At 66.6% G+C, this 57671-nt stretch carries 52 protein-coding genes and 2 pseudogenes (1 of these 54 running past the window's edge); 25 read left to right on the forward strand and 29 right to left on the reverse strand.

Annotated features, from left to right (window positions below):
* From ACLBYA_RS01605 to ACLBYA_RS01655, 11 genes are all read right to left on the reverse strand, one after another.
* A protein-coding gene (locus tag ACLBYA_RS01605; protein ID WP_447707596.1) for a hypothetical protein crosses the window boundary here: on the reverse strand, positions 1–554 show its 5' portion. The gene continues 67 nt to the left of window position 1, outside the view; 554 of the gene's 621 nt are visible here — the first part of the coding sequence; the start codon lies at positions 552–554; its stop codon lies beyond the left edge, outside the window.
* Positions 551–1204 (reverse strand): Mce protein, encoded by a 654-nt coding sequence (locus ACLBYA_RS01610; protein WP_447707597.1) that lies wholly within the window; start codon positions 1202–1204, stop codon positions 551–553. The genes ACLBYA_RS01605 and ACLBYA_RS01610 overlap by 4 nt, the downstream gene beginning before the upstream one ends.
* The gene (locus tag ACLBYA_RS01615; RefSeq protein WP_447707598.1) at positions 1168–2634 is read right to left on the reverse strand and encodes an MCE family protein; all 1467 of its coding nucleotides are present in this window, start codon (positions 2632–2634) and stop codon (positions 1168–1170) included. The genes ACLBYA_RS01610 and ACLBYA_RS01615 overlap by 37 nt, the downstream gene beginning before the upstream one ends.
* 1 nt (position 2635) lies before the next feature.
* Complete coding sequence (locus ACLBYA_RS01620) at positions 2636–3751, reverse strand: MCE family protein (protein ID WP_447707776.1); 1116 nt, start codon at positions 3749–3751, stop codon at positions 2636–2638.
* Complete coding sequence (locus tag ACLBYA_RS01625; RefSeq protein ID WP_447707599.1) at positions 3751–5079, reverse strand: MCE family protein; 1329 nt, start codon at positions 5077–5079, stop codon at positions 3751–3753. Before ACLBYA_RS01625 ends, ACLBYA_RS01620 begins: the two co-directional genes overlap by 1 nt.
* Entirely contained in the window at positions 5076–6440 is a 1365-nt protein-coding gene (locus ACLBYA_RS01630) for an MCE family protein (RefSeq protein ID WP_447707600.1), read from the reverse strand. The genes ACLBYA_RS01625 and ACLBYA_RS01630 overlap by 4 nt, the downstream gene beginning before the upstream one ends.
* Positions 6437–7468, reverse strand: a complete 1032-nt coding sequence (locus tag ACLBYA_RS01635) for a virulence factor Mce family protein (protein ID WP_447707601.1) — start codon at positions 7466–7468, stop codon at positions 6437–6439. The genes ACLBYA_RS01630 and ACLBYA_RS01635 overlap by 4 nt, the downstream gene beginning before the upstream one ends.
* Positions 7469–7490: 22 nt before the next feature.
* Positions 7491–8966, reverse strand: a complete 1476-nt coding sequence (locus ACLBYA_RS01640) for an MCE family protein (protein ID WP_447707602.1) — start codon at positions 8964–8966, stop codon at positions 7491–7493.
* A gap of 1 nt (position 8967) precedes the next feature.
* Positions 8968–9798 (reverse strand): MlaE family ABC transporter permease, encoded by an 831-nt coding sequence (locus ACLBYA_RS01645; protein WP_447707777.1) that lies wholly within the window; start codon positions 9796–9798, stop codon positions 8968–8970.
* Between the two features lie 8 nt (positions 9799–9806).
* On the reverse strand, positions 9807–10586 hold the full coding sequence (locus tag ACLBYA_RS01650; protein WP_447707603.1) for an MlaE family ABC transporter permease: 780 nt from the start codon (positions 10584–10586) through the stop codon (positions 9807–9809).
* 220 nt (positions 10587–10806) lie between these two features.
* Entirely contained in the window at positions 10807–11430 is a 624-nt protein-coding gene (locus tag ACLBYA_RS01655; RefSeq protein ID WP_447707604.1) for a TetR/AcrR family transcriptional regulator, read from the reverse strand.
* 90 nt (positions 11431–11520) lie between these two features.
* Between ACLBYA_RS01655 and ACLBYA_RS01660 the strand changes: the two genes are divergently transcribed.
* Both ACLBYA_RS01660 and ACLBYA_RS01665 read left to right on the forward strand, forming a co-directional pair.
* Positions 11521–12390 carry an alpha/beta fold hydrolase gene (locus ACLBYA_RS01660; protein WP_447707605.1) on the forward strand — a complete coding sequence of 290 codons (870 nt, stop codon included), beginning with the start codon at positions 11521–11523 and terminating at the stop codon, positions 12388–12390.
* Positions 12387–15257 (forward strand): aminotransferase, encoded by a 2871-nt coding sequence (locus ACLBYA_RS01665; protein WP_447707606.1) that lies wholly within the window; start codon positions 12387–12389, stop codon positions 15255–15257. The genes ACLBYA_RS01660 and ACLBYA_RS01665 overlap by 4 nt, the downstream gene beginning before the upstream one ends.
* 71 nt (positions 15258–15328) lie before the next feature.
* Here the strand turns inward: ACLBYA_RS01665 and ACLBYA_RS01670 are convergent, their stop codons facing one another.
* On the reverse strand, positions 15329–15487 hold the full coding sequence (locus ACLBYA_RS01670; RefSeq protein WP_447707607.1) for a hypothetical protein: 159 nt from the start codon (positions 15485–15487) through the stop codon (positions 15329–15331).
* Between the two features lie 26 nt (positions 15488–15513).
* Between ACLBYA_RS01670 and ACLBYA_RS01675 the strand changes: the two genes are divergently transcribed.
* Both ACLBYA_RS01675 and ACLBYA_RS01680 read left to right on the forward strand, forming a co-directional pair.
* Positions 15514–16209, forward strand: a complete 696-nt coding sequence (locus tag ACLBYA_RS01675; RefSeq protein ID WP_447707608.1) for a guanylate cyclase — start codon at positions 15514–15516, stop codon at positions 16207–16209.
* A gap of 45 nt (positions 16210–16254) precedes the next feature.
* Positions 16255–16926 carry a GOLPH3/VPS74 family protein gene (locus ACLBYA_RS01680; protein WP_447707609.1) on the forward strand — a complete coding sequence of 224 codons (672 nt, stop codon included), beginning with the start codon at positions 16255–16257 and terminating at the stop codon, positions 16924–16926.
* A 4-nt stretch (positions 16927–16930) separates the two neighbouring features.
* On the opposite strand, the pseudogene ACLBYA_RS01685 reads toward ACLBYA_RS01680, so the two are convergent.
* Positions 16931–17101, reverse strand: a pseudogene (locus tag ACLBYA_RS01685) (carboxylesterase); the annotation flags it as partial.
* Here ACLBYA_RS01685 and ACLBYA_RS01690 point away from each other — a divergent pair.
* Positions 17071–17564, forward strand: a pseudogene (locus ACLBYA_RS01690) (nitroreductase/quinone reductase family protein). The pseudogenes ACLBYA_RS01685 and ACLBYA_RS01690 sit on opposite strands and share 31 nt — an antisense overlap.
* A gap of 127 nt (positions 17565–17691) precedes the next feature.
* On the opposite strand, the gene ACLBYA_RS01695 reads toward ACLBYA_RS01690, so the two are convergent.
* Positions 17692–18105: a nuclear transport factor 2 family protein gene (locus ACLBYA_RS01695; RefSeq protein ID WP_447707610.1), complete on the reverse strand. Its 414-nt coding sequence runs from the start codon at positions 18103–18105 to the stop codon at positions 17692–17694.
* A 239-nt stretch (positions 18106–18344) separates the two neighbouring features.
* Positions 18345–19418 (reverse strand): redox-regulated ATPase YchF, encoded by a 1074-nt coding sequence (gene ychF / locus ACLBYA_RS01700; protein ID WP_447707611.1) that lies wholly within the window; start codon positions 19416–19418, stop codon positions 18345–18347.
* Positions 19419–19501: 83 nt separating this feature from the next.
* On the opposite strand from ychF, the gene ACLBYA_RS01705 reads away from it, so the two are divergent.
* Positions 19502–20539: a DUF6542 domain-containing protein gene (locus tag ACLBYA_RS01705; RefSeq protein WP_447707612.1), complete on the forward strand. Its 1038-nt coding sequence runs from the start codon at positions 19502–19504 to the stop codon at positions 20537–20539.
* A gap of 4 nt (positions 20540–20543) precedes the next feature.
* Here ACLBYA_RS01705 and ACLBYA_RS01710 read toward each other — a convergent pair whose 3' ends face one another.
* Both ACLBYA_RS01710 and ACLBYA_RS01715 read right to left on the reverse strand, forming a co-directional pair.
* Complete coding sequence (locus ACLBYA_RS01710; protein WP_447707613.1) at positions 20544–22310, reverse strand: penicillin-binding transpeptidase domain-containing protein; 1767 nt, start codon at positions 22308–22310, stop codon at positions 20544–20546.
* 19 nt (positions 22311–22329) lie between these two features.
* Positions 22330–23331: a 4-hydroxy-3-methylbut-2-enyl diphosphate reductase gene (locus ACLBYA_RS01715; RefSeq protein WP_447707614.1), complete on the reverse strand. Its 1002-nt coding sequence runs from the start codon at positions 23329–23331 to the stop codon at positions 22330–22332.
* A 53-nt stretch (positions 23332–23384) separates the two neighbouring features.
* Here ACLBYA_RS01715 and ACLBYA_RS01720 point away from each other — a divergent pair, with 53 nt between their 5' ends.
* The 11 genes from ACLBYA_RS01720 to ACLBYA_RS01770 all read left to right on the forward strand — a co-directional run bounded on the left by ACLBYA_RS01720 (position 23385) and on the right by ACLBYA_RS01770 (position 37410).
* Complete coding sequence (locus tag ACLBYA_RS01720) at positions 23385–23951, forward strand: lipid droplet-associated protein (RefSeq protein WP_447707615.1); 567 nt, start codon at positions 23385–23387, stop codon at positions 23949–23951.
* Complete coding sequence (gene xseA / locus ACLBYA_RS01725) at positions 23948–25177, forward strand: exodeoxyribonuclease VII large subunit (RefSeq protein WP_447707616.1); 1230 nt, start codon at positions 23948–23950, stop codon at positions 25175–25177. Before ACLBYA_RS01720 ends, xseA begins: the two co-directional genes overlap by 4 nt.
* Positions 25131–25376 (forward strand): exodeoxyribonuclease VII small subunit, encoded by a 246-nt coding sequence (locus ACLBYA_RS01730; protein ID WP_447707617.1) that lies wholly within the window; start codon positions 25131–25133, stop codon positions 25374–25376. Before xseA ends, ACLBYA_RS01730 begins: the two co-directional genes overlap by 47 nt.
* A 73-nt stretch (positions 25377–25449) precedes the next feature.
* The gene (locus ACLBYA_RS01735; RefSeq protein WP_447707618.1) at positions 25450–26562 is read left to right on the forward strand and encodes a 3-beta-hydroxysteroid dehydrogenase; all 1113 of its coding nucleotides are present in this window, start codon (positions 25450–25452) and stop codon (positions 26560–26562) included.
* A gap of 15 nt (positions 26563–26577) precedes the next feature.
* Entirely contained in the window at positions 26578–27294 is a 717-nt protein-coding gene (locus tag ACLBYA_RS01740) for an alpha/beta fold hydrolase (protein ID WP_447707619.1), read from the forward strand.
* A 443-nt stretch (positions 27295–27737) separates the two neighbouring features.
* Positions 27738–29279, forward strand: a complete 1542-nt coding sequence (locus tag ACLBYA_RS01745) for an arylsulfatase (protein ID WP_447707620.1) — start codon at positions 27738–27740, stop codon at positions 29277–29279.
* Positions 29280–29350: 71 nt separating this feature from the next.
* Positions 29351–30895, forward strand: coding sequence for an arylsulfatase (locus tag ACLBYA_RS01750; RefSeq protein WP_447707621.1), 1545 nt, complete (start codon positions 29351–29353; stop codon positions 30893–30895).
* Between the two features lie 2 nt (positions 30896–30897).
* Positions 30898–31800 carry an HAD family hydrolase gene (locus ACLBYA_RS01755; RefSeq protein WP_447707622.1) on the forward strand — a complete coding sequence of 301 codons (903 nt, stop codon included), beginning with the start codon at positions 30898–30900 and terminating at the stop codon, positions 31798–31800.
* Between the two features lie 79 nt (positions 31801–31879).
* The gene (locus tag ACLBYA_RS01760; protein WP_447707778.1) at positions 31880–32755 is read left to right on the forward strand and encodes a formylglycine-generating enzyme family protein; all 876 of its coding nucleotides are present in this window, start codon (positions 31880–31882) and stop codon (positions 32753–32755) included.
* Positions 32739–35057 (forward strand): arylsulfatase, encoded by a 2319-nt coding sequence (locus ACLBYA_RS01765; protein WP_447707623.1) that lies wholly within the window; start codon positions 32739–32741, stop codon positions 35055–35057. Before ACLBYA_RS01760 ends, ACLBYA_RS01765 begins: the two co-directional genes overlap by 17 nt.
* Positions 35058–35061: 4 nt before the next feature.
* The gene (locus ACLBYA_RS01770; protein WP_447707624.1) at positions 35062–37410 is read left to right on the forward strand and encodes an arylsulfatase; all 2349 of its coding nucleotides are present in this window, start codon (positions 35062–35064) and stop codon (positions 37408–37410) included.
* Positions 37411–37414: 4 nt separating this feature from the next.
* Here ACLBYA_RS01770 and ACLBYA_RS01775 read toward each other — a convergent pair whose 3' ends face one another.
* Positions 37415–37951, reverse strand: a complete 537-nt coding sequence (locus tag ACLBYA_RS01775) for a TetR/AcrR family transcriptional regulator (protein WP_447707625.1) — start codon at positions 37949–37951, stop codon at positions 37415–37417.
* A gap of 164 nt (positions 37952–38115) precedes the next feature.
* On the opposite strand from ACLBYA_RS01775, the gene ACLBYA_RS01780 reads away from it, so the two are divergent.
* The 4 genes from ACLBYA_RS01780 to ACLBYA_RS01795 are packed head-to-tail and all read left to right on the forward strand — an operon-like array spanning position 38116 to position 42422.
* The gene (locus ACLBYA_RS01780; RefSeq protein ID WP_447707626.1) at positions 38116–39288 is read left to right on the forward strand and encodes a cytochrome P450; all 1173 of its coding nucleotides are present in this window, start codon (positions 38116–38118) and stop codon (positions 39286–39288) included.
* A 60-nt stretch (positions 39289–39348) separates the two neighbouring features.
* Positions 39349–40413, forward strand: a complete 1065-nt coding sequence (locus tag ACLBYA_RS01785) for an NAD-dependent epimerase/dehydratase family protein (protein WP_447707627.1) — start codon at positions 39349–39351, stop codon at positions 40411–40413.
* Between the two features lie 2 nt (positions 40414–40415).
* Positions 40416–41195, forward strand: a complete 780-nt coding sequence (locus tag ACLBYA_RS01790; RefSeq protein ID WP_447707628.1) for an SDR family NAD(P)-dependent oxidoreductase — start codon at positions 40416–40418, stop codon at positions 41193–41195.
* 21 nt (positions 41196–41216) lie between these two features.
* Positions 41217–42422, forward strand: coding sequence for an AI-2E family transporter (locus ACLBYA_RS01795; protein WP_447707629.1), 1206 nt, complete (start codon positions 41217–41219; stop codon positions 42420–42422).
* A gap of 5 nt (positions 42423–42427) precedes the next feature.
* On the opposite strand, the gene ACLBYA_RS01800 is transcribed toward ACLBYA_RS01795, so the two are convergent.
* Positions 42428–43075 (reverse strand): DUF4245 domain-containing protein, encoded by a 648-nt coding sequence (locus ACLBYA_RS01800; RefSeq protein ID WP_447707630.1) that lies wholly within the window; start codon positions 43073–43075, stop codon positions 42428–42430.
* A gap of 55 nt (positions 43076–43130) precedes the next feature.
* On the opposite strand from ACLBYA_RS01800, the gene glpX reads away from it, so the two are divergent.
* The 3 genes from glpX to ACLBYA_RS01815 all read left to right on the forward strand — a co-directional run bounded on the left by glpX (position 43131) and on the right by ACLBYA_RS01815 (position 46123).
* On the forward strand, positions 43131–44159 hold the full coding sequence (gene glpX, locus ACLBYA_RS01805; RefSeq protein ID WP_447707631.1) for a class II fructose-bisphosphatase: 1029 nt from the start codon (positions 43131–43133) through the stop codon (positions 44157–44159).
* A 32-nt stretch (positions 44160–44191) separates the two neighbouring features.
* On the forward strand, positions 44192–45610 hold the full coding sequence (locus tag ACLBYA_RS01810) for a class II fumarate hydratase (protein ID WP_447707632.1): 1419 nt from the start codon (positions 44192–44194) through the stop codon (positions 45608–45610).
* Positions 45611–45697: 87 nt separating this feature from the next.
* Positions 45698–46123, forward strand: a complete 426-nt coding sequence (locus ACLBYA_RS01815; protein WP_447707633.1) for a nuclear transport factor 2 family protein — start codon at positions 45698–45700, stop codon at positions 46121–46123.
* Here the strand turns inward: ACLBYA_RS01815 and ACLBYA_RS01820 are convergent.
* The 6 genes from ACLBYA_RS01820 to ACLBYA_RS01845 form a co-directional block, all read right to left on the reverse strand.
* Positions 46083–46562 (reverse strand): hypothetical protein, encoded by a 480-nt coding sequence (locus ACLBYA_RS01820; RefSeq protein ID WP_447707634.1) that lies wholly within the window; start codon positions 46560–46562, stop codon positions 46083–46085. The genes ACLBYA_RS01815 and ACLBYA_RS01820 overlap by 41 nt on opposite strands.
* A gap of 35 nt (positions 46563–46597) precedes the next feature.
* The gene (locus ACLBYA_RS01825) at positions 46598–47302 is read right to left on the reverse strand and encodes a polysaccharide deacetylase family protein (RefSeq protein WP_447707779.1); all 705 of its coding nucleotides are present in this window, start codon (positions 47300–47302) and stop codon (positions 46598–46600) included.
* A gap of 2 nt (positions 47303–47304) precedes the next feature.
* Entirely contained in the window at positions 47305–48618 is a 1314-nt protein-coding gene (locus tag ACLBYA_RS01830) for a PhoH family protein (protein ID WP_447707635.1), read from the reverse strand.
* A gap of 200 nt (positions 48619–48818) precedes the next feature.
* The gene (locus ACLBYA_RS01835) at positions 48819–49646 is read right to left on the reverse strand and encodes an acyl-ACP desaturase (RefSeq protein WP_447707636.1); all 828 of its coding nucleotides are present in this window, start codon (positions 49644–49646) and stop codon (positions 48819–48821) included.
* A gap of 55 nt (positions 49647–49701) precedes the next feature.
* A complete protein-coding gene (locus ACLBYA_RS01840; RefSeq protein ID WP_447707637.1) occupies positions 49702–51150 on the reverse strand; it encodes a glycine hydroxymethyltransferase in 1449 nt (482 codons plus the stop codon).
* 42 nt (positions 51151–51192) lie between these two features.
* Positions 51193–52395: a DUF885 domain-containing protein gene (locus tag ACLBYA_RS01845; RefSeq protein WP_447707638.1), complete on the reverse strand. Its 1203-nt coding sequence runs from the start codon at positions 52393–52395 to the stop codon at positions 51193–51195.
* Between the two features lie 30 nt (positions 52396–52425).
* Here ACLBYA_RS01845 and coaA point away from each other — a divergent pair, with 30 nt between their 5' ends.
* A complete protein-coding gene (gene coaA / locus ACLBYA_RS01850) occupies positions 52426–53358 on the forward strand; it encodes a type I pantothenate kinase (RefSeq protein ID WP_447707639.1) in 933 nt (310 codons plus the stop codon).
* Here coaA and ACLBYA_RS01855 read toward each other — a convergent pair.
* From ACLBYA_RS01855 to ACLBYA_RS01870, 4 genes are all read right to left on the reverse strand, one after another.
* Positions 53330–54805, reverse strand: coding sequence for an FAD-dependent oxidoreductase (locus tag ACLBYA_RS01855; protein ID WP_447707640.1), 1476 nt, complete (start codon positions 54803–54805; stop codon positions 53330–53332). The two genes, coaA and ACLBYA_RS01855, sit on opposite strands and share 29 nt — an antisense overlap.
* Before the next feature lie 78 nt (positions 54806–54883).
* Entirely contained in the window at positions 54884–55312 is a 429-nt protein-coding gene (locus ACLBYA_RS01860; protein ID WP_447707641.1) for a hypothetical protein, read from the reverse strand.
* A gap of 153 nt (positions 55313–55465) precedes the next feature.
* On the reverse strand, positions 55466–56818 hold the full coding sequence (locus tag ACLBYA_RS01865) for a hypothetical protein (RefSeq protein ID WP_447707642.1): 1353 nt from the start codon (positions 56816–56818) through the stop codon (positions 55466–55468).
* 5 nt (positions 56819–56823) lie between these two features.
* On the reverse strand, positions 56824–57621 hold the full coding sequence (locus tag ACLBYA_RS01870) for a (2Z,6E)-farnesyl diphosphate synthase (RefSeq protein WP_447707643.1): 798 nt from the start codon (positions 57619–57621) through the stop codon (positions 56824–56826).
* Between the last annotated feature and the right edge of the window lie 50 nt (positions 57622–57671).

Here is a 57671-nt window from a genome sequence, read left to right on the forward strand (position 1 = left end):
GAGGCGGTGTCGGTCGGGGCGTCCGCGCCGACGACGACGGTCTGGTTGACGAACACCAGCACGACGGCGTTGGTCGGATCCGCCGATACCGACGCGGCGGCCGGAACGGTTGCCACCGCGGAGATCTGCTTCTCCTGGGCACCCGGGATGACGACGTTGGTGGTCAGGTCGGTGTAGGCCTCGGCGAACGAACCGGTCAGCAGGCCGCGCGCATCGGTGAGCTGTTGTTCGACGGTATCGGGCTTGTACGACAGCAGCGCTATGGTGCTGTCGCGGGCCACCTGCACGGTCTCGATGCGGGCGAGGTCCCCGTCACGCACCGAATTGTCCTCGTACTTCAGGTAACCGGCGACCAGGCCGAGAATGAGCGCCAGGCCCGGCAGGATGCCGTAGGCCAACACACGACCCCACTGGATGCCCTGCTTGACCGGGGCAGGATCCACCGTGGCCTCTTCCGGCGCTTCGGCCGGTTCGGTGCTCTCGACGGTGTCGTCGAGTGCGACCGCGGTCGATTCGACGTCGGTGGCTTCGGTTTCGGGCTTGTTCTCGGTCACGGCACGAACTCCACGTTGGCGACCTTCACCTGGTCGTCGCCGACATCCTGCACGGTGACACGCATGCGCCACAGTCGTGGTTGCTGTTCGGCGGCACCGGCATTGGAGGTCTGGACGGTCACCGCGACCAGCACCCTGGCCTCGGCATCGGTGTCGGATTCCAGGCCGGCCTCGGTGACCGAGCCGACCGATTTGGACTGGGCCTGCTTCACCACATCGATGAACGGTGCGGCGCGCTGCTGGAAATCGTCGTAGAACGTGCCGGTGGCCGAGTCCAGTATGCGTTGCACATCGGCCTCGGCATGCTCCCAGTCGATGGTGGTCAGGTTGATCGCCCCCTGGCGGCCGACCTGAAGGAACAACTCGCGTTTGGCGTCGAGCTGCTGGGACTCATAGGTCCGGAACCCCAGCCAGCCGACCAGACCCGCCAGCGCGACCACCACGACCAGCCCGAGAATGGTCGCCAACTGCAGGTGCGATCGCCCACCGTCGTCCGCGTCGGCCACACCGGTCGCCTCGTCAAAGTCCTCGACATCCTCGACTTCTTCGGCCGCGACATCAACCTCGGCGAGGGCGTCGTCGGTCGTCGGTGAGGTGTCTTCTGCGGACTCGCTTACCGCCCCGGTGGGGGTAGCAGCATCGTCTGCCATGTTTGCTCCTCGTTCGCGGTGCGGGCCAGATTCGACTGGGTGTATATCTGCCCGTCCGGTCCAACGTACGTGCCGCTTGCCGGGTCGTATTCAGCGGCCGCGAGCGGCGGCGGTTCCGCCGCCGGCGCGAGTGCTGTTTGCGCAGGCTGCTGGCCCGGGCGCAGCTGCGGGACGGCTTGGCCCGACAGTGTGGCGTTCGGGTCGCCCTTCCAGTTGGTGCCGTCGTTGAGCGGCACGTAGGTCTCATTGCTCTCGCACATCGCGGCGCTGGGGGCACGCTTGCCGGGCACCGTGACACACGGCAGGTTGCGGGCGCCGCGCACGTTGTTCGGCGAGTCCTGCGGGATACGGCAGTACAGGTCGCCGGCCGGGCGGTCCGGATAGTCCTCCAGTGCGGCGACCCGCTGCTGTTGCGCAGGGAGGAAGCCGGTGGTGCACGGTCCGGGCAGGTTCAGATTGAGGTTGAAGTTCAGGTAGGCGCCCTTGTAGTCCTGCTTGGTGTGCCGGTTCGCGGTACCGGTGGCCTGTGTGGTGGCGGTGCCCTGCGGCAGCAGCACCAGCAGCTGTTCGATTGCCGGCTGGTAAGCGATGGCCACCTCGTTCACGTTGACCAGATTGGCCAACACGATGGGCAGTGTGGGCTGCAGCCGGTCCAGCAGGGCCCGGACCTCATCGGCGGCGCCGGGGCCGCGCTCAAGGATTCCGCGTACTCCGCTGTCGTGCTCACGCAGTTCGGCCGTCACGGTCGCCAGGTTGGAGGCCCACGCCTGGATGGAGCCGGCCGTGTCGGTCTGGCTGTCCAGCACCGGTTTCGACTGATCGATCAGCGCGGTCAACGGATCGAGGTTGGCCCGGGCGTCGATGGCCAACGCCGTCGAACCCTTCACCAGACGGTTCAGATCCGGGCCCAGCCCGCCGACGGCCAGGTAGGCCTCGTCGACCGCAGTGCGCAGGTTATCGCCCGGGATGGCCTGCAGCCCGCGGTTGGTGGCGTCGAGCAGGGTGTTGACGTCCATCGGCACCGACGTGCGATCCAGCGGGATGACATCCCCGTCGCGCAATTCCGGGCCGTCGGCGGTGCGCGGCAGCAGCTCGACGAACAGCTCACCGACCGCGGTCTGGCTGTGCACGGCCGCATCCAGATCGGCCGGAATCGGCACGCTGGAGGTCAGCGACAACGTCGCCTCGACGGTGCCCCGCTCGGTCAGTCCGACCTGCTCGACGCGGCCCACCTGAGATCCGCGGTAGGTGACATTGCTGCGCTCGTAGAGCCCACCGGTCTCGGGCAGCTCCAGGGTGACGCGGTAATGCCCGGCGCCGAACAACAGATTGGGCAGCCGCATGTAACTGAAGGCCATGATGCCGATGGCGATGATCGAGATGGCGATGAAAACGGCCATCTGCAGCAGGATTCTCTTGGTCAGTACCATGTCAGCGCCCCTGATCCCAGCGGTACGGCGCGACAAGCGGATTCACCGCGGTGTACGGACTGGGCAGCTGGCCTATGGTGCGGCCCCACTGCATCTCCAGCTCGGTGAGGTCGCCCTCCCACCGGGTACCGGTGAACAGCCCCTGATCCATTCGGCTGAGCGTCAGGTCGACGACCAGGGTGAGGTTGGCGTAGTCGCCACGCATCCAGTTGGTGATGGTTTCCTTCGGGAACGGGTAGGTGGTCAGGAAGCTCAGCCCGCGGGTGAGCGCCGGGCCCGCGTTGGCCAGCGATTCCAGGGTCGGTCCAAGGGCTTTCAGCTCGGCGACCAGAGCTTCGCGGGTCTGGTTGGTCGAGTCGGCGGCCAGCGCGCTGAACCGGCCCAGTTGCACCAGCGCCTCGGCCAGGGTGTCGCGCTGGTCCTTGAGCACCTCGAGGGCCTCCGGCAGCGTCTGCAATGCCTTGTCCACCACCGGCTTCTGCTCGGCGACCTGGCCGACCAGAGAGTTCAGACTCTCGGCCGCGGCGATGATGTCGTCCTTCTGGTCGTTGTTGTAGGCGATGAACTTGTCGAGCTGCTCGATCAAGCTGCGCAGATCGGCTTCCCGGCCGGTGAACGCCTGACTGAATGCCGCGGTGATGTCCTGGACGTTGCCCAGCCCGCCGCCGTTGAGCAGCAACGAGATCGCCGCCAACGTCTGCTCGGTGGTCGGGTAGGCACCACTGTTCTCCAGCGGGATCACCGATCCGGCCTGGAGCCGGCCCTGCGGCTCGGTCGGTGCCGCGAGCTCGATGTGCTGGGAACCCAGCAGGCTGGTCTGGCCCAGGGTCGCCGTCGCATTGGCCGGCAGCACCACATCCCCGTTGAGGCTCATGGTGACCAGTGCGTGCCAACCCTGCCGTTCGATGCCGGTGACATTGCCGACGGTCACATCGCCCACCCGCACCCGCGAGTTCGGGGACAGGTGGTCGATATCGGGCATCTGCGCCTGGACGGTGTACGCACCCGGACCACGGCCCTCCACGCCCGGCAGGGCAACGGAGTTCAGGCCCTTCCAAGAGCAGCCGGTGGCGGCGGCCGCGACGATCAGCACCGCGCCGACGATGCGTACGCGCATCATGATCCGGCTCCCGGCACCATCATTCCGGGCAACCCGGCGGCCGGGTTGGTGGGTGCGGCCATCTCCGCAGCCAGCGGCGGGCGGGGTAGCGGCGGGGCCGGGGTTGCCGGGGGTGCAGCGGGCGGCGGCGGACCGGCGGGCGGGATGTAGTCCGGACGCAGCCAATCCTCGCTCCAGGTCAGCTCATTCGGCCGGGCCGAGGCGGTGACGCCCAAGTTCTGCCCGATCGGCAGGAAGTTGTACTGCCGGTTCTTGACGATCGGTGCGAGGTACTGCACGCACAGCTTCGAGGACTGCTCGGCATTGAGGCGGGAGGCTGCCTGCACCGCACCGCACAGGAAGCTGATCGGGTTGGCGAAGTTGTTGATCACCGGGACGCTGGACACCGCGCCCTGGGCCGGTTGGTAGATGTTGATGTAGTTCTGGAAGCTGGTCGGCGCCACGTGCAGGAACTGCTTGACGTCGGCGAGGCTCTCGTTGAGCGCCGTGGTCACCCCGGCGAGCTTGTCCGATGTGGTGCCCAGGGTTTCGCGGTTGTCGGCCACGAAGTTCTGCACCAGGCCGACGGTGTCGGACAGATCCTGGATGGCCGTGCCGACCTCGTCGGGGTTGTCGGCCAATGTGCCGGTGACCGAGGCCAGGTTCTGGTTGAGCGCGCGCATCACATCGGTGCTGTCCTGCAGCGCCGACACCAGGATGGACAGATTCTTCACGGTGGCGAACACATCGGTGCTGTGATCACCCACCGCCGAGATCGCCTGGGACAGTTTGACCAAGGTGGCGCGGATATCCGCGCCCTGGCCGCGCAGGTTGTCCGCGGCGGTGTTGATGAACGCGCCGAGCTCGCTGACGCCGCCGGGCTCGGTGGGCTGCAGCGTCTCGGTGATGCGGTGCAACTGTTCGCGGATGTCGTCGTATTCGACCGGTACCACGGTGCGGTCCTGCGCGATGACGGCGTTGTCCTGCAGAACCGGCCCCTCCGAGTAGGTGGGGGTCAGCTGAATTGCCCGCGAGGTCACCAGCATCGGCGACAGGATCGCCGCGTTGACGTTCTCGGGCACCTTGTGGCTGCCGTCGTACCAGAACGAGATCTTGACCCGTTGGGGCTCGGGCTCGATCTTGTCGATCCGGCCCACCGGCACACCGAGGATGACGACATCGTCGCCGACGAAGATGCCGTTGCTGCTGTCGAAGTACGCGACGACATTGACCCGGTTCAGGGTGTCGGTGGTGCGTACCACCAGGTAGACACCGGTGGCCAAGATCGCCACGAGGACCAGGGCCAGCGTCGCGCGTCCGGCCGTGTACTTGGAAGGTGCGCTCACTGGCCCACTCCCGGTTGTGCGCCGCCGCCGTGCATCACGGGCTCACCCGGTGCGGGAACCAGCACCGGACCCGGCGGGGTCGGGGTCGAGGCGATGCCCGGCGGGGCGATCGCCGGCGGACCGGGCGGTGGTCCACCCGGGGGCGGCGCGGGCAGCGGCTCGCGGTACGGGTAGCAGCCCGTCGGTCCGGGCAACGGGATTCCCGGTGGGCCGCAACCCAGATCGCCTGGATTGCCGGTGATGGCGTCGGGCAGGTGCAGGCGCGGTTCGCCACCCTGACCGGTGCGCGGGTACGGGATCGGCATCGCCGGGGTGCCGGGCTGACCGACCTGCGGATCGGTGCGCTCCGAGGGCAGCAGGACATTCGGGTCCAGGCCCAGATCGGAGAATGCGGCGTCGATGAACGGCTGGACGAACTGGCCGGGCAGCAGGTTGGCCACATAGGACTTGAAGAACGGTCCGCCCGAGACGGATTCGCCGAGCGACATGGCGTAGTCACCGATCAGCTTCAGCGAGCGCTGCAGCCGTTCCTTGCGGTTGTCCAGGATGGTGAGCACCCCGTTGAGCTTCTCGATCGCCGGCTTCATGGTCTCGTCGTTCTCGGCGATGAAACCCTGCAGCTGCCGACTCAGGGCCGAGATGTTGCCCGAGATGGCGTCCAGCGCAGCGGTTTGTGTCTGCAGCTCGGCCAACAGCGCGTTGCTGCTGCGCACCAACGTGACGATCTGATCGCTGCGTTCGGCCAGCACGGTGGTGGCCTTGTTGGCATTGCCGAGCAGGCCGCGGAGTTCGGCGTCGCGTTCGTTGAGTGTCTCGGAGAACCGGGACACGCCCTCGATCGCGACCCGCAGTTCCGGCGGGGTGTCGGCGAACGTCTCGGAGAGCACCCGCAGCGAGTCGGAGAGCTGATCGGTGTTCAGCCCGCTGATGGTCGACGCCAGATCGCCGAGGGCATCGGGCAATTGGTACGCCGGGGTGGTGCGATCCATCGGGATGGTGACGTCCTGCCAGCCATCCCCACGCGGGGTGACCTCCAGATATTTGGTGCCGAGCAGGCTCTTGGTCTTGACGGCGGCCTCGCTGCGGTCGCCGATGCGCACGCCACCGTCGACCTGGAACTTCACCAGCACCTGCTGGCCCTGCAGCTCCACCCCCGAGACGTGTCCCACCCGCATACCGGAGACCTGCACCGCCGCGCCGTCGCGGATACCGCCGGCCTCGGCGAAGAAGGCGGAATACTCCTTGCCGCGGTTCAGGAACGGCAGCTTGTCGTAGTTCAGGGCACCCAGGATGATGGCGGCGACGATGGTCAGACCGACGGCGCCGATGACCAACTGATTGCGTTCAGCGAAGGACTTCATCGCGGGGTGCACCTCCCGCTGTTCTGCCCGGCCGCCTTCACATACACCGGCTGACCGCCCTTACCGTTGAGCTTCAGCACGATGTCGCACAGGTAGAAGCTGAAGAAGTCGCCGTAGATGCCCTGCCTGGCCAAGGCCTGATAGGCATCCGGCAACGTGTTGACCAGATTGTCGAAGTAGTCCGCATCGGCGACGACAATGCCTGCGGCACGGTCGGTTTCGGTGATGGTCTTGGCCAGCGGCGGCCGGGCCTCGGACAGCAGATCGGCGATACTGCCGGCCGCGGCGTTGACGTAGGCGACCCCGTCGGCGATATCGGTGCGGCGTTCGGCCAGCCCGTCGACCAGTTGGCTCAGCCCGTCGATGCCCTTGGCGAACTGCTCGTTCTGATCGCCGAGAGAACCCAGCACGGTGTTGAGGTTGACGATGACCTCTCCGATCAGCTGGTCGCGGTCGGCCAACGTGTTGGTCAGCGCAGCGGTCTGGTTGAGGAACGAGCCGATGGTGGCGCCCTGACCCTGCAGCGCACTGATCAGGGTGCCCGACAAACTGTTGATCTGGTCGGGCTCGAGGGCCTTGAACAGCGGCCGGAAGCCACCGATCAGCGCGTCCAGGTCGAGTGCGGGTGCGGTGCGGGCCAACGGGATCGTCGATCCCGGCTGCAGCCGGCCGGTGTCCCCGGCGCCCTCCTCCAGGCCCAGATACCGGCCGCCGATCAGGTCGTCGTAGCGGATGACCGCCCGGCTGCCCTGGGTCAGCACCACCGACGAGTCGGCGGTGAAGTTCACCAGCACGGTGCCGTCGTCGCGGATGTGCATTTCGCCGACCTTGCCGACCTCGACACCCGCGATCCGGACGAAGTCGCCGGGTTCCATACCGCTGGCATTGGTGAACTCGGCCTTGTAGGCCTGCTCGGTCTCACCGAACCGCAGCTGCGAGAAGATCGCGAACAGCCCGAAGACACCCAGCAGACACACTGCCAGGAAGATGGTGAGCCGCCAGATGGCGCCTCCCAAGTTGTCTTTCATGGCTTGCTTTCTCTCGTAGCGGTCAGGATGGCGGGCCGGGTGCCGCCGGCACCGGTAGCGGCCGCGGCGGCAGCGGGGTGGGCTGCACACCCGGGTTGGTCACGATGAACGGTTCCGACCCCGGGGGCGGCGGCCCCGGTTCGCGCGGGGCGCCCGGCGGCGGGGCCGGCGGTAGACCCGGCCACAGCGGGGTGCCGTCGGGTGCGTACAACTGCGCGCCGTAGGCCGGGGCTCCCGGGTACGGGATCGGTCCGATGGCCGGGCCGCCGAAGGTGTTCCGGATGCTCGGCGGTTCGGGCACCGCGCGGGTGACCGGCAGCCAGTTGCCGTAGATCGGGAAGGAGATGCCCGGGTTGGGCCGCCAGTCGATACCGCTGCCGAAGCCGGTGTTGGTGACCAGCTGGCGCACCGGCCAGTTCTCGTCGACGTTGGGCAGCGATCCGCAACCGGGCTTACCGCCCGGGCCGCCCTTGGCACCGACGATCGGCAGGTGCCGCGGGTAGGCGTACGGGTCGTCGCCGAGCATCAGCGCGGTATCCAGGATGAAGGACTTGCCGTTGCCACCGGTGGCGTCGTAACCGCCATGGTCGAGAAGGTATTTCGCGCCGGTCAACAGGCAGGTGTAGGACGGGCTGTACTTGAGCAGCAGATCGGTCGTCGGCTGCAGCGTGTTGACGGCCTTGATCAGGTTGGCCTGGTTGGGTGCGAGCAGTTCGATGCCGGTATTGGAAAGGCCGGTGGTGGCCAGCAGCAGCGCATCGAGCTGGCGGGCGTTGTCGCTGATGGTAACCGCGGTGGTGCTCGCCGCATCCAGGGTGGCCAGGATGTCTTGGGCGGCACCGCTGTACGCCTCGGTCGCGCCCCGCAGTGCCTGCCAGTCCTCGCGGATGGTGTCGGTGCGCGCGTTGAGGGCGAGCAGCACCTGGTTCGCGTCGGTGGTGGCGCGGCCGATGACCTCACCGCGACCGCGGACACCTTCGGCGAGTGCGGCCAGCGTGCTGTTCAACTTCGCGGTGTCCACCTGGTCGAGTACGCCGACCAGGTTCTCGAAGACGGTGTTGACCTCGACGGTGACGTTCTGGGACTCCAGCACCTGTCCGGAGCGCAGCCGTTCGGCGCTCGGGTTGTCCGGGTAGACCAGGTCGACGAACTTGGCGCCGAAGATCGTGGTGGACCGGATCCGGGCCTCGACATTGGCCGGGATGAACCGGATCTGGTCGGGGTCGATGTCCAGGCGCAGCTTCACCGGCGCGGCACTCTCGGTGTCCCCGCCGCTGATCGCCACGACCTTGCCCACCTGTACACCGCGCAGTTTCACCTTGGCGTTGGTCTCCATGACCAGACCGGACCGGTCCGAGGTCAGCGTGACCGGCACGTAGGTGCGCAGGCTGCCGGTGAACAGCGAGTAGGACAACCAGATCGAGCCGATGACGAACAGCACCAGCAGCAGTGTCCACCAGCCCGGTGCGATCCCTTTTTTGCGAGTCGTGGTTGCCATGTCACCCGGCCAGGTTGAAGTTGCCGGATTGTCCATACACCGCAAGCGAAATCAGCACGACGACAAACGCCGAGATCACCAGCGAGGTGCGCACCGCTCGACCGACCGCCTCACCCACGCCGGCCGGTCCCCCGCTGGCGGTGAACCCGTAATAGGTGTGCACCAGCATGATCACCACCGCCATGGCGATCGACTGGACGAACGACCAGATGAGATCGATCGGGTTGAGGAAGGTGTCGAAGTAGTGGTCGTAGACGCCACTGGATTGGCCGTAGATGACCGTCGTGCCGATCTTGGCCGCCCAGAACGACATCAGCACACCGACGCAGTACAGCGGGATCACCACGATGACGCCGGCGATCACCCGACTGGACGCCAGATAGGCGATGCTGCGGATACCGATGACCTCGAGCGCGTCGATCTCCTCGTTGATCCGCATCGCGCCGAGTTGGGCGGTGGCGCCGGCACCGATGGTCGCCGACAACGCGATCGCGGTGGTGGCGGGTGCGATGAGGCGGACGTTGAAGAAGGCCGAGGCGAAACCGGTCAGGGCCTCGACACCGATCTCGGAGAACTGGTTGTAGCCCTGTACCGCCACGAGTGCGCCGGTACTGACGGTCAGGAAGCCGACGATGGCGACGGTGCCGCCGATGATCGCCAAAGCGCCGGTGCCCAGGCCCATCTGCGCGATCAGCCGGATGAGCTCCTTGGGGTACCGGATGAATACATCGCCGATCGATACCAGGGTGCGGCCGAAGAACTGGGTCTGCTCACCGACCTGGTTCCAGCCGTCGACAACTCCGCCGACGCTGCGCCGGACCCGTCCACCCATCGTGCTCGTCACATCGTCGCCTTCACGCCCACGGCGGTGGCCACCACGTTGATGGCGAACAGCGCCATGAAGGTGAACACCACGGTCTCGTTCACGGCGTTGCCGACACCCGCCGGGCCGCCACCCACCGAAATGCCCTTGTAGCAGGCGATCAGGCCGGCCGTCAGACCGAACAGGGCGGCCTTGACCAGTGCGATCAGCACATCCGACGGGCCGGTGATCAAGGTCAGGCCCGCCACGAACGCACCCGGTGACACGTGCTGGACGTAGACGCAGAACAGGTAGGCGCCGGTGAGGCCGACCAGAACCACCGTCGCCGACAGCGCCAGCGACACCGTCGTCGCGGCCAGCACCCGTGGAATGACCAACGCCTGAATCGGATTCACTCCCATGACCCGCAGCGCGTCGAGCTCCTCACGGATGGTGCGCGCACCGAGGTCGGCGCACATCGCAGTGGCGCCGGCGCCGGCGATCACCAAAACCGTGACGATCGGCCCGATCTGAGTGACGGTGCCCAGCGCTGCGCCGGTACCGGAGAAGTCGGCCGCACCGAACTCGGTGAGCAGGATGTTGAAGGTGAAGGTCAGCAGGACGGTGTACGGGACGGTGAGCATCAGCGTCGGTAGCAACGAAACCCGTGCCACAAACCAGGACTGGAGGATGTACTCGCGCCACGCGAACGGCGGACGGAACATCAGGGTGAAGACGTCGAGCGTCATCGAGAAGAACCCACCGAAGGACCGCACGGGTTTGGCGACGATGTTCGGGATGGCGTCTTGCGCAGCCATCAGCGGGCCGATCCCGCGCTGCGCAATCTCCGCATTGCCATGCAATCCCTTCGACGTTGCCCGCTGCCGGCGGAGCCGGCATATCCCGCTCCGCCGGCGTAGCCGGCGTATCCCGCTGCGTGAGGACACGATATGGCCACAGGCCCCGCTTTGGATGCGGAAGAACGTACATAAGGAATTTCACAGCCACAACAGCTGTCACCCCTTGCCCGCAGCGCTGTCATGCGGTAACACCGCCGGAAGCTTTGCCGGTGACACCCAGCGCGCGCAGCGTGAAGCCCTCGACGCGGGCCCGTGACACCGGAATCTGTGCCGGATCGAAGATCCTGGCCGAGGTCAGCTCCCGGCTGACCAGCGCCGCAATTGCGATGGCGTCCGATTCCGGGTCGGCCAACGGAAACGAGCCGTCTGCTCGGCCGGCCACCAGGATGTCGACCAGCGACGATTCCCGCCGTGATCGAGATAGCTCGCGCGCCTCCCGGTAGCCCTTTGCCGAGCGCATCTCGTCACAATCGACCACTTCGAGGTAGCGGTGCAGGCTGGTATCGCTGGCCAGGGTGAACATCTGGTCCAGCCAGGCCCGCAGCCGCCCGGTCGGGTCGGGGGTGTGGGTGCCGGCGATATCGTCGAGCTTCGCTGCCAGCCGCTCGGTGACCTCGTGCAGCATCGCCAGGAACAGGTCGTCCTTGGACTGGTAGTGCCGGTAGAAGGCACGGCTGGAAACCCCGGCCCGGGTCAGGATCGCCGAGACCGGAACCGGCGCGTCATGCGGTTCGGCCAGGCACGCGAACGTTGCTTCGACAATACTGTCGCGCTCGGCGGCTCCAGGATCGTCGGTCGGCACGGTTCGCAGTCTAGAGACCGGGTTCGGCGCCCAACCGACCGGTCAGTAACGTGAGTCACAGGCCCCCGCCGGGAAGTCGAGAGGATGCCCGTGAGCACTGCAAACAGCACATCGCAGACCGTGACGTTCCGTGGTGTCGACGATCTGTCGCTGGTCGCCGACGAATGGAATGCCGACAACGTGACCGACGGATCGGGCCCCACGATCCTGCTGTTGCACGGCGGCGGCCAGAACCGGCACTCCTGGAAGAACACCGGGCAGATCCTGGCCGACCGCGGCAAGCACGTCATCGCCCTGGACAGCCGCGGGCACGGCGACAGTGATTACTCCCCCACCGCCAACTACTCCGTCGAGACGCTCAGCGCCGATACCCAGCAGGTACTCCTTCAGATCGGCAGGCCGGTGGTCCTCATCGGCGCCAGCATGGGCGGGCTGACCGGCATTCTTGCCGCGCATGAGGCCGGCGCCGAGGTGGTCACCAAGCTGGTACTCGTCGATGTCGTGCCGCGATTCGAGAAGGACGGCAGCGCGCGTATCCGCGATTTCATGTTCAATCACGTGCACGGCTTCGATTCTCTGGAGCAGGCCGCCGAGGCGGTCGCCGCGTATCTGCCGCATCGACCGAAACCACGTAGCGTCGACGGCCTGAAGAAGAACCTGCGACTGCGCGACGGTCGCTGGTACTGGCACTGGGATCCGGCGTTCCTGACCAAACCGGGTGATGATCCGTTCGCCCGGGTCGACATGTTGGAGTCGGCCGCCGAGAATCTGTCCGTGCCGATCCTGCTGATCCGCGGAAAGCTGTCCGATGTGGTGTCCGCCGAAGGGGTTCAGGATTTCCTGCAGAAGGTGCCCTCGGCCGAGTTCGTCGAGTTGACCGACGCCGGGCACACCGCCGCCGGTGACGACAACGACGCGTTCACCGAGGTCGTCGTGGCATTCGTCGACAAGGAAGAATGAGCACCATGGGCTGCTCGGGCTTCAATTTCCTGGAACAACCGGCACTGCCGGCTCCGCAGATGACCGAGGCGCAGGCCACCGAACTGCTGGCCACCCACTACGCGCTGCGCAAGGCAGTGAGATCGCTTGGCAGTCAGCAGGACTGCAACTTCACCGTCATCGAGGAAGGTGTGCCGGTGGCGGTGCTCAAGATCGCCAATCCGGCGTTCACCGAGCCCGAACTGACCGCCCAGGATGCGGCCGTCGAGCTGCTCGCCCGCGCCGAACCCGCACTGCGGGTGGCGGTCCCGCTGGACACCACCGACGGGCAGAAGTTCGCGGTCGCGGCGGTGGACTCGGGAGCCGGCCAGATCCGGCTGCTGCCTTTCCTGGCCGGCGGCACACTCAACGAGCGTGGACATCTGGCCCCGCCGGCGGTCGCCGCGCTGGGTGACATCGCGGGACGGGTGAGCCGGGCGCTCGCCGACTTCAGCCATCCCGGACTGGACCGGATCCTGCAGTGGGACCTGCGGTTCGGTGACCGTGTCGTCGACGAACTGATCGGCCACGCACCACGTCAGAACGACGAGATCCACGCGGCCGCCCGCGCCGCGTGGCAGCGCATCTCGGCAGTGGCCGACGAGTTGCCACAACAGGCGGTGCATCTGGACCTCACCGATGCCAACGTCATCGTGGGACCGTCGGGTCTACCGGACGGGGTCATCGATTTCGGCGATCTGTCGCGGACCTGGGCGGTATCCGAGATTGCGATCACGTTGTCCTCGGTGCTCGGCCACGCGGGCAATGACGCGACGTCGATCCTGCCGGGGGTCAAGGCTTTCCACGCGGTCCGGCCACTGCAGCCGGCCGAGGCGACGGCGCTGTGGCCGCTGCTGGTGCTGCGTACCGCGGTGTTGATCGTCAGCGGCGCCCAGCAGGGTGCCCTGGACCCGGACAACAGGTATGTCACCGAGCAGACCGAGGACGAGTGGCGGATGTTCGCCGCGGCAACGGCAGTCCCGATGGACGTGATGACCGCGTTGATCCTGGCCGAACTCGGCCTGACCGAGCCGTTACGCGAGCCCGAGGTCGACAACCGGCTGATCGCCGGGCTCGATCCGGACACCGTGCTGACGCTGGACCTGTCCGACACCCTCACCGATGCCGACGAGCTGGCTGCGGCAAGCGATGCCGCGCTGGTCATCACCAGGTACGGGAGGCCGCAGCTGGGCCGGGCCCCGCTGCTGTCGGCGGACAGTCCGCAGGTCGTGGCCACCGGTGTCGGGTTGTGGCCGGCGTCGACGACGCGGGTGCTCGCGCCGTGGGACGGTGAGGTCGTCGACCGCACCGACGACCGGATCACGCTGCGGGGGCTGGATTTCGAGCTGACATTGACCGGGGTCGAGTCGAGTACCGCACCGGGTCATGTGCACGCCGGTGAGCATCTCGGGGTGATCGGCGCGCGCCGGTGGACGCAGCTGGCGGTGCGTCCGGCGGGCGCACCGGTGGCTCCGCCGTTCACGACAGCCGAGCTGGCCCCGGGCTGGCTGGCGTTGTCCTGTGATCCGCGAACGGTGTTGGGGCTGGAGATCGAGGACGAGGCTCCGCAGCGGGATCTGCTGGCTCGGCGCGACGAGAGTTTCGCCTCGGTGCAGGAGCGTTACTACCGCAATCCGCCGCAGATCGAACGCGGCCACCGGCACTACCTGATGTCCACCGCGGGCCGGGTGTACCTGGACATGGTCAACAACGTCACGGTGCTGGGTCACGCCCATCCGCGGGTTGCCGACGCGGCGTCGCGGCAACTGCGCCGACTCAACACCAACTCGCGGTTCAACTATGCGGCGGTGGTGGAATTCAGCGAGCGGATCGCGGCCACCCTGCCCGAACCGTTGGACACCGTGTTCCTGGTGAATTCCGGTTCGGAGGCCAGCGATCTGGCGATCCGGTTGGCCACCGCGGTCACCGGCCGACGCGATGTGATCGCGGTGCGCGAGGCCTATCACGGCTGGACGTACGCCACCGACGCGGTGTCGACGTCGACCGCGGACAACCCGAATGCGTTGGCCACCCGGCCGGACTGGGTACACACCGTCGAGTCGCCGAACAGCTTCCGGGGCAAGTACCGGGCCGCCGAGGCCGGGCGGTATGCGACCGATGCCGTCGCGCAGATCGAGGCGATGACCGCGTCTGGCCGGCCGCCGGCCGCCTTCATCTGTGAACCGGTGTACGGCAATGCCGGCGGGATGGCGCTGCCCGACGGGTATCTGGACCAGGTGTACGGCGCCGTGCGCGCCGCCGGCGGGGTGGCCATCGCCGATGAGGTGCAGGTCGGTTACGGCCGTCTGGGCCACTGGTTCTGGGGTTTTCCGCAGCAGCAGGTGGTGCCCGATATCGTGTCGGTGGCCAAGGCCACCGGCAACGGGTATCCGCTGGGGGCGGTCATCACCACCCGCGCCATCGCCGAGGGTTTCCGTTCGCAGGGCTACTTCTTCTCGTCGACCGGCGGCAGTCCGCTGTCGTGTGCGATCGGGCTCACCGTGCTCGACGTGCTGCGAGACGAGGGTTTGCAGGACAACGCATTACACGTCGGCGGGCATCTCAAGTCACGGCTGGAGGCGTTATCCCAGAAGCATCCGATCATCGGGACCGTGCACGGGATGGGCCTGTATCTGGGGGTGGAGATGATCCGCGACCCGGACACGCTGGAACCGGCCACCGAGGAAACCATGGCGATCTGTGAGCGGATGCTGGAGTTGGGTGTGGTGATCCAGCCGACCGGAGATCACCAGAACATCCTGAAGACCAAGCCGCCGTTGTGCATCGACATCGACGGTGCGGACTTCTACGTCGACATGCTGGACCGGGTGCTGACCGAGGGGTTCTGACGCGCGAGCGACCGTGTCAGTACGTCGACACGCCGTATCCAGTGACGGTTTGCGGTCGCTCGCCACTCAGCTCAGCCCTTCTCGGCCTCTTCGAGCCGCTGGTGCAGCCGGGCCCGGATGTCCTCGGGTGTGTAGGACGTGCGGATGCGTTGATCACGCGCGACCAGCACACCGCCGGCCACCACCCCGGCGACACCGGCCAGCCCGACCCACTTCCAGATGCTTCGCATGCAGCGATTGTGCCTAAGCTGCCCGGGTGGACGCACACACGGTGGATCTGACCCGCGCGCTGGCCGAAACCCGTACCGGGGACATCTGGCTGTTCCGGGGCGGCTCCGGGCCGGACCGGGCGATCCAGACACTGACCAACGCGCCGGTCAACCATGTCGGGATGACGGTGGCGATCGACGATCTGCCGCCGCTGATCTGGCATGCCGAACTCGGCCAGAAACTGCTCGACCTGTGGACGGGGACCCATCACCGCGGTGTGCAGCTCAACGATGCCCGCGAAGTCGTCGAGCGGTGGGTGCACGAGTACGGGCAGCGCTGCTGGTTACGGCAACTGACCCCGCCGGCCGACCGTGCGCAGGAGGACAAGATGCTCAAAGTGGTGGCCCGGATGAACGGCACCGCCTTTCCGTCCACAGCGCGGCTGACCGGACGCTGGCTGCGCGGCCGGCTGCCGATCGTCAGCGATTTCACCCGCGGGCTGCCGATCGTTCACCGCAAGGTGCGCGAGTCCGCCGAACGGGACAAGGTGCGTCGCCGCTCGGCCGGGCTGGAGACGGCCTACTGCGCCGAGACGGTGGCCATCACCTACGAGGAGATGGGGCTCATGGCCACCGAGAAGCGCGAGAACTATTTCGACCCCGGCAAGTTCTGGAGCGGCGACACCCTGACGCTGGCGCCGGGGTATGCGCTGGGCGACGAGATCGCAGTCGCAGTCGAGTAGGGCGTTACTCACCCCAAATTACCGCGATGGGCGCATGCTGAAACAGTGCAGGTCCCCGCACTCCCCACGACGTTGCACGGTCAGCTCGCGCTGCTGACCTACGATCAGCGCCACCATCGCTTCGACGGGGAACGGCATTATCGCTACGGCTTGGCGCTGCGCGCGGCGATGCTGACCGACCTGTTCATCAGCGGGCATCTGCAGGACCGCGACGACCGGCCACACCCTGTTGAGGTGGGCCGTGTCGAGGATGCCGTGCTGCAGGCCGCCCTCGACGATGTCCGCCGGCACGGCTACGCCGACTGGCCCAGCGCCGTCGTGCACCATTCACACGAGTGGGCGCCGGAAATCGTGCACGACCAGTTGTCAGAGATTGGCTGGCTCCAGGTCGAACTGTATCGAAAACTTCGACTGCTCCCTGATTTTCGAGTGCGGCCTGCCGATCTGGAAGCTGTCGCCGCTCTGAGCGAACGCACCCGCGACGCGTTGCGGTGCGCGATCGACAATCGGGCCACCGACACCCGCCTGCTGGTAGTCGGGCTGCTCGGTACGCTCGGACAGCTGCCGACGGTGTTTCCGCATCGAGAGGCCAAACGCGGGCACACCGCGCTGTACGAATTGACCTACTTCGCCCCGCCGCCAATTGCTGCCCTGCTCACCATCATCGGGCGGGCACGCAGCGATCGAGATACCGCAGAGCACAACGGCGGCGGCTGACACATCAGGCAGGAGTCAATATCGGCGGCGTCCAGCTGCCGTCGAGGATCTCCGGACGCGGCCGGTACAGCCGGATCAGGTAGTTCCACCCCTCGGGGGTGACGATGGCATTCGGTGGGAGTTCGCCGTCGGTCGGAGCCACGAATCGCACCGTCACCGAACCGTCATCGTCGCGGTCCCAGTCCCAGGTACCACGCCAGTGTCCGGTTCGGGCGTTCGCGCATCGGACAGTTCGTCGCCCGGCACATCGCCCGCCGCACCGACCCGTATCTGTTCCGGCTTACCGGCGGCCGGATCAACATGGGCCCATCATCAATGCCCCGCTCGTCACCACCGGCGCGAAGTCAGGCAAGCGGCGCCAGGTGCAGTTGACGTACCTTCACGACGGTGCCGACATCATCCTGATGGCCTCGAACTATGGCGGTGCCAAGCACCCGCAGTGGTGTCACAACCTGAAGGCCAACCCGGACTGTGAGTTCGGCATGGAACCGTTCACCGCCGCCCAAGTCACCGATCCCGACGATTGCGAACGGCTGTTCAGCCTGGCTGAAAGGGTGTACGCCGGCTACGACGATTACCGGGACAAGACCGCCCCGGCCGGTCGGCAGAACCCGATCTTCCGGCTGACGCCGCGCTGAGAGTCGTTGCACCGCGCGCAATGTCAGGCTGACAGCCTCGACAGCCCTCATATATCGATGACGAGGCTGTCAGCAGTACATTGCGATCCGCCCGCCACAGATCCGTAGCCGCCCCGTCGCGTCCTGGTCAATCACCGTCGGATGCTTCTGCCTGTCGGAGCGCTTCGATTAGTGCCCGGGTGTCGGGGAGAATGATTTCTTCGACAACCTTTCCCCAAACGACCCGCCCGAAATAGACACCCCGGTACACCACGCGGCCATGTTGCTCGGTGTGGTACCGCGTTGCGACCCGCGTCGACCAGGGTCCGCCCTCGACGAGCGTTTCGTCCACAACGAAGCGAAGATTCGGTAGCTGTCGAAGCAATTGATCGCGTAGCCACTCGCGGACCGCACCAGCACCTCGAATGTCCGCCGCCAGCGGATGATCACCCAAAAAGACGAAATGGATGTCGTCAGCGAGCGGTGTCTCGTCGAACCGCTGCTCGGACAGCCGCTGCCACCCGGCGACAGCCTGCCTACGCACCAACCAGCGATAGATCACCACCGAAGAATAAGCGCGACGCCACTGGCCATCGAGGGAATGTAGGGCTGCGTCCTGTCGACTCGCGCTCACACGTTGAAGCGGAACTCCACCGGATTCCGAGGCCGATCATCTTCTGCCGCGGGCCGATCCAAGATGTCAGTCCGCAATGTTCCGCTGACAGCTCCACCATGGATATATATGCGTTGTGCCGCTGTCAGCGGAACATTGCGAATGGCAGATCGCTTCGCTGGCCGGGCTCACACATTGAATCTGAACTCCACCACATCTCCGTCGGCCATGACGTAGTCCTTGCCCTCCATCCGGACCTTGCCGGCGGCCTTGGCCGCGGCCATCGATCCGGCTTCGACGAGGTCCTCGAAGGACACGATCTCGGCCTTGATGAAGCCCTTCTCGAAGTCGGTGTGGATCACCCCGGCCGCCTTGGGTGCGGTATCGCCGCGGTGGATCGTCCACGCCCGCGCCTCCTTCGGCCCGGCGGTCAGGTAGGTCTGCAGCGCCAGGGTGTGGAAGCCGGCCCGGGCCAACGCGTCCAGGCCCCGCTCGGTCTGCCCGATCGACTCCAGCAGCTCGGCGGCCGACTCGTCGTCCAGCTCGATCAGCTCGGACTCGATCTTGGCGTCCAGGAACACCGCGTCGGCCGGGGCCACCAGCTCGCGCAGCTCGGCCTGCTTGGCGGCGTCGGTCAGCACCGACTCGTCGGCGTTGAACACGTACAGGAACGGTTTGGTGGTCATCAGGTTCAGCTCGCGCAGCGGCGCCACCTCCACACCCGCCGAGAACAGGGTCTTGCCCGAGTCCAAGACCGCAGAAGCGGCCACCGCAGCATCCAGGACCGGTTTGCGGTCCTTGTTGTTGCGGGCTTCCTTCTCCAGCCGCGGGATGGCCTTCTCCAGAGTCTGCATATCGGCCAGGATCAGCTCGGTCTCGATGACCTCGATATCCGAGCGCGGGTCGACGCGCCCGTCGACGTGCACCACATCGTCGTCGGCGAACGCACGCACCACCTGACAGATGGCGTCGCACTCGCGGATATTGGCCAGGAACTTGTTGCCCAGACCGGCACCCTCGGACGCGCCCTTGACGATGCCGGCGATGTCGACGAACGTCACCGGCGCCGGAACGATCTTTTCTGAGGAAAAGATCTCGGCCAGCTTGTCGAGGCGCGGATCGGGCAGCGCCACCACGCCCTCGTTGGGTTCGATGGTTGCGAACGGGTAGTTCGCGGCCAGCACGTCGTTCCGGGTCAGCGCGTTGAAAAGGGTCGACTTGCCGACATTGGGGAGTCCGACGATTCCGAGGTTCAAGCTCACGGACTCCAGAGTCTAGATGCTGTGACGATGTCCTCAGCGCGTGCTGGCAGCACACCACCAGTGACAGCCGGTACGGTCAACATGTGTCAGGTCAGTCCGAGCCGACGGAGTCGGTGTCCCACCGCACCGTCCTCCCCCGCATTCCGGGCTGGCCGTCGGGTTTGCTGCCGTGGTGGGGCGCCACCCTGGTCGCGGTCACCGCGACGCTGATCGGATTCGCCTATGACGCCGGCGCCGGCCATCAGGAGCTCGGCGCGGTGTTCGCGACGTTCTACGTGCTGGGTTGCCTCGCGGCGGTCCTGCTGGTGCGTCGCGGCGGAGTGTTCACCGCCATCATCCAGCCGCCGCTCATCCTGTTCGTGGCCGTCCCCACCTCGTATTTCCTGTTTCACGGCGGCCAACTCAGCGGCGTCAAGGACATCCTGATCAACTGCGGCTACCCGCTGATCGAGCGGTTCCCGCTGATGTTCTTCACCTCGGCGGCGGTGCTGCTGATCGGACTGGCCCGCTGGTACCTGGACAAGCAGAGCGCCGATTCGACCGGTGCCACCCCGCGCACCGCCGCCGGCCTCGCCGAAAAGTTGGGCCTCCTGTTCACCCGGCCTGCCACCGGTGACGCCGACGAACGCGAGGAACGTCCGCGTCCCGCCCGTCGTCCGCGCCGCGCGCCGACATCGTCTTCGCAGAGCCGTCGCACCCGCAGCGGCCAGCCGTCCCGCGCCCGGCACAACCGCCCGCCGGAATCCGATATCGCCGCCTCGGCCGCCGCGGCAGACCGCCGCGAACGTGCCGCCGCCCGCGAGCGCTACCGCCCCCGCCGCGAGGATGAGCCGCCGTATCCGGGCGAGCCCCGGCAACCCCGTCAGCAGCGCCGGGCCCGCGACCCCCGTGATCAGCGTGAGCCCCGGCGCCGCACCCCACCGCCAGCACGCCGGTACGACGAATACGAACGCCCGCGCCGGCGCCGCGAGAGCTACGACAGCAGCTATCCCGAGTACGAACCGCGCTACCGGGAGCGCCCCGACGAGCGGTACCCGGAACCGCCGCGCCGAGCCGCGGCACCCGACCCAGACGCCGGCCATCTGCCCTACAGCCGGGTGCGTTACCGCCGCGAGGACTGAGCGGTCACGGCACGGCGCGCAGGAACGTTCCCGCCGCATCCACCGCCGGTGCCGAACTGCCCGCATCGCTGACGAACACCGCCAGCGCCAGATCACCGCGGATCCCGACGAACCAGCCATGCGCCCGGCCGTCTTCGCCCGGGATGTTCATGTATTCGGCCGTCCCGGTCTTGCCGAGTAGATCCGGAATATCGGCCAGCTGGGTCGCGGTGCCGCCGGTGATGGTCTCGCGCATCATCGCCCGCACCTGAGCGTCGACCTCAGAGGGCAGCGGCTCCGGTGTACGGTCGGCCACCCCCGGCGAACCCTGCACGATCATCGGTGATGGCACCGAGCCCTGCGCCAGCGTCGCGGCCACCAACGCCATCCCGAACGGTGTCGCGGTGACCTTGCCCTGACCGATCCCCTCCTCCACCCGCAGCGCGGAGGTGTCCGCGACGGGCACCGACCCGGTGACGGTCGTCATCCCCGGCGCGACATAGTCGATGCCGAGGCCGAGCTGGGCCGCGGCCTTGGTCAGCCCGTCCGGCGGTAGGTTCACCGCGAGCCGGCCCATGGTGGTGTTGCAGGACTTGGCAAATGCGGTGTGCAGCGGGACGTCGCCGAGCTCGAAGTTGTCGTCGTTGGGGATCTGGCGGCCCTCGATGTTCTCGGTGCCCGGGCAGGCGACGATGCTGTCGGGTGTCACCTGACCGGCCTGCAGCGCCGCCGAGACGGTGACGGTCTTGAACGTCGACCCCGGCGGGTACAGCCCGGTCAGCGCGATCGGCCCCTGTGCGTCGGCGGGTGCGTTCTGCGCGACGGCCAGCAGGGCACCGGTCGACGGCTGGATCGTCGCGATCGCGGCTGGGGTGGTCAGCGGTGCAAGCGCCGCCTCGCCGGCGAGCTGCATGCCGATATCGATGGTGGCCGCGATATCGCCGACGGCCGCGGCGTCCCGCCCGCCGACCCGCTTCGGCCCGGTCGGGGTGTCGGCGGTGACGGCCCAGCCGGCGGCCTCGTCGGTGCGCTGCTGCCACAGCTCGCCCAAGCCGTTGAGTGTCGGCGAGGTCAGTGCGCGATCGGTGGCCAGCAGCCGGGTCTGCGGGCGCAGCGTCACCTCGGGCAGTGCGGTGAGTTGCTCGCGGATCGGGGCGAGGTCCTCTTCGCGCAGGGTGACGGCGGTGACGGTCTTACCGGTCGTCAACTCCCCGGCCAGCCATTCGGGAGTCACCGTCGGGGCGATCGGATTGACCAGCGCGGCAACAGTATTCACATCGGCCCCAGGCGCGACGTCGACCAGGGTGACGACATGCTGGGTCAGCAGGTCGGCACCGGTGCGGTCGAGCACACGGGCTGCCGGTTGCGGAGCCAGGGTGCTGAACGACAGCGGCCCGGCATCGAGGCCGGGCGCGACGGCGACCGGGTCCCATTGGATCTTCGGGTCCTCGCCGGTGGCGGTGCCCTGAGTGGTGTAGGTCCACTCGGTGGCCTTCTGCGGCCCGAACTTCCAGGTCGCCGCGAGATTGAAGCTCGCCGTGTCGTCCTCGACGCGGATATCGGAGGCGGTGAAGCTGACGTCGGCGCCCAGGCTGGCGTAGAGCTTGCCCAGGGTGTCGGTGGCGGCGGCCTGATCGCTGGTCAGCGCGGCCGCGGCCGCGGCGTCACCGCGACTGAGGGCCTCGGCGAAACCGTTGACGACGGAACCCAATCGGTCTTCGGTGTCACTGCAGCCGGCGAGCAGCACGGCGATGACAAGGAACGCGGGGATGATCCGTCGCAGAGAGCCCACAGGGCTCGAACGTACCGGCTCAGTGACGCGGCGGGCGGATCTCACGCGGCAGAGCGAACACCAGGGTCTCGTTCGCGGTGGTCACGGGCTGCACAGTCGCGTAACCGTATTCGGCGAGTCGGTCGAGCACCCCGCGCACCAGGATCTCGGGTACCGACGCTCCGGAGGTGACGCCGACCGTGGTGACACCGGAGAACCAGGCGGGGTCGACATCGTCGGCGTAGTCCACCAGATGTGAAGCCTTGGCGCCGGCCAGCAGCGCGACCTCGACGAGGCGCACCGAGTTCGACGAGTTCTTCGAGCCGACGACGATGACGAGCTCGCACTCCGGCGCCATCGCCTTGACGGCGACCTGACGATTCTGCGTGGCGTAGCAGATGTCATCACTCGGCGGGTCCTGCAGCGTCGGGAACTTCTCCCGCAGCCGGCGCACCGTCTCCATGGTCTCGTCGACGCTGAGCGTGGTCTGCGACAGCCAGATGACCTTGTTCGGGTCGCGGACGGTGACCTTGTCGACGGCATCCGGGTTGTCGACGACCTGCACGTGGTCGGGCGCCTCACCGGCGGTCCCGACGACCTCCTCGTGACCCTCGTGGCCGACCAGCAGGATGTCGTAGTCGTCGCGGGCGAAGCGTTTGGCCTCGTTGTGCACCTTGGTCACCAGCGGGCAGGTGGCGTCGATGGTCTTGAGGTTGCGGGCGGCGGCCTCCTCGTGCACCCACGGCGCAACACCGTGCGCGGAGAACACCACGATGGCCCCTTCGGGCACCTCTTCGGTCTGCTCGACGAACACCGCACCGGCCTTGGCCAGCGTGTCGACCACATACCGGTTGTGCACGATCTCGTGCCGGACGTAGACGGGGGCGCCGTGCTTCTCCAGTGCGCGTTCGACGGTTTCGACGGCCCGGTCGACGCCGGCGCAGTAGCCGCGCGGCTCGGCCAGCAGCACACGTTTGCCGTCAACCCGCGTCGCCACCGCACTGGTGGCACCCGGAATTCCCATATTGACGGTTGGCGGCATGTATCCAGGGTACTTACCGGCACCCGCTGCGGGCCAGCCGTAGGCTGACACCCATGGCTACAGCACCATACGGAGTTCGACTGCTGGTGGGCGCGGCGGTGACCGCTCTGGATGAGACGCGCAAGCTCCCCCAGACCATCCTGACCTACCCGATGACGTTGGCCAGCCAGCTTGCACATCTGGTCATGAAGGTGCAGCAGGACGTCGCCGACCTGGTGAATCGTGGTGACGAGGCCCTCGAGGAGCTGTTCCCGCCCAAGGACGAGCAGCCTGAGTGGGCGACCTTCGACGAGGACGAGCCCCGCGACCCGTTTACCAACCTCGCCGACGACGATGCCGACCTCGCGCCGGTGACGCGTCTCACCGAGGGCCGGTTCGCCTTGTTCAGCGAGGGCGAACCCGAACAAGCCGTCGTCGCCCCCACCACCAACGGCAGCGCGCCCGCCGTCGTCGACCGGCTCGGCTACGAGACGCTCACGTTGGCCCAGCTGCGTGCCCGGCTGACCTCGCTGAAGGTCGACGAGTTGGAGGCGCTGCTGGCCTTCGAGGAGGCCAACAAGGCCCGCGCCCCGTTCCAGACGCTGATCGCCAACAGGATCACCCGCGCGTCGGCCAAGTGAGCGAGCCCGGACAGTCCCCGGAGAACCCCTGGCCGGTCCGGGCCGTCGCGACGCGGGTCGCCAAGTGGATCGACCGCCTCGGCATGGTGTGGGTGGAGGGGCAGATCGCGCAGTTGACGCTGCGTCCCGGTTCGAACACCGCGTGGCTGGTGCTGCGCGATCCGGCGGCGGACATGTCGCTGTCGCTCACCTGCCCGCGCGACCTGGTGACCAATGCGCCGGTGAAACTCGCCGAGGGTGTGCAGGTGATCGTGCACGGCAAGCCGCAGTTCTACACCGGTCGGGGCACCTTCTCGTTGCGGGTGACCGATATCCGTGCCGTCGGCATCGGCGAACTACTGGCGCGTATCGAGCGGCTGCGCCGGCTGTTGGAGGCCGAGGGCCTGTTCGACCGGCAACTCAAGCGGCCGATTCCGTTCCTGCCCAACACCATCGGCCTGATCACCGGCCGCGCCTCGGCCGCCGAACACGATGTGGTGGCGGTCGCCTCGTCGCGGTGGCCCGCGGTGCGCTTCGACATCCGCAACACCGCTGTGCAGGGCCCGAACGCGGTGGCCCAGATCGTCGAGGCGCTCGAAGCGCTGGACGTCGACGCATGCGTCGACGTCATCATCCTGGCCCGCGGCGGTGGCAGCGTGGAGGATCTGCTGCCGTTCTCCGACGAGACGCTGTGCCGGGCGATCTCGGCATGCACGACACCGGTGATCAGCGCGGTGGGCCACGAACCGGACAATCCGGTGTGTGATCTGGTCGCCGATCTGCGGGCGGCCACCCCGACCGATGCCGCCAAACGGGTGGTACCTGATGCCGCGGCCGAGCAGGCCGGCGTCGCCGATATGCGCCGACGCAGCGCCCAGGCCCTGCGTAACTGGGTCCGCCGCGAGGCGCACATCATCGAAGGGCTGCGATCACGTCCGGTGTTGGCCCAGCCGCTGAAGGCCCTCGACGCCCGTGCCGAGGAGGTCCACCGGGCCCGAACCACGGCGCGCCGCGATATCAACCGACTGGTCGCCGTCGAGACCGACCGGCTCGAACACCTGTCGGCGCGGCTGAGCACACTGGGACCGGCGGCCACCCTGGCCCGCGGTTACGCAGTGGTCCAGGTGTCCGGTGACGGACAGATACTGCGGTCGGTCACCGACGCGCCGGCGGGGACGCGGCTGCGGGTCCGTGTTGCCGATGGCGCCATCACCACGATCAGCAAGGGGTCAGATGAAGCCCATTAGTCAGTTGGGATATGAGGAAGCGCGCGACGAGCTGATCGAGGTGGTCCGCCGGCTCGAACAGGGCGGACTGGACCTGGATGCCTCGCTCAAGCTCTGGGAAAGGGGCGAAGAGCTGGCCAAACGGTGCGAAGAGCACCTGGCCGGCGCACGCCAGAAGGTAGCCGACACCCTCGCCGCGGGCAACCCCGAGGAAGATTGACAATGCAACTACGCTGAGCGCGGATTTACACTCGGTGTTCAAAACTGGAACACGTTTCAGTTATCCTGACCGCATGGGTGACCCAACTTTGCGTACTGACCTGGGCCGAGTCCTGGTGACCGGCGGCTCCGGTTTCGTCGGCGCCAACCTGGTGACCACGCTGCTGGAGCGTGGCGTGGCGGTCCGGTCGTTCGACCGCGCACCGTCGCCGCTCCCCGACCACCCGATGCTGCAGACCGTCGTCGGCGACATCACCAACCCCGACGATGTCGCCGCCGCCGTGGCCGGGATCGACACCGTCATCCACACCGCGGCGATCATCGATCTGATGGGTGGGGCGACCGTCACCGCGGAATACCGGCAGCGCAGCTTCTCGGTCAACGTCGAAGGCACCAAGAACCTGGTGCACGCCGGACAGCAGGCCGGTGTGCAGCGGTTCGTCTACACCGCGTCCAACAGTGTAGTGATGGGCGGCCAGGACATCGTCAACGGTGACGAGACAATGCCCTACACAGCACGTTTCAACGATCTGTACACCGAGACCAAGGTGGTTGCCGAGAAATTCGTGCTGGCCGAAAACGGTGCGCACGGAATGTTGACCTGCTCCATCCGGCCCAGCGGCATCTGGGGCCGAGGTGATCAGACCATGTTCCGCAAGGTGTTCGAGAATGTGCTCGCCGGTCACGTCAAAGTGCTGGTGGGCAGCAAGAACATCAAGCTGGACAACTCCTACGTGCACAACCTGATTCACGGTTTCATCCTGGCCGCCGAACACCTGGTACCCGGCGGCAGCGCACCCGGTCAGGCCTATTTCGTCAACGACGGCGAACCGCTCAACATGTTCGAGTTCGCCCGGCCGGTGGTATCCGCGTGCGGCCGCAAGCTGCCCACCTTCCGGGTGTCGGGCCGGTTGGTGCACAAGGTGATGATGGGCTGGCAGTGGTTGCACTTCAAGTACGGCATCCGCGAGCCGTTGGTGGAACCCCTTGCCGTGGAACGGCTGTACCTCAACAACTACTTCTCGATCGCCAAGGCGCGGCGCGACCTGGGTTACGAGCCGCTGTTCACCACCGAGCAGGCGATGGCCGAATGCCTGCCCTACTACACCGAATTGTTCGCGAAGATGGAGAGCCAGGACGCCGAGCCGGTGGTCGCCGCGGCGGCACCGGTGCCGCCGAAGGGCTGATCTACCCTCTTTCCCATGTCGCAGTTCCGCCACGTCAGCAACGGTGACGCGCGCATCCGCTACCTCGACTCGGGTGGCGATGGGTTGCCGGTGGTGTTCGTGCCGGGATTCACCTGTGTGGCCGACGATTACACCGAGGTGCTGACAGCCTTCGGGCGTCGGACCGTCGTCGTCGAACTGCGCGGACACGGTGGCAGTGACGCGCCGATCGGCCCGTACGATTCGGCGACCATCGCCGGTGATGTCGGAGCCGTGGTCGACGACGTCACTGACGGTGACGTCCACATCGCGACGTTCTCCCGGGGCACCACGTACGCGCTGCTGTGGGCACTGGCCAATACCGAACGGGTGCGGTCGGTCTCGATCGGCGACTACACCCCCGAGGAGATCGTGCTCACCGAAGCGGTGATGACCGGGCTGCTCGACGGCCGCTGGCGCGGTACCCCGGTGCACCATCGCGTGGACCGGTCGGCGGCCCAGGCGGTTGTGCAGGCTGCCCGCAGCAGGTCCTTCTGGGAACCGTTGGCGCAGTGGCAACCCCCGCTTTTGGCGGTGCGCAGCCCCAACGCGCCAATCGTCGACGACGCCGCGTGGCGGCGATACCGCCGACTGTTCCCGACCGCGCGGTTGCACGAATTCACCGAGTCGCCGCACGATATTTTTCGGCCCGACCGAAGCCGGTACCCCTCGCTGGTGCGCACACACGTCGAGGCCGCGGAAACATCGGCCTGAGAATGGACAAGGCCGGTGGCGCTGTAGCGCCCCGGCCTCTGGCCTCCCGCACGGCGTCTACAGAACCGGGAAGGCTTGCCGCCAACAGTACGGCACCAAGTCACGCAAATCCAAGTCAGCCTATCTGTCGGCCGCCTTCATCAGCGCCTTTGCGTCATCGGTTCGGGTGTCCGGGGGCAGCACCCACAGCTGCGCTCTGTGGTGGCTGCTTGCTTGATAGACGGTGTCGCGGGTGACCGGTGCCCCAACCGAGCACCATCGGCAAGCCGCGACCTGCTGAGTGTAGAAGGAGCGGCCCTGCGGCTACCCACATCGACGACGAGCACTGCGCCGGCGTGAGACCTTGAACTTTGCATGACAATCCCACCCATACCCTCCCGATCCACCCGTCACCGGCATAGGGTCGAATACACGCTTACGGTGCCGTCAAACGGGGGTGTGCAATGGCTGCAGGAAGACCGAACATTCTCGTCATCTGGGGCGATGACATCGGGATCAGCAACCTCAGCTGCTACAGCGACGGGCTGATGGGCTATCGCACCCCGAACATCGACCGGATCGCCGCGGAGGGTATGCGGTTCACCGATTCCTACGGTGAGCAAAGCTGCACAGCCGGCCGCGCCGCGTTCATCAGTGGCCAAAGCGTGTACCGCACCGGGATGAGCAAGGTCGGCGTCCCCGGCGTCGATATCGGTTGGGCGGCCGAGGATCCGACGATCGCCGAACTTCTGAAACCGCTGGGCTACGCCACCGGCCAGTTCGGCAAGAACCACTTCGGTGATCTCAACAAATTCCTGCCCACCGTGCATGGTTTCGACGAGTTCTATGGCAACCTCTATCACCTCAATGCCGAGGAGGAGCCGGAGAACTTCGACTACCCGCACGAGGACCGGTACCCGCGGCTGTATCAGCTGGCCAAACCGCGCGGGGTGCTCAAATGCTTCGCCACCGACGACGCATCCACCGAACCGGACGACCCGAAGTTCGGGCCGGTCGGCAAGCAGACCATCGAGGACACCGGGCCGCTGACCACCAAGCGGATGGAGACCATCGACGAGGACATCGCCGACGCGACGGTCGACTACATCAAGCGCCAGCACGCGGCCGGCAATCCGTTCTTCGTGTGGTGCAACTTCACCCACATGCATCTGTACACGCACACCAAGCCGGAGAGCCGCGGGCAGGCCGGGCTGTGGCAGTCCCCGTACCACGACACCATGATCGACCACGACCGCAATGTCGGCACCGTGCTGGATGTACTCGACGAGCTCGGCATCGCCGAGGACACCATCGTCATCTACTCCACCGACAACGGCCCGCACCGCAATACCTGGCCCGACGGGGGCACCACACCGTTTCGCAGCGAGAAAAACACCAACTGGGAGGGCGCTTTCCGGGTGCCTGAGATCATTCGATGGCCCGGAAAGATCAAGGCGGGCAGCGTCTCCAATGAGATCATCCAGCACCACGACTGGTTGCCGACATTGCTGGCTGCCGCGGGCGACCCCGATATCGCCGACAAACTCAAGGCGGGCCACACCATCGGCGATACCACCTACCGGGTGCACATCGACGGATTCAATCTGTTGCCGTACCTGACCGGGGAGGTCGATACCAGCCCACGGCGCGGATTCTTCTACTTCTCCGATGACGGCGATCTGGTCGCACTGCGCTTCGAGAACTGGAAGATCGTGTTCGCCGAACAGCGCGCACAGGGCACTCTGCGGGTATGGGCCGAGCCGTTCACGCCGCTGCGGGTGCCCAAGCTGTTCAACCTGCGCACCGATCCGTACGAGTTCGCCGACATCACGTCGAACACATACTACGAGTGGCTCTTACGCCATGATTTCTTCGTGTTCTACGCGACTGCCATGGCGACCAAGTTCCTGGAGAGCTTCAAGGAGTTCCCGCCGCGGCACGCGCCCGCGAGTTTCAGCGTCGATCAGGCTGTGGAAAGACTGCACGAGTTCCTGGCGAAGGACTGACAAACAAAACTCCGGGGGACCGTATGGCCTGTCGCACGGAAACCCACAACCACTGAAAGGGCTGAGACAACATGCCTGACGGTAAACCCAACATCCTGGTCATCTGGGGCGACGATATCGGCATCTGGAACCTGAGCTGCTACAGCCGCGGCATGATGGGTTACCAGACCCCGAACATCGACCGGATCGCCCGCGAGGGCATGCTTTTCACCGACTCCTACGGCGAGCAGAGCTGCACTGCGGGCCGGTCGTCATTCATCACCGGCCAGAGTGTGTACCGCACCGGGCTGAGCAAGGTCGGCATGCCCGGCTTCGACGTCGGCCTGCAGAAGGAAGATCCCACGATCGCCGAGCTCCTCAAGCCGCTGGGCTACGCCACCGGCCAGTTCGGCAAGAATCACCTCGGCGACCTCAACAAGCATCTCCCCACCGCACACGGCTTCGACGAGTTCTTCGGCAACCTGTACCACCTCAACGCCGAGGAAGAGCCCGAGCACGAGGATTACCCGACTGAAGAGGAGGCGCCCGCCCTGTACAAGGCGCTGTTGCCGCGCGGTGTCATCCACTCCTGGGCCACCGATACCGACTCCGATGAGGTCGACGACCGTTACGGCCCGGTCGGCAAGCAGCGCATCGAGGACACCGGCCCGCTGACGAAGAAGCGGATGGAGACCATCGACGACGAGACCACCTCGGCCTGTGTTGATTTCATCACCCGACAGCACGAGGCCGACACCCCGTTCTTCGTCTGGATGAATACCACCCACATGCACTTCCGCACCCACACCAAGCCGGAGAGCAAGGGGCAGGCCGGGCGCTGGCAGTCTCCCTACCACGACACCATGGTCGACCACGACGGTCACGTCGGAAAGTTGCTCGACCTGCTCGACGAACTGAGCATCGCCGAGGACACCATCGTCGTGTACTCCACCGACAACGGCCCGCACGCCAACAGCTGGCCCGACGGTGCCACCACCCCGTTTCGCAGCGAGAAAAACACCAACTGGGAAGGCGCGTTCCGCATCCCGGAGCTGATCCGGTGGCCCGGCAAGATCAAGGCCGGATCGGTCTCCAACGAGATTGTCCAACATCACGACTGGTTGCCGACATTCATTGCCGCCGCCGGCGATCCAGACATCATCGACAAGCTCAAGGCGGGCCACACCGCCGGAGATATAACCTACCGGGTCCACATCGACGGCTACAACCTACTGCCCTACCTCACCGGGGAGGTGGACGAGTGCCCACGACAGGGGCTCATCTACTTTTCCGATGACGGCGACGTGCTGGGCATCCGGTTCGACAACTGGAAGGTCGTGTTCATGGAGCAGCGCTGCCAGGGCACGCTGCAGGTGTGGTTCGAACCTTTCACCAAATTGCGCGCACCGAAGCTTTTCAACCTGCGCACCGACCCGTTCGAGCACGCCGATATCACCTCGAATACATACTGGGACTGGATGATCGACCGCATCTTCCTGATGTTCTACGCGACAGCTCTGGTCAAGAGATTCCTGGACACCTTCCGGGACTTCCCGCCACGCCAGGAGCCGTCGTCGTTCACGATCAACGCCGCGGTCGAAGAGCTCGAACGATTCCTCGGCTCCACCGCCGGGTGATCGTGAACGATCTGAGCAGCTGGGTCGACGGGTCCACGAGGTCGGCGATCATCGACTTCGTGGCCCGAGCGGTGGCCGAGGTTTCCCCCGAGGAACGGGTCGCCGTCGTCGACAACGACGGCACACTGTGGGTGGAGAAACCCGCCTACATCCAGCTGGACTTCCTGATCCGACGGCTCGCCGAGCAGGCGAGCATCGACCCGTCTCTGCGGGACAATCCGCCGTACGCGGCGGCGGCAGCCGGTGACCTGGCATGGTTCGGCGATGCTGTCACCAAGCATTACAACGGTGACGATTCCGCGCTGAAACTGCTTGCCGGATCCTTCCTTTCGGCCTACGCCGGCCTGACCGTCGAGGAGCACGCGGCCATGGTCACCGATTTCTTCGCAGGCGGTACTCATCCCACGTTGGGCCGGCCGTACACCTCATGCGGTTACGCGCCGATGGTAGAGCTGCTGCGCTACCTGGAGGCCAACGGTTTCACCAACTACATCGTCTCCGGCGGCGGCCGCGATTTCATGCGGCCGGTCGCCACTGGCATGTACAGCATTCCACCGGAGCGGGTAATCGGCAGCTCGGTCGGACTGGACTTCGCCGACGGACACCTACGGACGAGCAACCGGCCGGAATTCCTCGACGACGGCCCGGTGAAACCGGTGCGCATCTGGGGGCGGGTCGGACGGCGACCCATCTTCGCCGCGGGTAATTCCAACGGTGACATCGAGATGCTGCAGTTCAGCCAGGCAGGCACACACCCGTCGATGCAGCTACTGATCCGGCACGACGATGCCGACCGCGAGTTCGACTACACCGCAGGCGCCGAAAAGGCACTGGCACTGGCCGCATCCAGTGGTTGGACGGTCACCAGCATCAAGAACGACTGGGCCCATGTCTTCCCTTCCTGATTCGCCCAAACGAACAAACGGGCCAGAAAGTGCGAGTGATTCCCGCCCGAACGTCAACCTCGACGACCGGTGGGCATGGATCCCGCGGCAGACTGCACGTCTGGGATCCGACACGCACTACCCCGAAGAGGCGCCCGCCCACGACGTCATGGTGGACGGGTTCTGGATACAACGCCACCAGGTGACCAACGCCCAGTTCACCGAATTCATCTCGGCAACAGGGTATGTCACTGTCGCCGAACGCCCGCTCGACGCGGCCCAGTACCCGGGGGCGCCGAAGGAAAACTTGGTGCCCGGCTCCATGGTGTTCACTCGCACCGCAGGCCCGGTCGACCTTCGTCACCTCAGCCAGTGGTGGACCTGGACACCCGGCGCGTGCTGGAACCACCCGCGCGGCCCCAGATCGACGTTGCGCAACCGCCACGACCACCCCGTCGTGCACATCGCGTTCGAGGACGCCCAGACCTACGCCAACTGGGCGGGGCTGAACCTACCGACCGAAGCGCAGTGGGAGACCGCGGCCCGCGGCGGGCTGACACACGCCGCCTACACCTGGGGCGAAGAACCCGAGACGACTGGCCAACAGCTCGCGAACTATTGGCATGGCGAGTTCCCCTATCTGCCCGATACCGGCTACGGCACAACCACACCCGTCGGCAGCTTCCCTGCCAACGATTACGGCCTGTTCGACATGGCCGGCAACGTATGGGAGTGGACCACGGACTGGTTCGGCGAGGACCGTGCCACTGAACCGTGCTGCGCCTCCGACAGCCGCGACCCCCATTCCGGCATCCCGCGCAAGGTCATCAAGGGCGGCTCATACTTGTGTGCCGACAATTACTGCAAGCGCTATCGGCCGGCGGCGCGGAGGCCACAACAGATCGATACCGGTATGAGCCACATCGGCTTTCGTTGTATCCGACCAGAAGGAGCGCACCATGACACAACCCTTTAACGGCGTGATCAAACTCGATGTCCGCGACTCCGTCGCCGACTGGACGCCCTACACCCTGAAGAAGGCACCTGAGGGCGCACCCAATGTCCTGGTGATCCTGTACGACGACACCGGGCAGGCAACCTGGTCACCCTATGGCGGTCGCGTCAACATGCCCACCCTCGACAAGCTGGCCGAGAACGGCCTGACCTACACTCAGTGGCACACCACCGCGCTGTGCTCCCCCACCCGATCCACCTTCCTCACCGGACGCAACCACCACGTCAACCGTTTCGCCTCGATCACCGAAGGTTCCAACGGCTTCCCGGGTGCTGCCGCACGGCTGCCGGCAGAGTGCGCCACCATCGGTCAGGTGTTGCAGGACAACGGATTCGCCACCTACTGGATCGGCAAGAACCACAACGTACCCGTCGAGGACATCTCAGCGGCGGGCAATCGTTCCGAGTGGCCACTGGCGAAGGGGTTCGACCGGTTCTACGGCTTCCTGGGCGGTGAGACCAACCAGTGGTATCCAGATCTGGTGGTCGACAACCACTTCATCGAGCCGCCGGCCACGCCCGAAGAGGGCTATCATCTGTCCAAGGATCTGGCCGATCAGGCAATCACCATGCTCCGGGATCAGTACTCGGTGGCCCCATCCAAGCCGTGGTTCATGTGGTTCTGCCCCGGCGCAAATCATGCCCCACACCATGCCCCGCAGGAGTACATCGACAAGTACAAGGGGATGTTCGACGACGGCTACGACGCTTACCGCGAATGGGTCCTCGAGCGGATGAAGGAACGCGGGGTAGTGCCGACGGACACCGAACTGACCCCACTCAATCCACTGCCCGAGGATGTCGCCAACCCCGCCGACTTCGTGCCGGCCTGGGACGGACTCAGCGATGACGAGAAGAAGTTGTTCAGCCGGATGGCCGAGGTGTTCGCCGGCTTCTCGGAGTACACGGACGCCCAGATCGGCAGGATCGTCGAATTCCTGGAACGCACCGGCCAACTCGACAACACGCTCATCTTCTACTGTGCCGACAACGGCGCCTCCGGCGAGGGCACCCCGCACGGCTCGGTCAACGAGAACAAATTCTTCAACGGCTACCCCGATGACCTCTCGGAGAACCTGTCCTACATCGACGCGCTCGGCGGACCAGACGCCTACAACCACTACCCCACCGGGTGGGCCGCTGCGTTCTCCACGCCGTACCAGATGTTCAAGCGGTACTCGCAGTTCGCCGGCGGCACTTGCGATCCCATGATCATCCACTGGCCCGCAGGCATCAAGGCCAAGGGCGAGATGCGCCACCAGTACCATCACTCGACCGATATCGTGCCGACCATCTTGGAAGCCGTCGGCTTGGAGATGCCCTCGACCTATCGCGGTGTGCAACAGTTCCCGCTCAACGGGGTGTCTATGCGCTACAGCTTCGACGCAGCCAAATCGCCGACCACCAAGAAGCGTCAGTACTACGCGATGCTCGGCACCCGCGGCATCTGGCAGGACGGCTGGAAGGCGTCGGCCGTCCACGCACCGATCAGCGGGAAAGGTCATTTCGACCAGGACCACTGGGAGCTCTACCACGTCGACGAGGACCGCTCGGAGGCACACGACCTGGCCGAGCAGCATCCGGAGAAATTGCAGGAGTTGATCAACGCGTGGTTCGAGGAGGCCGATGCGAACTTCGTGCTGCCGCTGGATGATCGGTCCGCCGTCGAGATGATCACCGTGGAACGCCCGCAGAGCGAGCCGGTGCGGTCTCGGTACATCTACTACCCGGATACCACGCCGGTGCCCGAAGCGGTGGCGGTCAACATCCGGGGCCGTTCCTACAAAATTCTCGCCGACGTCGAGGTGACCGCAGATTCCCAGGGTGTCATCTTTGCGCACGGCGCGCGCTTCGGCGGGCACACACTGTTCATCAAGGATCAGAAGCTGCACTACGTATACAACTTCCTCGGGATCAAGCCCGAACAGACGTTCGTCTCCGAGGTGCTGACACCCGGACAGCTGGTGCTGGGCGTGGAGTTCACCCGCGAGGGCTCCGGCCAGCACGGTGAATCATTGGGTACCACAAAGCTGTACGTCGGAGACCAGGTGGTGGCGCAGGGTCCGATGCGCGCCCAGGTCGGCACGTTCACGCTGTGCGGGGACGGGCTGTGTGTGGGCTTCGACAGCGCCGACCCGGTGAGTCGCGAGTACTCACCGGTGGCGTTCACCGGCGGCAGAATCCTGGGGGTCGGCATCGATGTCGGCAACGACCAGTACGTCGACCTGGAAAAGGAAGCCGCGGCAGCGTTCGCGAGGGATTGAGACAATGGCCGACGAGTTCCCGCTGCACCTGGACCGCTACCACCTGCCCGAGCCGGAATGGAACTTCCCGGACGCGAAGATCAACGAGTTCGCGGCTGATTCCACCCCGAACTTCCCACCACCGCGCACCGCGCCTGAAGGATCACCCAACATCCTGCTGGTGCTGCTCGACGATGTGGGCTTCGGTTGGCCCAGCGTCAACGGCGGTTTGGTCCGCATGCCCACCGCCGAACGGCTGCACGCAAAGGGACTGTTCTACAACCAGTTCCACACCACCGCGCTGTGCTCGCCCACCCGGGCGGCACTGCTGACCGGGCGCAACCACCACTCAGTGGCCACCGGCGTCATCCAGGAAATGGCGACCGGCTATCCGGGCTACTGCGGGATCATCCCGAAGAGCTGTGCCACCATGGGCGAACTGCTCAAACAAGCCGGCTACACCTGCGGCTGGTGGGGCAAGAACCACAACGTCCCCGACAACCAGACCAGCCCGGCCGGTCCGTTCGACAACTGGCCCACCAACCAGGGTTTCGACTATTTCTACGGGTTCATCGGCGGCGAGACCGACCAGTTCTTCCCCTGCCTGATCCGCGGCACCACCCCGGTCGAACCACCGGCCAGGGCCGAGGACGGGTATCAGCTGCAACGGGATCTGGCAGATGACGCCATCGGCTGGATCCGTCAACAAAAGACCATCGCCCCGGACCGGCCGTTCTTCGCCTACTTCTCCACCGGCGCCGCGCACGCCCCGCATCAACCACCGCTGGACTGGCGCGGCCGCAACAAGGGGCGTTTCGACATGGGCTGGGACGCGTACCGAAAGACGGTGCACCAGAACCAACTCGATATGGGCATCATTCCGCCGGGCACGCAGCTGACCGCACGGCCCGAACAGATCCCGTCCTGGGACAGCCAGCCCGCCGAGCACCGGGAGCTGTTCGCGCTGCAAGCCGAGAACTACGCGGATTTCCTGGAACACACCGACTTCGAGGTGGGCCGGGTGGTTGACGCCATCGAGCAGATCGGCGAGCTCGACAACACGATTGTCATCTACATCCTGGGCGACAACGGGTCCTCGGCCGAGGGCTCACATGTCGGCACCCCGAACGAGATCATGAACCTCAACGGCCTGACACCCACCATCGACGAGGCCATGCGGTTCAAGGACCGGTGGGGGCTGCCGGGCACCTCGCCACACTATGCGGTCGGTTGGGCGCATGCCGGGGACACCCCGTTCCAGTGGACCAAGCAGATCGCCTCGCACTTCGGCGGGACCCGCAACGGCATGGTGGTGTCCTGGCCCAAGCACATCACCGACCACGGCGCTGTGCGGTCACAGTTCCACCACGTGATCGACATCGTGCCAACGGTTCTGGAGATTGTGGGTATCCGGCAGCCCACCGAGGTGAACGGATACATCCAGCGGCCCATCGAGGGAACCAGCCTGGCCTACACATTCGGTGAGGCCGACGCCAAGAGTACGCACGACACCCAGTATTTCGAGATGCTGGGTAACCGCGCGCTGTACCACCAGGGCTGGATCGCCTCCTGTCGGCACGGTCGGCTGCCGTGGGAGGGTCTGGGCCACTTCCCCTTTACCGACGATGTGTGGGAGTTGTACAACATCGCCGAGGATTTCAGCCAATCGGTCGATCTGGCCGAACGACATCCCGAAAAGCTACAGGCACTCAAGGACCGGTTTCAGGCCGAGGCGGCCAAGTACAACGTGCTGCCGCTCGACGACAGTTTCACCGAACGGATGGACGTCACGCTGCGACCCAGCTTCTTCACCGGCCGCAAGGAGGTGACGTTCTATCCGGGCATGACACGCCTCCCCGAGGGCTCGGCACCGAAGATGATCGGGGTCCCGCACCGGATCACCGTGCCCGTGCGCATTCCCGACAACGGCGCCGAGGGGGTGTTGTGCGCACTCGGCGGCGACACCGCCGGGTTCGCGCTGTTCCTGTGGGACGGCAAGGTGCGGTACCACTACAACTTCTTCGGCGTGGAACGCTACGACGCCACCGCCGCGGACCTCCTGGCCCCGGGTGAGCACACCATCGTCGTCGACTTCACACCCGATTCCGCACAGATGGGTTGCCCGGCCAATGTGACGGTGAGCGTGGACGGTGCGCAGGTGGCCGAGGCCCGCATCGCGCGTCAGGTTCCCGGCCGCTGCGGTACCGAGTGTTTCGACGTCGGCATGGACACCGTGTCGCCGGTGTGCGACGACTACGAGGACAAGGGTCTGTTCCCGTTCACCGGCACCATCGAATCGGTGACGTTCAACTTCGGCGACACCGCAGAGCCCACCGGCATGCAACGTCTGGAGATGTCCACCAAGATGGACTGACCCGTCAGAAGCCCGGCCCGACGAAGCGTTCCAGTAACCGCGCTTCGTCGACCGGGTCGGCCGCCGGCCAGAACAGCAGTGCCAAGACGACCCGCACGATCCACTGGGCGGCCTCCGGGTCGTCGTCGGCAACCCCGGCGAACTCCGCCGCGTAACCCATGACCGCGTCCGACGCGGTGAGCGACCGCGCACCGGGCGCACCGACCACGGTGGCGGCCAGTGGATCAGCGCGGATCTCGCGCAGTGCCACCGTGATCGCGGTCAGCACCCGGCCCTGCCCTGCGAGGCCGTCGATCGCGGCCCGCACCACCGCCACGATGCGAGCCGCCGACCGGGCCAGCACCGCATCACGGATCTGGGCCTTGGTCCCGGCATGGCGGTAGACCGTGGCCCGCGAGCAGTGCACCGCCGCGGCCAGTGCGTCGATATCGATGTCGTCGAATCCGTCGCGGCTCATCATCTCCGCGGCGGCGGCATAGATGCGCTCGGCAGCGACCGCACTGCGGTCGCCGACCAACCAGTCCGAACGCCGTGGAGACACAACAGTATGTATATCTCAGATTGAGACAAAAATCGGAAGTATTCTCAAGAACCTCCAGGTCCGAGCGCCGCGTTGAGACGGTGACACCCACCCGTCGCCGGCACCCCATATCAACTTCGCCTCCACCCATTGACCGCACACGCGCCGCGCCCGAACCTGGGAAAATGATTGCGGCCCAGGACTTCTTCGCCCTCGACACCCTCGACGAGCCCTACCCGCTCTATGACCGTTTGCGCCGCACCCCCGTCCGACAGATCGCCGACAGCGGATTCCACCTGGTGTCGACGTGGGATGCCGTCATCGAGGCCACCGCCCGCACCGATACCTTCTCCTCGAATCTGACCGCCACCATGGTCTACCGGGCCGACGGCACGGTGACCCCGTTCGGCATGGCCGGTGCCGGCGACCCGTCGCACGTGCTGGCCACCGCGGATGAACCTACACACGCCGTGCACCGTAAACCGGTGTTGCTCAAGCTCGCCGCCAAACGTCTCCTGGAGCTGGCACCGGTGATCGACGCCGCCTTCGACGAGCTGTGGACCGGTGCCGATCAGGACTGGATGACGCTGGCGAATCGGCTCCCCATGATGGTGGTCGCCCACCTGCTCGGACTGCCCGATACCGATGTCGACGAGTTGGTGCGGCGCGCCTACGCCAGCACCCAGCTGATGGACGGCCTGGTCGACGACGCACAACTCGCCGGTGCAGCGGTGGCCGCAATGGAGCTCGCCTCCTATCTGATCGATCAATTCATCAGGGCGGCAGCCGATCCCGGCGACAATCTGATGGGACAGCTCGCCCGTGACCTGGACCCGACCGCTGCCGGCCTGATCCTGGTCCAGTTGGTGGCCGCGGGCGCCGAATCCACGGCCTCACTGCTGGGCAGTGCCGCTTGGCTGCTGGGCACCCGGCCCGAGATCCAACGCAAGATCCGCGCTGACCCCGGTCTGCTCATGCCCTTCATCGACGAAGTGCTGCGATACGAATCCCCGTTCCGCGGCCACTACCGGCACGTTCTCAACGACACCACGCTGGCCGGCACCGAGCTACGTGCCGGCGAGCACCTGCTGTTGCTGTGGGGCGCGGCAAATCGTGATCCGCGAAAGTTCGAGTCCCCCAACGAGTTCCGCCTCGACCGCACCACCCCGAGAACCCACCTGGGATTCGGCAAGGGGCTGCATTTCTGCGTCGGCGCCGCGCTGGCCCGCCTGGAGGCCCGCACCGTCCTGACCCACTTGTTGCACCGCACCAGCTGGCTGGAGGCACCGGCAAAGCCGCAGTGGCTGCCCAGCGTGCTGGTCCGCCGACCCGCCCGACTGGATCTGCGTTTGCACTGAAGGATCCCAGGACCGTTCGCTAGGGTTCAGAAGACGTTCTAACTACCCGATGGAGGGTCCATGTCCGACACCGTGCTGGTGACCGGCGCCTTCGGCCTGGTCGGTTCGGCCACCGTGGCACGCCTCGTCGCCGACGGGCGTCCCGTCATCGCCACCGACCTCGACATCCCGGCCAACCGCAAGGCCGCCGAGTCGCTGCCGGCCGGTGTCACGGTGCGCTGGGCCGACCTGACCGACCCGACCGCCGTCGGTGCACTGGTCGGCGACACCTCCCCCGGCGCCATCGTCCACCTGGCCGCGGTCATCCCGCCGTTCATCTACCAACGCCGCGGACTGGCCGAGAAAGTCAACGTCGATGCCACCGCCAGCCTGGTCCGGGCGGCCGAAAAGCTCTCCGATCCGCCACGTTTCGTGCTGGCTTCCAGCATCGCGGTGTACGGGTCCCGCAATCCGCATACGGTCGACGGGGTGCTGACGGCCGATACCCCGGTCAACCCCGCCGACATCTACGGCGACCACAAGGTCAGGGCCGAGAAGATCGTGCGCACCTCGAACCTGGACTGGGTGATCCTGCGCCTGGGCGGCGTGCTGACCGCCACCCCCGGCTCGTACATGAAGATCGACAACTTCTTCTTCGAGGCGATGTTGCCCACGGACGGCCGGCTGCAGACCGTCGACGTCCGAGATGTGGCGTTCGCGTTCGCTGCCGCCACCACCGCCGACGCCCTCGGCGAGACCCTGCTGATCGGCGGCGACGACGCCACCCACCGACTGGTGCAAGGAGATGTCGCACCCGCGATGGCCGCCGCGCTCGGACTGGTCGGCGGCCTGCCCACCGGGTTGAAGGGCGACCCGGGCAATGACGCCGGTTGGTTCAACACCGACTGGATGGACACCACCCGCGCGCAACAGGTGCTCGGTTTCCAGCACCATTCCTGGCCGGACATGCTGATCGAGACGGCCGAGAACGCCGGAATCAAACGTCCGCTGCTGCGGATCGTCGCACCGCTGGCCAAGCAGATTCTCAAGCGGCAGAGCCCGTATCACGGCAGTGGCCGACGCTACGCCGACCCGTGGGCGGCCATCACCGACAAATGGGGCGACCCACGACCGGACGGAGTGTGAACATGAAGACAGCCGTAATCGTAGGCGGCGCATCGGGTATCGGCTGGGCATCGGCGCAGGCCCTGGCCGCCGAGTGCTACCGCGTGGTCATCGCCGACCGCAACGGTGACGGTGCCGCCGCGCGCGCGGCCGAACTCGGCGCACCACACCACAGCGCGGCAGTCGACGTCACCGACGAGGCCTCGGTGGCAACACTTTTCGAGAAGATCGGGAGCGGGGCGAGCGAAGCGACGGGAGATTGCACCGTCGACACCGTCGTCAGCTGCGCCGGCTTCTCGAATATCGGACTCATCGTCGACATGGCGGTCGAGGACTTCCGCGCGGTCATCGACGTCTGTCTCAACGGCGCGTTCATCGTCGCCAAGTACGCCGGCAAGCACTTGAGCGAGGGCGGCTCGCTGATCTCCATCTCCTCGCTCAACGGCCGCCAACCCGCCGCCGGCATGAGCGCCTACTGCTCGGCCAAGGCGGGGCTGTCGATGCTCACCCAGGTCGCCGCCCTGGAACTGGCCCCGCGCGGCATCCGCGTCAACGCCGTCGCACCCGGGTTCGTGCACACCCCGCTCACCGAGGGCGCCGCCCTGGTTCCCGGCGTGGTCGAGGAGTACGTCGAGAACACCCCGTTGGGCCGGGCGGGAACCCCGGAGGACATCGCCGAGGCCGTCGTCTTCCTCACCAAAGCCTCCTGGCTGACCGGCGAGGTGCTCGATCTCAACGGCGGCGCACACATGAAGCGGTACCCGGATTTGCTCGGACACATCATGAAGCTCGCGCAACAGTGACAGAACCTGTCAAATAGACCCGTGAAAACTGAGTTCACTCTCAGCCAGAAGCGGGCACTGGCCATCGCGACCGTCGCCGCGATCGCCTTCGGGGCCTACTTCCTGCGCGGCTACTTCATCCTCATCGTGGTGGCCGCCGTGGTGGCGTACCTCTTCGATCCCGTCTACGACCGGCTGCGCAAGCGGTTCAGCGCGGGCCTGTCGGCCACCATCACGCTGCTCGCGGCGCTGGCCATCGTGATCATCCCGATCAGTGGCGCGGTGGCCATCGGCGTCGTGCAGATCACCACCATGGTGCGCAGCGTCGCGGACTGGATCGGCAAGACCGACCTCAGCACCCTGGGCGACCGGTCGCTGAAGGTGGTCAACGAACTGCTGGACCGGGTGCCGTTCCTCTCCAGCACCGACATCACCCCCGAGCAGCTCCAGCACTGGGTGGTGACGTTCGCCCAGCGGGCCGGCGAATGGGGCCTGGAATTCCTGCAGGGTGCGGCCGGCGGCCTGTTCGGAGGGCTGACCGCCGCGGTCATCTTCCTGTACGTGTTCATCTCGATCCTGGTCAACGGCGACGAGCTGCGGCTACTGATCCGACGGCTGAACCCCCTCGGCGAAGAGGCCACCGACCTTTACCTGGCCAAGATGGCGGCCATGGTGCGCGGCACCGTCCGCGGTCAGTTCGTCATCGCGCTCGCCCAGGGTGTCGCCGGCGCCATCTCCATCTACATCGCCGGCTTCCACGACGGGTTCTTCATCTTCGCGATCCTGCTGTCGGCACTGTCGGTGATCCCCCTCGGTGGTGGCATCGTCACCATCCCGTTCGGCATCGGGATGGCGTTGTTCGGCAACGTCGTCGGGGGTGTGTTCGTCATCGTCTTCCACATCATCGTGGTGACCAACATCGACAATGTGCTGCGCCCGATCCTGGTGCCCAAGGAGGCCAAGCTCGACTCGGCGCTGATGCTGCTGTCGGTGTTCGCCGGCATCACCATGTTCGGATTCCTGGGCATCGTCATCGGCCCGGTGGTGATGATCGTCATCGTCACGACCATCAGCGTGTACCTGTGGGTCTACAAGGGGGTGCCGATGGAGATGGGCACCGAAGCCCTGGAGGACGAGCCGGACAAACCCAGCCGACTACGTCAACTCATCGCCAAGGCCCGCGCCCGCCGCGTGACCCCGACACCGACGCCACCGGCGACGGTGCCACCCGATCGTGACGAGGACTGACGCCTTCAGTTCGTGGGCAGCGGTTCGGCTTTCTGCACGGCCAGGGCCAACGTCCGGAAATCCTCGGCGCTGCCGGCCCCGGTGATCGCCACCTGCACCGGGCCGGACAACCGCGTCGTCCAGATCGGCTCACCCTCACCCGGCTCGTAGACCACCCAGGTGGTGCCGTCGACATCCTGTGCCCCGGTCGGGACGGCCTCGACATCGAGCGACCCGACCAGCCGGGCCTCGTCGGCATTGCTCTGGGTCAGGCTGAGGTACATCCCGCTGGGGGCTATGTAGCCCACCCGCGAGGTCACGGCCCGGGCCGACTGTCCGGTCGCCGGGTCGGTGCGGCCACCGTCGATACCGCCGCGGCCGCCGGAGTTGGCCTGCCACCCCTGCGGCAGCTCGGGCATCCGCACCGGCAGCTTCAACGTCTGCGCGTCGGAGTTCAGCGCGGCGGGCACATCGAAGCTCGGCACCTCGCCCTGACCTGGCCCGCTGGGCTGAAACGAGCACATCCCCAGCAGACCGGCCAGCGCCACGCACGCCACGATCAACGGCACCATCGACCAGAACATGTCGCGGCCGTCGTGCAGCAGCCGGTCCTTGGCAGGACGCGCCACCGGCACGACAACACGCTCGTCGGGGTCCGGTTCCGGGGTGGTCATGACAGCCAGTATCCCAGTTCCCAAAGTCAGGCCCGCTAATGGGACAATCTGCGCCATGACGCCTTCGCGCCGGGAAGCACCGGACCGCAACCTTGCCCTCGAACTCGTCCGTGTCACCGAGGCCGGGGCCATGGCCGCCGGCCGGTGGGTCGGCCGCGGCGACAAGGAGGGTGGCGACGGAGCCGCCGTCGACGCCATGCGCGAGCTGGTCAACTCGGTCTCGATGAAGGGCGTCGTGGTCATCGGCGAGGGCGAGAAGGACAACGCCCCGATGCTCTACAACGGTGAAGAGGTCGGCAACGGCGACGGCCCGGACTGCGATTTCGCCGTCGACCCGGTCGACGGCACCACCCTGATGAGCAAGGGCATGCCGAACGCCATCTCGGTGCTCGCGGTGGCCGAACGGGGCGCCATGTTCGACCCGTCCGCGGTGTTCTACATGAACAAGATCGCCGGCGGCCCCGATGTCGCGGACTTCATCGACATCACCTCCCCCATCGCGGCGAACATCCAGCGCATCGCCAAGGTCCGCAAGGCGTCGGTCTCCGACGTCGCGGTCTGCATCCTGGACCGTCCGCGGCACGCCAAGCTGATCGAGGAGGTGCGCTCGGCCGGTGCCCGCATCCGGCTGATCTCCGACGGTGACGTCGCCGGCGCCATCGCGGCCTGCCGGCCCGAGTCCGGCACCGACCTGCTCGTCGGTATCGGCGGCACCCCGGAGGGCATCATCGCCGCGGCCGCCATCCGCTGTATGGGCGGCGAGATCCAGGCCACCCTGGCCCCCACCGACGACGAAGAGCGCCAGCGGGCCCTGGACCGCGGCCACGACCTGGACCGCGTGCTGACCACCAAGGATCTGGTGGCCGGTGAGAACGTCTTCTTCTGCGCCACCGGCGTCACCGACGGCGACCTGCTCAAGGGTGTGCGCTACTTCGGCGGCGGCTGCACCACCCAGTCCATCGTGATGCGGTCCAAGTCCGGCACCGTCCGGATGATCGACGCCTACCACCGGCTCGCCAAGCTCAACGAGTACTCCGCGGTCAACTTCACCGGCGACAGCTCGGCCGCGTACCCACTGCCCTAACTCACCCGCACACCAACACGAACAGGGAGAAAATGAGCGCCGACACCGACGTCGACAGCACGGAATACCGCATCGAGCACGACACCATGGGCGAGGTACGGGTGCCCAAGAACGCGCTGTGGCGCGCCCAGACCCAGCGGGCCGTGGAGAACTTCCCGATCTCCTTCCGCCCGCTGGAGCGCACCCAGATCCGGGCGATGGGCCTGCTCAAGGGCGCCTGCGCCCAGGTGAACAAGGACCTGGGTCTGCTGGCCGCCGACAAGGCCGACGCGATCATCGCCGCGGCCGCCGAGATCGCCGACGGGCGCCACGACGACCAGTTCCCCATCGACGTGTTCCAGACCGGGTCGGGCACCAGCTCCAACATGAACGCCAACGAGGTCATCGCGTCCATCGCGGCGGCCAACGGCGTCAAGATCCACCCCAACGACGACGTCAACATGTCGCAGAGCTCCAACGACACCTTCCCCACCGCCACGCATATCGCGGCGACCGAAGCCGCTGTGCGCCACCTGATCCCGGCGCTGGAGATCCTGCACGAGTCGTTGACGGTCAAGGCCCGGCAGTGGAAGACCACCGTCAAGTCCGGCCGCACCCATCTCATGGACGCCGTGCCGGTGACCCTGGGCCAGGAGTTCGGCGGCTACGCCCGCCAGATCGAGGCGGGTATCGAGCGGGTCAAGGCGACCCTGCCCCGACTGGGCGAGCTGGCCATCGGCGGCACCGCCGTCGGCACCGGCCTCAACGCCCCCGACGGATTCGGGGCCAAGGTCGTCGACGTCCTCGTCGACCAGACCGGAATCGCCGAACTGCGCACCGCCGCAGACTCTTTCGAGGCACAGGCCGCCCGCGACGGGCTGGTCGAGGCCTCCGGCGCACTGAAGACCATCGCGGTGTCGCTGACCAAGATCGCCAACGACATCCGCTGGATGGGGTCGGGCCCGCTGACCGGTCTGGGCGAACTACAGCTGCCCGACCTGCAGCCGGGCAGCTCGATCATGCCGGGCAAGGTCAATCCGGTTCTGCCCGAGGCGGTTACCCAGGTGGCCGCGCAGGTCATCGGTAACGACGCCGCGGTCACCGTCGGCGGCCTGTCGGGTGCGTTCGAGCTGAACGTCTACATCCCGATGATGGCACGCAACGTGCTGGAGTCGTTCACCCTGCTGTCGAACGTCTCGAAGCTGTTCGCCACCAAGTGCATCGACGGCCTGGTGGCCAACGACGCGCATCTGCGTGAACTGGCCGAGTCCTCGCCGTCGATCGTGACGCCGCTGAACTCGGCGATCGGTTACGAGGAGGCCGCCAAGGTCGCCAAGGAAGCGCTCAAGGAGCGCAAGACCATCCGCCAGACGGTCATCGACCGCGGCCTGATCGGCGACAAGCTGTCCGAGGCCGAATTGGACAAGCGTCTCGACGTTCTGGCCATGGCGAAGGTCAAGCCCGGCGACTAGTTTTTCCCGCGAGAAGACACATGTGCCCCCGGATTCGCACGAGTTCGGGGGCACATGTGGCTTCTCGGCAGAGATGAGGTGACTTTCGTGACGGACGATGAGTTGAAGATCCGCGTCGGTGTCAGCGACCTGATGACCACGTATCAGTACCTGGCCGATACCGGCAAGGTCGAGCAGCTTGCGCAGCTGTTCGCGCCGGACGGAATCCTCCAGATAGGCGATCAGCAGTATGCGGGTCCCGATGCGATCCTGCGGATGTTCCAGGACACCGCGGACCGGTTCGCCGAGGCCGAGTTCCTACCGGCCCGGCATCACCTGTCCTCGATACATGTCGAGCCGCGACCGGACGGTACCGCGAAAACCTATGCGTGCTTCCAGTTCATCGGGACCCGCGGCCTCGACCACTGGGGCACCTATCGCGACGTGGTCATACCCGGCCCCGACGGGTGGCGGTTCGGTCACCGGAGGGTGGTCACCGAGGGGTTTGCTCCGGGCTCTCCGCTGGCTCAGTGACCTCCTCGGCCGTCGTATCGGTGTAGGCCGCCGTGTTGACGGCGGTACCGCCGATACCCGCTGCCGCCGAAAGGACGTCGAGCGCCGAGGAGTGGTGGCTCTGCGGCGGGGGTTCCGGCGCCTCCGGGTGCTCCTCGTCCAGGCGGTAGTGGCGGGTCAGCCGGTGCGCATCCTCGCGGGTGATGCCGTCACCATCGGGAATCGCCGGCGCGTCCTTCACCGCCGCCTTGTCGACGACGACGGTGACCGCGCCATCGGCACGACGGGACCCGGTCAGCGGCAGGATGGCGTGCGACGATCCGAGAAACCCGGTCCGTACCGATGCCCACCGCGGTTCCCTGCTCTGGCCGTCCACGAACAGCTTGTCGATCTTCCCGATTTTCGCGCCGGACACGTCGTAGGCGATCGCGCCGACGTACTGCTCCACCAAAGTCGCCATACCGCGGGGTATCCGCGGAACGCAGGCGGTAAACGTCAGCGCAGCGTGTTGACCGGCGGGCCGTTCTCGACACCGCCGTACAGGCTGCCAGGGGCACGCTCCCCCAGCAGGTGGCCGGCCGTCACCAGGTGGTAGCCATTGGCCTTCAGGACCGGTATGAACTCGGCAACCAGGTCGACCGTCGAGGCGAAGATATCGTGCAGCAATACCACCGAACCCGGCTGGACGTGGGCCATCAGCAGGTCACGACTCGCCTCGGTATCGGTGTCGTGGATCCAGTCGTAGGGCACGACATCCCAGTTGACCACCGCCATCCCCTGTCGGCCGGCCTCGGCCAGCACCCGGTCGTCCACCTTGCCGAAGCCGGGCCGCAGCAATCCGGGCCGCTGCCCGGTCGCCGCCACGATGGCCTCGGTGGCGCGACTCAGCTGGTCGGGGATATCTACGGCGGGCAGCGTCGTCAGATCGGGGTGACTCCAGGTGTGGTTCCCGATCTCCATGCCGGCCGCCGCGATACGCCGGGCCGCTGCCGGGTCGGTGGCGACCTTGTCCCCGATGAGGAAGAACGTCGCCTTCGCGTCATTGGCGGCCAGCACGTCGAGCAGCCGGTCGGTATCGGGGGCGGGGCCGTCGTCGAACGTCAGCACCACACACTTGACCACCGCGCAGTCGACAGTCTGTGCTTCGGCGATTTGTGGAGTCGTAACCGCAATGAGTACGGCTACGACTCCACAAATCACTCTCACGGCAGGGCGTTCGGGCTGATCTCCTCGAGCATCTCGGTCACCAGCGCCGCAATCGGGGACCGCTCGCTGCGCATCAGCGTGATGTGCGCGAACAACGGATGCCCCTTGAGCTTCTCGATGACCGCCGCGACACCGTCATGCCGGCCGACCCGCAGGTTGTCGCGCTGAGCCACATCGTGGGTGAGCACCACCCGCGATCCCGAGCCCAGCCGGGACAGCACCGTCAGCAACACATTGCGTTCCAGCGACTGCGCCTCGTCGACGATCACGAAGGAGTCGTGCAGCGACCGGCCCCGGATATGGGTCAACGGCAGCACCTCCAGCATCCCGCGGGAGAGCACCTCCTCCAGGACCGCCGGGCTGGCCAGCCCCTCCAGGGTGTCGAAGACGGCCTGCGCCCATGGGCCCATCTTCTCGCTCTCGCTGCCGGGCAGGTAGCCCAGATCCTGGCCGCCGACGGCGTAGAGCGGCCGGAACACCACGACCTTGCGCTGGGTGCGCCGCTCCAGCACCGCCTCCAGGCCGGCGCACAGCGCCAGCGCCGACTTGCCGGTACCGGCCTTGCCGCCGAGCGAGACGATGCCGACGGATTCGTCGAGCAGCAGATCGAGTGCGACGCGCTGTTCGGCGGACCTTCCCCGGAGGCCGAACACTTCGCGATCACCTCGCACCAGCTGCACGCGCTTGTCCGCGTTCACCCGGCCCAGCGCCGACGAGCTGCCGCTACCCAGTAACCGAACTCCGGTGTGGCAGGGCAGATCTCGCGCCGCGGCCAGATCCAGATCACCATCGGCGAACAGCGTGTCGATCTCCTCGGCGGCGACATCGAGCTCGTCCATGCCGGTCCAGCCCGAGGTCACCACATCCTGGGCGTGGTATTCATCGGCGGTCAGCCCGACGGCACCGGCCTTGACCCGCAGCGGGATGTCCTTGCTGACCAGAGTGACGAGTTTGCCCTCGGCGGCGAGATTCGCCGCGACGGTGAGGATGCGCGCGTCGTTGCTGTCGTTCCGGAACCCCGACGGCAGCACCGTCGGGTCACTGTGATTGAGCTCGACCTGTAGGGTCCCGCCTTCTGTCCCAATGGGAATCGGCTGATCGAGACGACCGTGTTCCAGACGCAGGTCGTCGAGCAACCGCAGGGACTGGCGGGCGAACCAGCCGAGTTCGTGATGGTGCCGTTTGGCCTCCAACTCGCTGATGACGACGAGCGGGACAACCACCTCATGCTCGGCGAACCGTGTGATTGCCCAGGGATCGGACAGCAGCACGGAGGTGTCGAGCACATAGGTCCGGATCGGATCGGTCACGAGGCGCTCCTAGACCTCCGCGGCCCCGCGAAGGTGTTTTCGGCGGGCGCAGCGGAACCGAGGACCGGGGCCGGTCCCGTTCTCGCGAGAAGATCGGTACCGCCCGGACAGCAAAGCAATTCGCTAGCCATCGGAAGTGACGCTACTCCCGGTCCACCGGGTGTGCTCGTCAGGCGCGCCGGGTCAACCGGCACAACAGGTTACGCGCCGGTGAACTCTCGTAACAGCGCCTCGTCAGCCAGGCCCCATGCCGCAATCTGGTCGGCGATGACGGTGCGCAGTGCGGCCTCGTCGAAGATGCCCGCCTCGGCGACGGTGGCCCGCTTGTCGGCGTAGGCGTCGATATCCCCGCCGACCACATCCATGGCCGCGGCCCGCGAGGCGATGGCGGCGATGGTCTCGTCCCGGGCGGTGCCCAGGCAGTGCGAGACGAGGTTGGCGAAGAACTCCGTGTGGCGCTCCTCATCGGCGGCGATCCGGCCGACGAGCCCCTGCAGGGTGGGCTCGGGAGTCTGGGCCTGCAGGTTGCGGGTGAACACCGCGTGCGAGCGCTCGAAGAACGCCATGAACACCAGGGTCTCGATCTGGGTCAACCGGTCGGCGCGGTAACCCTTCATCACATGCTCGACGCGGACGTCCTCGTTGGCGGTCGGGTCGACCTCGCGGGTGACCACCAGGTAGTTGCGCAGTGCGACGGCGTGCAGGTGCTCCTCGGCGGTCCAGCGGCCCAGCCAGCGGCCCCACTTGTCCTCCAGGATGAAGTGCTCGACGAGTTCGCGGTGGTAGGCGGCGAGGTTGTCCTTGGTGATGAGCAGGATCTCGCAGGCGTCGGTGACAGCCTTGGGCAGCGTCACATCGGACGGATCCCAGTCCTTGCCACCCAGGAACGCGAAGTTCTCGCCCTGGTCGAACGGCACGTAGTCATGTCCGTACCAGGGCTCCTCGGTCGCGAGGTGCCGCGACAGGTTCTCATCCACGACCGGCTCGAGCTCGAGGGTCAGTGCATTAGCAACCGGTTTCTGTGCCATGAGGTAACTGTAACCCGCCGACACAGATTCTTCGAAATCGCCGGCCGCGTGTCTTCTACAGGGTCAGACCCGGGTACAGCGGGTTGGCTTCCAGGATCTCCGCCGAGGCGGCGCGGACCCGGTCGGCGACACCGTCGGCCAGCGTGTACTTGGCCTTCGAGGTCCCGTCCGCCTGGGTGTTGGACAGCACCTCGACCACCAACTCGGCGACCCGGTCGAAATCGTCGCGGTCGAAACCACGGGTGGTGAGCGCGGGCGAACCGAAGCGGATACCGCTGGTGTACCAGGCCCCATTCGCGTCGGCGGGGACCGCGTTGCGGTTGGTGACGATGCCGGCGTCCAGCAGCGCCGACTCGGCCTGGCGGCCGGTCAGTCCGAACGAGGTCACGTCCAGCAGCACCAGGTGGTTGTCGGTGCCCCCGGTGACCAGGTTGGCGTCCCGCTTGATGAACCCGTCGGCCAGTGCCTGCGCGTTGTCGGCGACGGCCTGGGCGTAGGTGCGGAACGCGGGCTGGCGGGCCTCGGCCAGTGCGACGGCCTTGGCCGCCATCACATGCGAGAGCGGACCGCCGAGCACCATCGGGCAGCCCTTGTCGACGGCCGGGGCGTATTCCTCGGTCGCCAGGATCAGGCCGCCGCGCGGACCGCGCAGCGACTTGTGTGTCGTGGTGGTGGTGACGTGCGCGTGCGGCACCGGGTCCTCGTCGCCGGTGAACACCTTGCCGGCCACCAGGCCGGCGAAATGCGCCATATCAACCATCAGGGTGGCGCCGACCTCGTCGGCGATCTCGCGCATCTTGGCGAAGTTCACCCGACGCGGGTAGGCCGAGTAGCCGGCCACCAGGACCAGCGGCTTGAACTCGCGGGCCGCGGCGGCCACAGCGTCGTAGTCGATGAAACCGGTGGCCGGGTCGGTGCCGTACTGGCGCTGGTGGAACATCTTGCCGGAGATGTTGGGCCGGAAACCGTGCGTGAGGTGGCCACCGGTGTCCAGTGACATGCCGAGCAGCCGCTGGTTGCCCATCTTGTTGCGCAGCGTCTCCCAGTCCGCCTCGGACAGGTCGTTGACGTGCTTGGCGCCGAACTCGGCCAGGCCGGGGGTCTCGACGCGGGTGGCCAGGATGGCCCAGTAGGCGACCAGATTGGCGTCGATACCGGAGTGCGGCTGGGCGTAGGCATACGGGGCGCCGAACAGTTCGCGGGCATGCTCGGCGGCCAGCGCCTCGACGGTGTCGACGTTCTGGCAGGCGGCGTAGAACCGGTGCCCGACGGTGCCCTCGGCGTACTTGTCGGAGAACCAGGTGCCCATGGTCAGGAGCACCGCCGGCGAGGCGTAGTTCTCGCTGGCGATCAGCTTCAGCGAATCCCGTTGATCGTCCAGCTCTTTGCGGGTTGCGGCGGCGATCCGGGGTTCGACCTGTTCGATGACTTCCAGGGCCGAGCGGTAGGCGGCGCTGGCGGTGGCGGCGTACTCGGCACCCAGGCCGGTCGATGGCTCAGACATGCCCACGAGCGTAGTCGGGCTGGAACGCCGCGTGAACGGCACCTATGCGGTGCGCAGACTCGACGGGATCAGCGGTTCGTCCAGCAGCCGGCCGAACCGCTCTGTCAGCGACGCCTCGGCGGGCCGGTCGTCCAGCCAGGCACGCAGCAGCCGGTAACCCTCGACATAGGTGCTGGTATAGGCCCGCCACAGCGGCGAGGACAGGAACCGCAGCATCTGCCGGGCCCGTTCGTCGGTGACGAGCAGCCAGCGGCTCAGGTAGGCGACGACATCGTCGACGTCACGGTGCTCGTCGTGCAGCATCAGCGCCGCATCCTGGCGGACATCGGCCAGCGCGGCGGCCGCCTCGGAGATGGTGGCCGAACGTTCCCCGTCGAACCGCAGTCCCAGATCGGCATAGATATCGGCCGCCCAGGCGCCCCAGTCCGGTCCCTGCACGGCGTACAGCGCCAGATCGGCCAGACCCTCGGCCATCAGGCACTGCGGCGTGTTGACCAGGAAGATGGTCTGCTCCTGCTGGTTCTGGCCGTTGACCAACCCGGCCTCCTTGCGGCAGTGCTCGGTGTGATGGCCTGGGTAGGACTCGTGTGCGACCAGCCGCGGCAGATTGGACATCTGCTGTTTGAGGTCGGCGTTGACGGCGACCGTGGATTTGTAGTCGCCGAGGTAGTAGTTGAAGCCCGACCACGGCTTGTCGGTGACCACCTCGTAGTTGATGGTCTCGGCATCGGGCAGCGGGAAGGTGGCGCGCACCCGGTCGCGCAGCGCCGAGGAGAACGCATGGATGCACTCCTCGAGGCGGGCCGGCGGGATCTCCTCGGTCTGCCGGTAGGCCTGCAGCCGCTGCGCCAGCGGTCCACTGCCGCCGAGCGCCTCGTCGAGCTTGCGGTGGGAGTCGCGGTAGCGGTCCTGATCGCCCTTGGTGATGTCGACGTCGAAGTACTCGCGGACCTCCTCGACGAATCCGACGTCCTCGCCGGCGAACTTGCGGCCGGCGCAAGCCAGTGCCTTCAGGTGCGCGCTCAGGTAATCGGCGCGCTGGGTGTCGAGGCCCTCGGCGGCCGGCACCTCGGCCAGCAGCCGCCGGGCTGTGCGGGCGAGTTCGGCCGGATCGGGGGTGGGTTCGTCGGCCACCCGCTGGCGCAGCGTCGGGTCGCCGGTAAACGAGTCGACATAGCCCTCCTCGACGCGGTCGAAGCGCAGACCGAGCAAGAGATATTCATCAATGAGGGTGCTGACGTTCATACCGTCAACCGTAAATGCAAGACTGGAAACATGTCGCGGCCCAGCGAGCCGAGCCCTTATGTGGAGTTCAACCGGACCCAATGGCGCTCGTTGCGTATGTCGACCCCGTTGGCACTGACCGAAGCCGAGCTCGTCGGCCTGCGCGGCCTGGGCGAGCAGATCGACCTGCTGGAGGTCGAAGAGGTCTACCTGCCGTTGGCCCGGTTGATCCATCTGCAGGTTGCCGCCCACCAACGGTTGTTCGCCGCCACCGCCGAATTCCTTGGTGAGCAGAACCCGGACAACCCGGTGCCGTTCGTCATCGGAGTGGCCGGCAGTGTCGCGGTGGGCAAGTCCACCACGGCGCGTGTGCTGCAGGCGCTGCTGTCCCGCTGGGAGCACCACCCCCGCGTCGACCTGGTGACCACCGACGGCTTCCTCTATCCGAATGCCGAGCTGGCCCGACGGAACCTGATGCACCGCAAGGGTTTCCCGGAGAGCTACGACCGGCGCGCGCTGATGCGTTTCGTCACCGCGGTCAAGTCGGGCTCGGATCAGGCCTGCGCCCCGGTGTACTCACACCTGATCTACGACATCGTGCCCGGCGAGAAACAGCGGATCCGCCAGCCCGACATCCTGATCCTGGAGGGCCTCAACGTCCTGCAGACCGGGCCCGCGCTGATGGTCTCGGACCTGTTCGACTTCTCACTCTATGTCGATGCCCGACTGGAGGACATCGAGCAATGGTACATCTCCCGGTTCCTGTCGATGCGCGCCGGCGCCTTCGCCAACCCGGCCTCGCACTTCCATCACTACGCGACACTGACCGACGAGCAGGCGGTGTTCGCCGCCCACGACATCTGGCATTCGATCAACCGGCCCAACCTGATCGAGAACATCCTGCCGACCCGGCCGCGGGCCACCCTGGTGTTGCGTAAGGATTCCGACCACTCCATCAACCGGCTGCGGTTGCGGAAGCTCTAGTCACCGATTCCAGTGGGCCGCAGCGGACTTCGAAGCGTTCGCCGACGGTGTCCAGAGTGCGGCGCAAGCGTTCCCGCTCAGCGCGGTGGGTGCGCAGGAACTGTACGGTCCGGATCATCCGGCGGTGCCGCGGATACCACCGGTCGAAGTCCAGCCCGCAATCGGCGAAGACCTTGGCCGGCACGGCATCGAACGTCAAACTCAGGTTGTACTGCACCAGCGCGAACATCACGCACGGCAGCACCGTCTTTGATCTGTCCGCCAGTTCCTGCAGATCCACCGCATACAGCGGCAGCGAGTTCAGCTTGTCCAGGAACATCAGATGCGTCATGAAGTAGCCCATATAGGACGTCAGATGCAACGTCATCGACCGGGGCTGCAGCGAGAGGACCCTGCCGCTGGGTGAGGTGTAGGGCTCGTAGGGCACATCGGCGCCCACCAGGTAGCCGGTGCAGTTCACCACCCAGCTGCCGGGTTCGATTTCCTGTGTCCGGCCGCCGCGCAACACCAGCTCGGTCACCCCGTCGCGATCGACGATGTCGTCGAGGTGATCGGTGATGACGTCGTTCAATCCGGCGGTGATGGTGCGGTTCTCGGCCTCCGACAGCACCCCGACCATGAAATGGCCCGGCCGCGCGACCGGCCCGGTGCCATAGGTGGTGTGCAGCCAGCGCATCGTCTGCTCTTCGTTGGTTCCGTCGAAGCGACGACTCAGCTTCGGACCGAGCGCACTGACCGGGAGTCCCGACCAGTACCGCTTCCAGCCGGCGGGAAAGAACCTGTCCCGGTTGCTGAAGAACGTTCCCGTGCCGGCCACCATGTTCACCTCACGGCCGGGGTTGTCGGTGATGATCGTGTGCGCGGTGTCCATGGCCGTCTTACCGCTGCCGATGATCCATACCGGCGCCGCGCTGTCGACGAATTCACCGCACCGCACATCGCAGGAATTGGGTGACACCGAACGGACATTGTCGCTCGACACCGCCAGCGGCTCGTTGGGCGTGACGCGCAGACCGTAGGCCTTGATCAACCGATCGGCCTCGACGGTGCGTGTCGCACCGGTGTCGTCGCGACAGCTGATCTGTACACCGGCGTCCTGCTCGGAGTCAGATAGCAGCGTCCAGCCGAACCGCACATCGATCTGGATGCGCTGCCGGATCTGCTGCAGGCAGTGCTCGAAATGGTCGAGCACCTCATCACGGGTGGCCAGATAGCTCGGCTCGCGGCCCAGCGTCCACGCGATGTTGCCGGCGGTGAACATCGGATGCGGTTGATGCAGCCGCACATAGGGATAGGTGTCGACCCACATGCCGCCGACCCGCGGCCGGCGCTCGAGCAGGATGACCTTCTGGCCGGGTTGCAGGTACTGCCCAGCGACGAACAAAGCGTTCATCCCCGCCAACCCGGCACCCACGATGCACACGTCACACGTATCGACAGCGGTCACGGCAACCTCCTGGGACGGTCTTTCTCACTGTCCGCCCGGTCGGCTGCCGTGACCCGAGTAGTGCGCTACCTGACTGCGTCAGTATCGCCCGTCGCTTCGCTCGCCCCCGGCGAGCTTGCGCACCCCGACGTACTGCAGTTCGGCCATCACCAGGGTGTACAGCCCGGTGCCGAGAACCAGCGCGATTCCGATACCGGTCAGCTCGAACACCCCGGCGAGCACCACCGCGACGGCGATGACGGTGCACACCAGGTTGGCAATGATGGTGCCGATACCACCGGGGCGCACCCGGTCGAGTGCGGCCAGCGCGATCACGACGACACCGTAGACGACCGAGAAGACGCCGACGCCCACTTCGACCGAGCGCGGCAGACCCGTCAGGTCGGCGAACCAGCCCGCGGCGGCCAGCAGGGCCACCCCCGCGACGAAGACGATGATCGCGTCGGCGCGCATGGCAAGGCGCAGGAAGGAGTCGGCGGATACGGCAGGAGCGGTGATGGCGGACATCGGGTGTTCCTCTCGTCGAAGGTGGAGGGCCGGAACCGGAACCGACGCCACTACCTCTGGTGACGGCGGCTCCGGTGCCGACCTGTCACCAACGGTCCTCAGAACGGGCTGCCACTTCGACGCCGAACGCTGCCAGACACTGCCAACCGCAGCTCAGCGGGTCGGAACCACATGAGTACCGCGCAGATCGGCAGCGATCACCCGGGCCGCCGCGCTCTGCCAGTTGTGCAACGAGCGCTGCGGGACGTCGGTGACGAACCACTGCCAGGCCTGCCGGGCCACCGGGTCCAGGCCCGCGGCGGTGGCGTTCTGCGCGTACGCCCGCACGCCGACGACATAGGGGAAGTACAGCGAGTTGTAATGCCGCCACTGCTCGCTGGTGCCGAAATCACCGCTGTCACGCGGTTTCAGCGCGGCGATCCGGTCGGCCAGCAGAGCCTTGAGTTCGTTGGCCCGCTCCAGCGGCTGGTCCGCGGCGCCGCGGGCGGCGAGCCGGTCGTCGATCACCGGCAGCGCGGTCAGCGGGCTGGCCACCAGTTTGGACAGGTCACCGTAGTGGCCGAGCGCGCGGCGGGTCAGCCGGGCGAAGGTGTCGTCGTCGAGTTGGTCCAGTGGGTTGTCCGACCGCAGCGGCAGTGCCGCCTCGGTGCGGCGCAGTGCCGCCCGGTCGGCGCGCAATGCCGGGCTGAACGCCAGCCGGTCCAGCACCCCGGACAACGGGTCGGCCAGCACGTTGATCGCGATCGCGATGGCCGAGCTGGTGAACAGCAGCACCGTCAGCGCCGTCTGCGCGGAACCACCGGCGATCATCAGCCCGATCACCGCCTGCCCGCCGAACAGGATCGCGATCACCGCTGTGCCGATGAACGACCGCAGCATGTCCGCCTTGAGCGCCTGGCCCTCGTCGAAGGCATCCCAGAGCGCAACGGCGACACCCAGCAGCGCCACGTCGAACCCGGTCGATGCCAGTGCCAATCCGCTCGGCAGCAGTCCGAGCGGAATGATCAGGATGACGTTGGCGAGGGCGAAGAACAGCGTCGCCACCAGAACGAACCGCACCACCGGCACCGGCTGGGCCGGTCGCAGCACCGCGGTCACCATCGCGCCCAGTGACGGCAAGGACACTGCCGCGAACATCAGCCAATGCCCCAACCGCAGCGGCCCGTCCACACCGCCTGCCAGCGCCGCACCGGTGAACGCCACCGCAGCGACGACACCGACGAGTCCGATCTCACCGACCCGGCTGCGCCAGCTGTCGATCGGCCGGGACAGCTCGACCAGCACGGCGAACCAGAAGATGCCGGGCAGCACCATGAGGAACACCTCGACCCGGCTGAGCAGCGCCGATTCGGTCACGATGCGCACCGCGTCCAGTGCCACCACCACCGCGAAGCTGCACAGACCCGCGGCGGCCAGCGCCAGCACCGGTTTGCGCGGATCGCGCGCGACAAGATAGAGCCCGAGCCACCAGCTGAGCGCGAAGACGATCGCCGACAGCGCGGCCATGACGGCTACAACCCGTGCCTGCGGTGCCGCTGGGTGTAGTCACGCAGCGCCCGCAGGAAGTCGACCCGCCGGAACGCCGGCCAGTGCGCCTCGGTGAACCACATCTCCGAATAGGCGCTCTGCCACAACAGGAATCCGGAGAGACGTTGCTCACCGCTGGTCCGGATGACCAGATCGGGATCGGGCTGCCCCGAGGTGTACAGGTTCTCCGAGATGGCGTCGACGGTGACGGCCTCGACGAGCTGTTCGGCACTGGCGCCGTTGGCCAGCTGCTTGCTCAGTAGGCCGCGGACGGCGTCGACGATCTCTTGGCGGCCGCCGTACCCGACCGCGACGTTGACCTGGAGCGCTCCGGGTGCGGACCGTGCCGCGGTACGTTCGGTGGCCTCACGCAGCCGGCGCGCCGGCTCCTCGCCCAGCAGTTCGAGGTCGCCGACGGTGCGGACGCTCCACTGGTTGTCCGGCGCGCAGATCTGCTCGACGACATCGGTGATGATCTCGATCAGTGCGGCGAGTTCGTCGGGATCGCGCTGCAGGTTCTCCGTCGAGAGCAGGTAGACCGTCGTCAGTTCGATCCCGGTGGCCTGGCACCACCGCAGCATCTCGGCGATCTTGGCCGCGCCCTTGCGGTAGCCATAACTGACATCGTCGAAGCCCGCGTCCCGCGCCCACCGGCGATTGCCGTCACACAGCACGGCGATGTGGCGCGGGAGTTCCGATCGGGACTGCGCCAGCTCACGGCGCAACCGCATCTCGTACAGCCGGTAGGCCGGCTCCTTGAGCCGCGGCGGAATGATCTCCACAGCGGTTAAGACTACTGTGGCCTTCGGGATCTCCCATGCCAGTCACTGGA

It is taken from the genome of Mycobacterium sp. C31M (assembly GCF_053345865.1).

Excerpts from the sequence above, each read along its gene's own strand:
- ACLBYA_RS01810 (WP_447707632.1), top strand. The coding sequence starts at position 44,192 with ATGAGCGCCGACACCGACGTCGACAGCACGGAATACCGCATCGAGCAC.
- ACLBYA_RS01670 (WP_447707607.1), bottom strand. The coding sequence starts at position 15,487 with ATGCGAAGCATCTGGAAGTGGGTCGGGCTGGCCGGTGTCGCCGGGGTG.
- ACLBYA_RS01715 (WP_447707614.1), bottom strand. The coding sequence starts at position 23,331 with ATGCCGCCAACCGTCAATATGGGAATTCCGGGTGCCACCAGTGCGGTG.
- ACLBYA_RS01720 (WP_447707615.1), top strand. The coding sequence starts at position 23,385 with ATGGCTACAGCACCATACGGAGTTCGACTGCTGGTGGGCGCGGCGGTG.
- ACLBYA_RS01615 (WP_447707598.1), bottom strand. The coding sequence starts at position 2,634 with ATGGTACTGACCAAGAGAATCCTGCTGCAGATGGCCGTTTTCATCGCC.
- ACLBYA_RS01745 (WP_447707620.1), top strand. The coding sequence starts at position 27,738 with ATGGCTGCAGGAAGACCGAACATTCTCGTCATCTGGGGCGATGACATC.
- ACLBYA_RS01860 (WP_447707641.1), bottom strand. The coding sequence starts at position 55,312 with ATGTCCGCCATCACCGCTCCTGCCGTATCCGCCGACTCCTTCCTGCGC.
- ACLBYA_RS01640 (WP_447707602.1), bottom strand. The coding sequence starts at position 8,966 with ATGGCAACCACGACTCGCAAAAAAGGGATCGCACCGGGCTGGTGGACA.
- ACLBYA_RS01730 (WP_447707617.1), top strand. The coding sequence starts at position 25,131 with ATGGCGCCATCACCACGATCAGCAAGGGGTCAGATGAAGCCCATTAGT.
- ACLBYA_RS01735 (WP_447707618.1), top strand. The coding sequence starts at position 25,450 with ATGGGTGACCCAACTTTGCGTACTGACCTGGGCCGAGTCCTGGTGACC.
- ACLBYA_RS01630 (WP_447707600.1), bottom strand. The coding sequence starts at position 6,440 with ATGAAGTCCTTCGCTGAACGCAATCAGTTGGTCATCGGCGCCGTCGGT.
- ACLBYA_RS01790 (WP_447707628.1), top strand. The coding sequence starts at position 40,416 with ATGAAGACAGCCGTAATCGTAGGCGGCGCATCGGGTATCGGCTGGGCA.
- ACLBYA_RS01610 (WP_447707597.1), bottom strand. The coding sequence starts at position 1,204 with ATGGCAGACGATGCTGCTACCCCCACCGGGGCGGTAAGCGAGTCCGCA.
- ACLBYA_RS01765 (WP_447707623.1), top strand. The coding sequence starts at position 32,739 with ATGACACAACCCTTTAACGGCGTGATCAAACTCGATGTCCGCGACTCC.
- ACLBYA_RS01840 (WP_447707637.1), bottom strand. The coding sequence starts at position 51,150 with ATGTCTGAGCCATCGACCGGCCTGGGTGCCGAGTACGCCGCCACCGCC.
- glpX (WP_447707631.1), top strand. The coding sequence starts at position 43,131 with ATGACGCCTTCGCGCCGGGAAGCACCGGACCGCAACCTTGCCCTCGAA.
- ACLBYA_RS01780 (WP_447707626.1), top strand. The coding sequence starts at position 38,116 with ATGATTGCGGCCCAGGACTTCTTCGCCCTCGACACCCTCGACGAGCCC.
- ACLBYA_RS01665 (WP_447707606.1), top strand. The coding sequence starts at position 12,387 with ATGAGCACCATGGGCTGCTCGGGCTTCAATTTCCTGGAACAACCGGCA.
- ACLBYA_RS01770 (WP_447707624.1), top strand. The coding sequence starts at position 35,062 with ATGGCCGACGAGTTCCCGCTGCACCTGGACCGCTACCACCTGCCCGAG.
- ACLBYA_RS01820 (WP_447707634.1), bottom strand. The coding sequence starts at position 46,562 with ATGGCGACTTTGGTGGAGCAGTACGTCGGCGCGATCGCCTACGACGTG.
- ACLBYA_RS01645 (WP_447707777.1), bottom strand. The coding sequence starts at position 9,798 with ATGGGTGGACGGGTCCGGCGCAGCGTCGGCGGAGTTGTCGACGGCTGG.
- ACLBYA_RS01835 (WP_447707636.1), bottom strand. The coding sequence starts at position 49,646 with ATGGCACAGAAACCGGTTGCTAATGCACTGACCCTCGAGCTCGAGCCG.
- coaA (WP_447707639.1), top strand. The coding sequence starts at position 52,426 with ATGTCGCGGCCCAGCGAGCCGAGCCCTTATGTGGAGTTCAACCGGACC.
- ACLBYA_RS01750 (WP_447707621.1), top strand. The coding sequence starts at position 29,351 with ATGCCTGACGGTAAACCCAACATCCTGGTCATCTGGGGCGACGATATC.
- ACLBYA_RS01865 (WP_447707642.1), bottom strand. The coding sequence starts at position 56,818 with ATGGCCGCGCTGTCGGCGATCGTCTTCGCGCTCAGCTGGTGGCTCGGG.
- ACLBYA_RS01620 (WP_447707776.1), bottom strand. The coding sequence starts at position 3,751 with ATGCGCGTACGCATCGTCGGCGCGGTGCTGATCGTCGCGGCCGCCGCC.
- ACLBYA_RS01650 (WP_447707603.1), bottom strand. The coding sequence starts at position 10,586 with ATGGCTGCGCAAGACGCCATCCCGAACATCGTCGCCAAACCCGTGCGG.
- ACLBYA_RS01785 (WP_447707627.1), top strand. The coding sequence starts at position 39,349 with ATGTCCGACACCGTGCTGGTGACCGGCGCCTTCGGCCTGGTCGGTTCG.
- ACLBYA_RS01800 (WP_447707630.1), bottom strand. The coding sequence starts at position 43,075 with ATGACCACCCCGGAACCGGACCCCGACGAGCGTGTTGTCGTGCCGGTG.
- ACLBYA_RS01635 (WP_447707601.1), bottom strand. The coding sequence starts at position 7,468 with ATGAAAGACAACTTGGGAGGCGCCATCTGGCGGCTCACCATCTTCCTG.
- ACLBYA_RS01740 (WP_447707619.1), top strand. The coding sequence starts at position 26,578 with ATGTCGCAGTTCCGCCACGTCAGCAACGGTGACGCGCGCATCCGCTAC.
- ACLBYA_RS01845 (WP_447707638.1), bottom strand. The coding sequence starts at position 52,395 with ATGAACGTCAGCACCCTCATTGATGAATATCTCTTGCTCGGTCTGCGC.